This is a genomic window from Pollutimonas rozaliensis (genome assembly GCF_048751585.1).
GTDB lineage: Bacteria > Pseudomonadota > Gammaproteobacteria > Burkholderiales > Burkholderiaceae_B.
Map to the genome: position 1 here is coordinate 113,625 of NZ_JAZHOB010000011.1, position 55,768 is coordinate 169,392.

53 protein-coding genes (1 of these 53 running past the window's edge) are annotated in these 55,768 nt (G+C 60.5%); 21 read left to right on the top strand and 32 right to left on the bottom strand.

The features are described 5' to 3' along the window. On the top strand, positions 1-81 hold the end of the coding sequence (locus V0R37_RS20025; RefSeq protein ID WP_420376238.1) for an alpha/beta fold hydrolase. It extends 864 nt beyond the left edge of the window; only the last 81 of its 945 coding nucleotides appear in the window; its start codon lies beyond the left edge, outside the window; the stop codon is at positions 79-81. Between the two features lie 2 nt (positions 82-83). Then, positions 84-524 carry a DMT family transporter gene (locus V0R37_RS20030; RefSeq protein WP_420376239.1) on the top strand — a complete coding sequence of 147 codons (441 nt, stop codon included), beginning with the start codon at positions 84-86 and terminating at the stop codon, positions 522-524. Positions 525-617: 93 nt separating this feature from the next. Here V0R37_RS20030 and proA read toward each other — a convergent pair whose 3' ends face one another. After that, complete coding sequence (proA, locus tag V0R37_RS20035) at positions 618-6,443, bottom strand: anti-phage protein ProA (protein WP_420376240.1); 5,826 nt, start codon at positions 6,441-6,443, stop codon at positions 618-620. Positions 6,444-7,299: 856 nt separating this feature from the next. After that, positions 7,300-8,424: an LPS export ABC transporter permease LptF gene (gene lptF / locus V0R37_RS20040; RefSeq protein WP_420376241.1), complete on the bottom strand. Its 1,125-nt coding sequence runs from the start codon at positions 8,422-8,424 to the stop codon at positions 7,300-7,302. Positions 8,425-8,479: 55 nt separating this feature from the next. On the opposite strand from lptF, the gene V0R37_RS20045 reads away from it, so the two are divergent. The 3 genes from V0R37_RS20045 to V0R37_RS20055 all read left to right on the top strand — a co-directional run bounded on the left by V0R37_RS20045 (position 8,480) and on the right by V0R37_RS20055 (position 11,319). Then, positions 8,480-9,979 (top strand): leucyl aminopeptidase, encoded by a 1,500-nt coding sequence (locus V0R37_RS20045; RefSeq protein ID WP_420376242.1) that lies wholly within the window; start codon positions 8,480-8,482, stop codon positions 9,977-9,979. 53 nt (positions 9,980-10,032) lie between these two features. After that, the gene (locus V0R37_RS20050; protein ID WP_420376243.1) at positions 10,033-10,479 is read left to right on the top strand and encodes a DNA polymerase III subunit chi; all 447 of its coding nucleotides are present in this window, start codon (positions 10,033-10,035) and stop codon (positions 10,477-10,479) included. 132 nt (positions 10,480-10,611) lie between these two features. Then, positions 10,612-11,319: a Bax inhibitor-1/YccA family protein gene (locus V0R37_RS20055; RefSeq protein ID WP_420376244.1), complete on the top strand. Its 708-nt coding sequence runs from the start codon at positions 10,612-10,614 to the stop codon at positions 11,317-11,319. 173 nt (positions 11,320-11,492) lie between these two features. Here the strand turns inward: V0R37_RS20055 and rarD are convergent, their stop codons facing one another. The 20 genes from rarD to V0R37_RS20155 all read right to left on the bottom strand — a co-directional run bounded on the left by rarD (position 11,493) and on the right by V0R37_RS20155 (position 28,516). Next, the gene (gene rarD, locus V0R37_RS20060) at positions 11,493-12,386 is read right to left on the bottom strand and encodes an EamA family transporter RarD (RefSeq protein WP_420376245.1); all 894 of its coding nucleotides are present in this window, start codon (positions 12,384-12,386) and stop codon (positions 11,493-11,495) included. After that, positions 12,374-12,958: a PIN domain-containing protein gene (locus V0R37_RS20065; protein ID WP_420376287.1), complete on the bottom strand. Its 585-nt coding sequence runs from the start codon at positions 12,956-12,958 to the stop codon at positions 12,374-12,376. Before V0R37_RS20065 ends, rarD begins: the two co-directional genes overlap by 13 nt. Then, positions 12,952-13,536 (bottom strand): DNA repair protein RecO, encoded by a 585-nt coding sequence (gene recO, locus V0R37_RS20070; RefSeq protein WP_420376246.1) that lies wholly within the window; start codon positions 13,534-13,536, stop codon positions 12,952-12,954. Before recO ends, V0R37_RS20065 begins: the two co-directional genes overlap by 7 nt. Continuing rightward, entirely contained in the window at positions 13,529-14,416 is an 888-nt protein-coding gene (gene era / locus V0R37_RS20075) for a GTPase Era (protein WP_420376247.1), read from the bottom strand. The genes recO and era overlap by 8 nt, the downstream gene beginning before the upstream one ends. Continuing rightward, positions 14,413-15,171, bottom strand: coding sequence for a ribonuclease III (rnc, locus tag V0R37_RS20080; protein ID WP_420376248.1), 759 nt, complete (start codon positions 15,169-15,171; stop codon positions 14,413-14,415). Before rnc ends, era begins: the two co-directional genes overlap by 4 nt. Next, complete coding sequence (gene lepB, locus V0R37_RS20085) at positions 15,171-16,058, bottom strand: signal peptidase I (protein WP_420376249.1); 888 nt, start codon at positions 16,056-16,058, stop codon at positions 15,171-15,173. The genes rnc and lepB overlap by 1 nt, the downstream gene beginning before the upstream one ends. Positions 16,059-16,085: 27 nt before the next feature. Beyond that, positions 16,086-17,879, bottom strand: coding sequence for a translation elongation factor 4 (gene lepA / locus V0R37_RS20090; protein WP_420376250.1), 1,794 nt, complete (start codon positions 17,877-17,879; stop codon positions 16,086-16,088). 120 nt (positions 17,880-17,999) lie between these two features. Next, the gene (locus V0R37_RS20095; protein ID WP_420376288.1) at positions 18,000-19,490 is read right to left on the bottom strand and encodes a DegQ family serine endoprotease; all 1,491 of its coding nucleotides are present in this window, start codon (positions 19,488-19,490) and stop codon (positions 18,000-18,002) included. Between the two features lie 34 nt (positions 19,491-19,524). Further along, complete coding sequence (locus tag V0R37_RS20100) at positions 19,525-20,577, bottom strand: MucB/RseB C-terminal domain-containing protein (RefSeq protein WP_420376251.1); 1,053 nt, start codon at positions 20,575-20,577, stop codon at positions 19,525-19,527. Then, positions 20,577-21,080: a sigma-E factor negative regulatory protein gene (locus V0R37_RS20105; RefSeq protein ID WP_420376252.1), complete on the bottom strand. Its 504-nt coding sequence runs from the start codon at positions 21,078-21,080 to the stop codon at positions 20,577-20,579. Before V0R37_RS20105 ends, V0R37_RS20100 begins: the two co-directional genes overlap by 1 nt. Positions 21,081-21,092: 12 nt before the next feature. Continuing rightward, positions 21,093-21,692 (bottom strand): RNA polymerase sigma factor RpoE, encoded by a 600-nt coding sequence (gene rpoE / locus V0R37_RS20110; RefSeq protein ID WP_420376253.1) that lies wholly within the window; start codon positions 21,690-21,692, stop codon positions 21,093-21,095. After that, positions 21,689-22,039 (bottom strand): hypothetical protein, encoded by a 351-nt coding sequence (locus V0R37_RS20115; protein ID WP_420376254.1) that lies wholly within the window; start codon positions 22,037-22,039, stop codon positions 21,689-21,691. The genes rpoE and V0R37_RS20115 overlap by 4 nt, the downstream gene beginning before the upstream one ends. A gap of 13 nt (positions 22,040-22,052) precedes the next feature. Continuing rightward, complete coding sequence (fabF, locus tag V0R37_RS20120; protein ID WP_420376255.1) at positions 22,053-23,282, bottom strand: beta-ketoacyl-ACP synthase II; 1,230 nt, start codon at positions 23,280-23,282, stop codon at positions 22,053-22,055. 152 nt (positions 23,283-23,434) lie between these two features. After that, entirely contained in the window at positions 23,435-23,674 is a 240-nt protein-coding gene (gene acpP, locus V0R37_RS20125) for an acyl carrier protein (protein WP_043680887.1), read from the bottom strand. A gap of 185 nt (positions 23,675-23,859) precedes the next feature. Next, positions 23,860-24,603, bottom strand: a complete 744-nt coding sequence (fabG, locus tag V0R37_RS20130; RefSeq protein ID WP_420376256.1) for a 3-oxoacyl-ACP reductase FabG — start codon at positions 24,601-24,603, stop codon at positions 23,860-23,862. Positions 24,604-24,607: 4 nt separating this feature from the next. After that, a complete protein-coding gene (gene fabD, locus V0R37_RS20135) occupies positions 24,608-25,540 on the bottom strand; it encodes an ACP S-malonyltransferase (protein ID WP_420376257.1) in 933 nt (310 codons plus the stop codon). 81 nt (positions 25,541-25,621) lie between these two features. Next, the gene (locus V0R37_RS20140; protein ID WP_420376258.1) at positions 25,622-26,596 is read right to left on the bottom strand and encodes a beta-ketoacyl-ACP synthase III; all 975 of its coding nucleotides are present in this window, start codon (positions 26,594-26,596) and stop codon (positions 25,622-25,624) included. Between the two features lie 20 nt (positions 26,597-26,616). Continuing rightward, positions 26,617-27,699 carry a phosphate acyltransferase PlsX gene (plsX, locus tag V0R37_RS20145; RefSeq protein ID WP_420376289.1) on the bottom strand — a complete coding sequence of 361 codons (1,083 nt, stop codon included), beginning with the start codon at positions 27,697-27,699 and terminating at the stop codon, positions 26,617-26,619. Between the two features lie 47 nt (positions 27,700-27,746). Next, positions 27,747-27,929, bottom strand: coding sequence for a 50S ribosomal protein L32 (gene rpmF / locus V0R37_RS20150; protein WP_420376259.1), 183 nt, complete (start codon positions 27,927-27,929; stop codon positions 27,747-27,749). Between the two features lie 62 nt (positions 27,930-27,991). Next, positions 27,992-28,516, bottom strand: coding sequence for a YceD family protein (locus tag V0R37_RS20155; protein WP_420376260.1), 525 nt, complete (start codon positions 28,514-28,516; stop codon positions 27,992-27,994). A 129-nt stretch (positions 28,517-28,645) separates the two neighbouring features. Between V0R37_RS20155 and V0R37_RS20160 the strand changes: the two genes are divergently transcribed. From V0R37_RS20160 to V0R37_RS20170, 3 genes are all read left to right on the top strand, one after another. Then, the gene (locus V0R37_RS20160; protein ID WP_420376261.1) at positions 28,646-29,224 is read left to right on the top strand and encodes a Maf-like protein; all 579 of its coding nucleotides are present in this window, start codon (positions 28,646-28,648) and stop codon (positions 29,222-29,224) included. A 113-nt stretch (positions 29,225-29,337) separates the two neighbouring features. Next, entirely contained in the window at positions 29,338-30,018 is a 681-nt protein-coding gene (locus tag V0R37_RS20165; protein WP_420376290.1) for an SAM-dependent methyltransferase, read from the top strand. Continuing rightward, positions 29,922-30,794, top strand: a complete 873-nt coding sequence (locus tag V0R37_RS20170) for an N-acetylmuramoyl-L-alanine amidase (protein ID WP_420376262.1) — start codon at positions 29,922-29,924, stop codon at positions 30,792-30,794. Before V0R37_RS20165 ends, V0R37_RS20170 begins: the two co-directional genes overlap by 97 nt. A gap of 89 nt (positions 30,795-30,883) precedes the next feature. Here V0R37_RS20170 and msrQ read toward each other — a convergent pair whose 3' ends face one another. The 4 genes from msrQ to V0R37_RS20190 form a co-directional block, all read right to left on the bottom strand. Continuing rightward, positions 30,884-31,498 (bottom strand): protein-methionine-sulfoxide reductase heme-binding subunit MsrQ, encoded by a 615-nt coding sequence (gene msrQ / locus V0R37_RS20175; RefSeq protein ID WP_489685809.1) that lies wholly within the window; start codon positions 31,496-31,498, stop codon positions 30,884-30,886. Then, the gene (msrP, locus tag V0R37_RS20180) at positions 31,498-32,463 is read right to left on the bottom strand and encodes a protein-methionine-sulfoxide reductase catalytic subunit MsrP (RefSeq protein WP_420376263.1); all 966 of its coding nucleotides are present in this window, start codon (positions 32,461-32,463) and stop codon (positions 31,498-31,500) included. Before msrP ends, msrQ begins: the two co-directional genes overlap by 1 nt. Before the next feature lie 148 nt (positions 32,464-32,611). After that, positions 32,612-33,265, bottom strand: coding sequence for an HAD-IA family hydrolase (locus V0R37_RS20185; protein ID WP_420376264.1), 654 nt, complete (start codon positions 33,263-33,265; stop codon positions 32,612-32,614). Next, on the bottom strand, positions 33,262-34,215 hold the full coding sequence (locus V0R37_RS20190; protein WP_420376265.1) for an RluA family pseudouridine synthase: 954 nt from the start codon (positions 34,213-34,215) through the stop codon (positions 33,262-33,264). Before V0R37_RS20190 ends, V0R37_RS20185 begins: the two co-directional genes overlap by 4 nt. A 495-nt stretch (positions 34,216-34,710) precedes the next feature. On the opposite strand from V0R37_RS20190, the gene V0R37_RS20195 reads away from it, so the two are divergent. The 4 genes from V0R37_RS20195 (at position 34,711) to V0R37_RS20210 (ending at position 41,229) form a co-directional block, all read left to right on the top strand. Further along, positions 34,711-37,680 (top strand): ribonuclease E/G, encoded by a 2,970-nt coding sequence (locus V0R37_RS20195; protein ID WP_420376266.1) that lies wholly within the window; start codon positions 34,711-34,713, stop codon positions 37,678-37,680. Positions 37,681-37,957: 277 nt separating this feature from the next. Beyond that, entirely contained in the window at positions 37,958-38,323 is a 366-nt protein-coding gene (locus V0R37_RS20200) for a type II toxin-antitoxin system RelE/ParE family toxin (protein WP_420376267.1), read from the top strand. Continuing rightward, positions 38,320-38,655, top strand: a complete 336-nt coding sequence (locus V0R37_RS20205) for a helix-turn-helix domain-containing protein (RefSeq protein ID WP_420376268.1) — start codon at positions 38,320-38,322, stop codon at positions 38,653-38,655. The genes V0R37_RS20200 and V0R37_RS20205 overlap by 4 nt, the downstream gene beginning before the upstream one ends. A 369-nt stretch (positions 38,656-39,024) precedes the next feature. Further along, positions 39,025-41,229 (top strand): autotransporter outer membrane beta-barrel domain-containing protein, encoded by a 2,205-nt coding sequence (locus V0R37_RS20210; protein ID WP_420376269.1) that lies wholly within the window; start codon positions 39,025-39,027, stop codon positions 41,227-41,229. Here the strand turns inward: V0R37_RS20210 and accD are convergent, their stop codons facing one another. The 4 genes from accD to V0R37_RS20230 form a co-directional block, all read right to left on the bottom strand. After that, complete coding sequence (accD, locus tag V0R37_RS20215; RefSeq protein ID WP_420376270.1) at positions 41,230-42,108, bottom strand: acetyl-CoA carboxylase, carboxyltransferase subunit beta; 879 nt, start codon at positions 42,106-42,108, stop codon at positions 41,230-41,232. 93 nt (positions 42,109-42,201) lie between these two features. Continuing rightward, entirely contained in the window at positions 42,202-43,056 is an 855-nt protein-coding gene (gene trpA / locus V0R37_RS20220; RefSeq protein ID WP_420376271.1) for a tryptophan synthase subunit alpha, read from the bottom strand. A gap of 18 nt (positions 43,057-43,074) precedes the next feature. Continuing rightward, positions 43,075-44,274: a tryptophan synthase subunit beta gene (gene trpB / locus V0R37_RS20225; protein ID WP_420376272.1), complete on the bottom strand. Its 1,200-nt coding sequence runs from the start codon at positions 44,272-44,274 to the stop codon at positions 43,075-43,077. A gap of 109 nt (positions 44,275-44,383) precedes the next feature. Further along, on the bottom strand, positions 44,384-46,696 hold the full coding sequence (locus tag V0R37_RS20230; RefSeq protein ID WP_420376273.1) for a RelA/SpoT family protein: 2,313 nt from the start codon (positions 46,694-46,696) through the stop codon (positions 44,384-44,386). Between the two features lie 79 nt (positions 46,697-46,775). Between V0R37_RS20230 and V0R37_RS20235 the strand changes: the two genes are divergently transcribed. Further along, the gene (locus V0R37_RS20235) at positions 46,776-47,294 is read left to right on the top strand and encodes a flavodoxin family protein (RefSeq protein WP_420376274.1); all 519 of its coding nucleotides are present in this window, start codon (positions 46,776-46,778) and stop codon (positions 47,292-47,294) included. A gap of 18 nt (positions 47,295-47,312) precedes the next feature. On the opposite strand, the gene V0R37_RS20240 is transcribed toward V0R37_RS20235, so the two are convergent. After that, on the bottom strand, positions 47,313-47,666 hold the full coding sequence (locus V0R37_RS20240; RefSeq protein ID WP_420376275.1) for a RidA family protein: 354 nt from the start codon (positions 47,664-47,666) through the stop codon (positions 47,313-47,315). Positions 47,667-47,794: 128 nt separating this feature from the next. After that, the gene (gene pncB / locus V0R37_RS20245) at positions 47,795-48,970 is read right to left on the bottom strand and encodes a nicotinate phosphoribosyltransferase (RefSeq protein WP_420376276.1); all 1,176 of its coding nucleotides are present in this window, start codon (positions 48,968-48,970) and stop codon (positions 47,795-47,797) included. Positions 48,971-49,173: 203 nt separating this feature from the next. On the opposite strand from pncB, the gene fdxA reads away from it, so the two are divergent. The 8 genes from fdxA to V0R37_RS20285 all read left to right on the top strand — a co-directional run. Next, complete coding sequence (gene fdxA / locus V0R37_RS20250) at positions 49,174-49,497, top strand: ferredoxin FdxA (protein ID WP_420376277.1); 324 nt, start codon at positions 49,174-49,176, stop codon at positions 49,495-49,497. Between the two features lie 222 nt (positions 49,498-49,719). Then, positions 49,720-50,943: a polyhydroxyalkanoate depolymerase gene (locus V0R37_RS20255; protein ID WP_420376278.1), complete on the top strand. Its 1,224-nt coding sequence runs from the start codon at positions 49,720-49,722 to the stop codon at positions 50,941-50,943. 54 nt (positions 50,944-50,997) lie between these two features. Next, positions 50,998-51,627 carry an electron transport complex subunit RsxB gene (rsxB, locus tag V0R37_RS20260; protein ID WP_420376279.1) on the top strand — a complete coding sequence of 210 codons (630 nt, stop codon included), beginning with the start codon at positions 50,998-51,000 and terminating at the stop codon, positions 51,625-51,627. Next, positions 51,624-52,256 (top strand): endonuclease III, encoded by a 633-nt coding sequence (gene nth / locus V0R37_RS20265; protein WP_420376280.1) that lies wholly within the window; start codon positions 51,624-51,626, stop codon positions 52,254-52,256. Before rsxB ends, nth begins: the two co-directional genes overlap by 4 nt. A gap of 102 nt (positions 52,257-52,358) precedes the next feature. Next, complete coding sequence (locus V0R37_RS20270) at positions 52,359-53,132, top strand: ABC transporter ATP-binding protein (RefSeq protein ID WP_420376281.1); 774 nt, start codon at positions 52,359-52,361, stop codon at positions 53,130-53,132. After that, a complete protein-coding gene (locus tag V0R37_RS20275; RefSeq protein WP_420376282.1) occupies positions 53,129-53,842 on the top strand; it encodes an ABC transporter ATP-binding protein in 714 nt (237 codons plus the stop codon). The genes V0R37_RS20270 and V0R37_RS20275 overlap by 4 nt, the downstream gene beginning before the upstream one ends. Before the next feature lie 56 nt (positions 53,843-53,898). Then, positions 53,899-55,110, top strand: coding sequence for an ABC transporter substrate-binding protein (locus tag V0R37_RS20280; RefSeq protein WP_420376283.1), 1,212 nt, complete (start codon positions 53,899-53,901; stop codon positions 55,108-55,110). A 93-nt stretch (positions 55,111-55,203) separates the two neighbouring features. Further along, the coding region (locus tag V0R37_RS20285) for a branched-chain amino acid ABC transporter permease (RefSeq protein ID WP_420376284.1) at positions 55,204-55,768 on the top strand (565 nt) is incomplete at its 3' end.

Below are 55,768 nucleotides of genomic sequence, written 5' to 3' on the forward strand. Positions count from 1 at the left end.
GGACATTTCCTTCCAGAAGAGGCTTCGAATCACGTATCTGAACTGCTGGTGGATTTTTTCGGCAAGCGGCAAGGGAAATAGCGATGTCTTGGTTCTTCTTTCTTCTTGCTGTGACTGCCGGATTAATGCTTCCCTTGCAGGCGCTTGTCAATGCTCGCTTAGGACGCGCAATAGGAGGCCCCCTGTGGGCGGCAGCCCTATCTGCATTGCTTGTGGCGGCCATACTTGCATGCGTCGCGCTCGCGTCCGGCAAAACATGGCCAAGACTATCGCAAATGACCGAGCTTCCTTGGTGGGCCTGGACCGGAGGGCTGTGCGGGGCTGTCGTCCTGTCTGCAACCACTGCCGTCGCCCCCCGAATAGGCGCTGCGAACATGATTGCGTTGGTCATGGCAGGTCAGGTGACCGCCGCTATGGCATTGGATCGCCTTGGCTGGTTTGACATGGCAGTACAACCCTTCAGCCTTCAGAGGATGACGGCAGCGGGTTTGCTTCTTGCCGGTGCAGTGCTAATGAGTGTTTAAAATTTCGCCAAGTCCGTTGGGGAGGCGGCCAGCCGGTTTTGGCCGAGTTAGATGAAAAAACAACTGAACACGCACAACAAACCTCAGCGCCAATCAAATGGTAGTAGCCCGCCACTCGCGGCATTCCTCTAAGTATGCCCTCGTATCCTGGGTCAGCCGGGCGATGCCAATCAATCTCGAAAGCTCCAGTACTGAGTCCTCGGAAACCGCGATGCGTGCCGTATGTTGATCCTCGACCCACGCAATCTCGGTACGCGATACTTCCCGAATTGTTCTTCCGGCCAGGCCTCTGAAAGGTACTCTGCTGGCAAGTGAGCCTTTGCTCCATAAAAAATTTGTGCTGCCCTCGCTTGAGGACTCCCACATATGATGCATGGATGAGATTCGCTTCTGTATACGACTGCCTGTCCTTTGCCAGCCATGCGCTTGGGAGATGCGACGGGCTAAGCTTAATTCGGATATGGGGGTGTCCGAGGCAATTATGTGACGAATCAGCTGAGCCAGTGTGTCGTCGTAAGATGAATCGAAGAATCGCTCTGGATCCGCTGTAACAACAGGGGAATCGGATGTTGATTTGATAGTATCCGGCGCGGAGGCATACATAAGCCTAGTTTGCTCTTCCTCCTCCGGCCCTTCTTCTGTAAACACCTCAATGGGCGTTGGCAGTTCTTCGTCTGGAGTGAATGTTTCAACGTGGTTAAAGTCGGACGCGGTTGCCTGCTCGCTGGCCTTTTGCTCTCGGTCTTCAGCTAACGCTGCACGTAAGGCGTTATCTACCCTCTCGGCGGCTACGACAGAGTTTCGGAACCAATCGGTCGACCAAATTCTTAGCACCTTCCACCCCAGTCCTTCCAACACCGCTTGACGGATGCGATCACGATCACGCGCTGTGGCAGAACCGTGATAAGTTGCGCCGTCGCATTCAACGCCCGCCAGCCACGCGCCTGCATAGTCGGGATGACGTATGCCTAGGTCGATCCGGAAACCGGAGACCCCTATTTGTGTATGCACTTCCCACCCTTTTTGGATTAGCGCCTCACGCACAGCTGCTTCAAAGGGCGAGTCCACTCCGCCTAAAGATCCCGAGTCTTGAGCGGCAAGTGCAACCGCTCCTCTATCAGCAAAATCGAGGAAAGCCTTGAAATCCTTGACGCCCCTGGCACCGGTTCTGCTCAGGTCAATCTGGTCAGCGGTGAGTGAGCTGAACACATGAAGCTCTGAGCGCGCGCGCGTAACCGCAACGTTAAGGCGTTTCTCTCCGCCATCCAAATTCAGGGCACCGAAGTTCATAGAGATCTTACCGGCAGAGTCGGCACCGAAGGTCGTGGAGAACAGGATGACATCACGTTCATCCCCTTGGATGTTCTCGAGGTTCTTAACGATGACCGGCTCTTCGCGTTCGTCGGAAAAGAACCACTCTAACGAAGGATTTGCTTTTCGCTCAGCATCTAGAAGATCTAGAAGGAGGCTCTGCTGTTGAGCATTGAAGGTGATGACGCCCAAGGTATGCCGCTGCGATTCGGGTACCAGCAACCACTCGGTGAGCTTGGCCCGGATTAACGAGACGAGTGCGCGCGCTTCGTCCGGATTCGTACGCCCTTGGCCTCGCATGTAGGTACCATTGATTTTATGAAGACGTAGGGCATCGTCGGAGGCGTTGGGCGACGGGAACGTCACAAGCCCACCATCATAGTAATTGTGGTTGGAGAATGCGATGAGTGCCTCGTCGCGGCTCCGATAGTGCCAATTCAGACGATGTGTAGGTATGCCGGCTGCCGTCACCTCGTCCAGGATTGATGGCATATCTTTTTCGAACTCGGCGAGGTCCTGGCTATCACCCTCTCCGTCGTCATTGCGGCCGAAGAAGTTAGTTGGGGGAAGCTGCTTAGGGTCCCCTACGATGATGGCTTGACGCCCTCGTGCAATGGCACCCACAGCATCCCAGGTCGAAATCTGGGAGGCCTCATCGAAGATGACGAGATCAAACTGTGCTTGCCCTGGGGGCAGGTACTGAGCAACCGATAGGGGGGACATAAGTACGCACGGTGCCAACTTTGCAAAGGTAGTCGGCATTTCGGAGATAAGGTTTCGAATAGCGGCCGTGGGTCTTTGAAGCCCCAACTGATGGCGTAGCAAACCGAGTTCGGATCGGCGAGGCACACTCTCGGCTAATGGCAGGTCGTTTCCGAGCCGGCGCATGACCTCGCTGGCAGCCAAGTCAGTCATGGCCTGATCAAGTTCACGGAAGCGCTGAATGAGTGTTTCATGCTCCCAGTGCGCGAAACTGCGCAAGGAGCTTGAGGCGTCCATCGCCAGCCTGAGCCACCAGGTCATATACGCTCGTTCGAAGGTCGCAGCAGTGTCGGAAATCAGTTCGCCCGCTTCGAGTGCTTGGGCCAGAGGCAAGAGCCCGACGGCCTCAGCGCGCTGCCTGGATGACAACCATTTCAACCAGTCAGCCAGCCTACCGCTATAGGTGTCCAGCCCCGCTAGAAGCGTTTCAACCTGTGGCCCGTCCTCGAAAGCCTTCCCTCCAGCAGCAGCGAAGGCCTCCCGCTCTATAACTAAAGCTTTCAACGCCGTGTCCAGCCGTTGAAGGAGCGGTCTCGTTGCTCCACCATCTTGCAAGATCAGGTCGACCCGCTGCTCCATGATGCGCGCTGTCAGTATTCCCGAACGAGCGAGCAGTTCCTCGAAGCTGAGGTAGGCTTCCGCGGTGTCCAACGCCTCATCTATCTTTTGGATATCGGTTTTCTCGCCGCTGAAAGATAAAAGTGTTGCCAGGGGTGAAGCGTTAATCCGAAGCTGTGCCGCCAGCAAGTTGCGAAGTGCTGGAATATCCGTCTGGGGGCTTGCCAGCTTTCCGCTACTGTATGTCCGCAGCAGCTTCGTTACCTTGCTCTGTGCGAAGGATTTGAGGATCGAGAACTTGGTCCCTGCCTCTCGCCATTGCAACTCAAGGGCTTCCAGCGGCATAGATGCAATGGTCCGGTCCTCGTACTCGCCCTTCAACTGCCGACGAGCAGCATCGCACTGAGCCAGCTCATTTGCTAACGGCGATATTACTGCCCGCAACTCCCGAGGATTCTTCAGCGAGGCGGAATCAATGGCAGGTTTGCCCAATCGCATGGCGGGCAGATGGTCAATAACCGGCCAGACCTCAGGCTGTATGGCCGTGCAGCCGAACAGCGCACCCAGTGCTCCCCGGGCGGAATTGACTTCCCGTATCGCGATTCGCAGCCGTCGCGCAGTTTCCAGAAGTTTGTCCTGCCATGCATATGACCATTCGCCTGGACAGATCAAGGAAAGAGGGCCATCGAGAGGAAAGTCAGCAACAATGGCGTGCCTCTGACCTAACTCGGCTGCCAGTGCACGCAGTCGGTTCCAGCTATGGGCATCGTGGCAGTCCTTATCAGCAAAGCTAAGCGTGAACGGTACCGGGCCGCTGACCGCGCGTCCTATAGCCTGGAAAACGCTGAATCCTTGGGTGCCAGGCCGGTGGAGCTCTTCGACGTAGGCATTCAGTTGGTCGCGTGTCAGGCGCACATCTTCCGTAACCTGCATCCATTCTTGGGCACATGGGGTACTTGCGCGCTGCCACGACCGGCCCAGTTGTTGGAGAACAGCCTTGCGATCAGCTTTGTTGGAATGGAGTTCGAGAACGGCGGACCCCAAGCCCTGGCGCACCAAACGTCGTTGAACGACGTCCAGCGCTGCTGCTTTCTCCGCAACAAATAAGACCGTCCGCCCTCTCGCCAACTGGTCGGCGATGATGTTGGTGATAGTTTGGCTCTTTCCTGTCCCTGGCGGTCCGATCAGGACGAAATCGCGTCGTTCTCCCGCAGCCACCACTGCGGCAAGTTGTGAGCTGTCTGCTGGCAGCGGAGCCAGGATATCGGCGGGCGCGTGTCTATGATCGATATCTTCCGGTCGCGGCATAGGGGTTCGTGCGCCTTCGAACGCTTCGCTCGGACTGTCGACGAGATGTCTGACCAGCGCGCTTTCTCGCAAGTTGTCGGTGCGGTCGACGAGGTCCTTCCACATCAAATACTTTGCAAATGAGAAAGTAGAGAGCGCGCACTCCTCCAGCACTTCGAAACCGGCGACATCGCGAACTCGTCGACGTATGATCTCGAGAATGAGAGGAATGTCTAGTCCACGCTCGTCGCAAGGCAACTCTCCCTCCAGTTCGGGAATACGGAGTTCGAAGTCCCGTTTAAGGAGTTCAAGCAGCGTTGCGTTAATCCGAACTTCATCTTCAAGCTGTGTAAGGCGGAACTCGGACTGGGCCGAGCGCCGCTCCAGCTTGACCGGCAGGAGTAATAGCGGGGCGCGATAGTGGCGGGGCTCCGATTCGGTCCGTTTCCACCTGAGGAACCCGACGACCAGGAACAGTGTGTTCGTTCCTCCTTCCTGGACATCGCTGCGCGCCTTCCTATATAGCTCAGTAAGGCGATTGGCCATCTCGCGCGCAGTGAGCGGTACGGCAACTTGGCCTTTGGCTAGCGCATCCAGCGCTAGGCTGGTTTCAATCGCGCGAGCTTGTTGCGGCGTGACATCACGCCCGGAAAGTGCATTCTCGTCCTTGAGGGCCAACAAGCGGAACGTCTTGCCTTCGGCCAATTGGTCTTCGAGTTCCGACACGTTTGGGCAGATCAAGCCTACAGATAGCTTTGTTTCCTTGAAGTTGAGCAGTTTATTGGCCAAAGAAAGGTCTAATAGCTTACGTTGCCACCTTTCAATTCTCCCCAGCGCAGTTGAAGGAGCTATTTCAATGATGTCACCCGGTAAGTGCCCAAGATCCAGTGGACGAGGTAGGGCAGCGGGCGTGGACGCATCAGGTTGCTCATCGGTAGCGATAGGATCCCGATGGCTGGCAAGTGGACGGATGCGCGCAGCTCGCGCGCGGTTGATATCTATTGCTTTCTCGAATTCGGTTTCGTTCGCTTCAGAAAATCTATCTAAACCGGCTTCCATTGCCTGCTCGAAGCCGACGCTGGGTCGCTTTGTCAGCAAAGTCGTTTCCAGCGCGATGAACTCGCGGGCGGCCGCTGCTTTGCGCACTGCGATGACATCAGGCTCTATCAATTTGCCAAAATCGTTGTTGGTGATCCACACACCTACCCACGCATGGCCTCGCGAGAAAAGAATGGACGCATGCAATCCTGCGGCCTCGAATGCTGCAGCCAGCAACAAAGTAGTATCAAGGCAGGTAGCGAGGCCTTCAGCCACGATGCGTTCAGGATCGCGTATCTTCTGTCCGCTACGCTCAAATGAGGCCGGTGGAACGGCATACGCCAGATTCAGTCCCGTCGCGGCGGACCAGATGGCTCCCGCGATCATCCACACGCGCTGAGGACTATTCGATTGGTATCCCTCCATCGAACCATCATGTCCCGCGGCCTCTAGTAGAGACGATGCTTGCTTTAGCAATCGAGCTACCTGTGGCTGATTCGGAGAAACGAATGCAGCAAGAATGTTTTCCATCTCGCTGAGACCGCCCCATTCATCTCTGGCCAGTAGCTCGACGGGATCTTGGTTGCACTCAACCAGATCGTCGCCGATCCTCAACGAGAACTCAAGCTGCCCGATCTCTGCTTCGTCAATACCGCCAAGAATTGCCGTATCAAGCGGTGTCGCTAGATCACCCAATTCGACATGCTCCCCGGGCCGGATACGGTCGATCTGCCAGACCTTGTCGCGCAGTACCGCAGGATTCGCACGGAGCGTCAGCGAAACGTTGGTCGCTGCTACGTCACCGCTGTTGTGAATGCAGAGCGAATGCAGCACAGACGCGTTGTTTTGCGCCATCGCGAAGTTGATCTTCGTGTTGACGCGCTTCTCTAGCGCAAGGATGGCTTTCGGTGGCTCTGTTGCCAGCGAGTTGGCGACGGCCGCACTCTTCTGCTTTTCTTGCATATCTCGACCCGATGATCTTTCAACTTGCTCAGGGTGATCTGGAAACCTATCGAACGCTAGTCTAGTTATGAACTTAGAATGACTTCAGTCCAGTGGAGGTCCCACGCCTGGCTAAAATTGAAAAATATTCTCACAAATAGGTATGGTTTAACACATTTCGAGAGAAGCTGAACGACCGCGCCACTTCTGAGGCCATCGCGACGCTCTAAATTTGTGCATGGCCTGCACACCCGCCTTCGTGATGAATGTTTGCTCATGGACGGTTGTACAAAGTACCTGGCTGTTGCACTGCGTGCAGACGGTAAGCCCAATGAGCGAAGGTCGTTAGAATACCGTTTCGCTTTTGAGTGAGTAACGCTCACCGTGCTACGACGTCTAGTCAGCGCTTTTCCAGTCGCCACCCGACTGCCCTTGGCCGAAAGCAGCTGTTACAAGGCCAATCCAGGCTTGATCATGTATCGCATGTGAAATCAAGTCCGACCTAACGGACCTTGGAGCCAAGCCGTAAAGCGCCTCACGACCTAATAGGACTTCACGCCGTAAAGGGATCTCAACGCATAATGGAACCTTAAGGCGTGGCGGGCAGGCCGGGGCCAGGCGACCTTTGAGCAAGCCGCAGCCCTCGTTTCGCAGCGGGGGCGTAAGAGGGCGTGCTGTCTGAATGAAATTAGCAGCCGGGGGCTGCTAATTTCATGAGTTCACGCCCGTACCCCGCTGTGAAGCGACGGCAAGGGCAGCCCCGAAGGGGCCGACGCGATGGGAGCACGGCCCCGGCCTGCCCGCCACGCCGTTTAAGAAACCAAGGGAAGACAGCTTATAAACAAGCCGCTGTAAGAAACCAAAAACCGGGCGTGTACTAAGCGGCGACGCCCTGCTGGCCCTTCGGCTCCTTAGGCGCCTTAACCCTAAGCTTCCGCCACATCATATACATCATCAGCGCCGTGAACAGCGCATGAATCAGCCAGACCCCCACGCCAAAACTCAACTGCCCCTTCCCTATCCAGCCCCGCGACAGATTGATCAGGTTCATATACAACAACCCTACCAGGCCCGCGATAAGGAAATCCCCCGACCGGCCCAGGCGCGGGTTCACCGCCCCCAGGGGTATCGCCAGCAAAGCCAGGTTTAGCGCAGCCAAGGGCAAAGCCAGCCGCCACATGATCTGCGAACGCGCATTATCGTTGTCATCCGTGAAAAGCTGCGCCGTCGGCCGCGCCTTGATCTCGCTTTCCGCCATCTGCCGCACCGCATCGATCGAACTGGCGCTGGCCTTGCTTTCTAGCCGGAAACCATAGCGCTCGAAATCGATCATCCGGAAATCCGGCTTGCCCGGCTTTAAATCGTAGCGATGGCCCTCGCTAAGCACCAGGAAGCGATCCCCATTCTTTTCGTTCTGTATGCGCGCGCTTTCGGCCGTAATCACACTGAGCCATTCGGGATCAATCACCCTGGCGATCACATTGCCCATTTCCTCGCCCGGCCGGGTGGGTTCCTCGGCGAAAAACACTCTGGCGCCGTCTTCGGTTTCGATGAACTGCCCCGCCGTCACCTTGGACAAATCGGACCGCTGCTCGTAGCGCTGCCTGTATTCGCTGATCTGGCGATAGGCCCAGGGCGAAGCCATCAGCGTCAGCACGGCGATCACCACCGCCACCGGCACCGCGCAGCGCAGCACCGGCCCCACCCAATCCTTCAACGACAAGCCGCTGGCAAACCACACCACCATTTCCGACTCGCGGAAATTACGCGTCACCGTGGTCAATACCGCAATAAAAAGAGATACGGCCAGTATCACCGGCAAGGCGGTGATACTGGAAAAAGTCGCCAGGCCGAAAACAACGTCGGCGCCTATGGTTCCGTTAGCGGCCTCGCCCAGCAGGCGGACCAGCAGGACACTAAGCCAAACGACCAGCAAGGTCGAGAACACGACGCCTGCGTGACTCGAGATTTCGGATACTACGGAACGCTTGAATAGTGACATGAGAGAATATGCGGGATAATCGTAAGCATCTTATGGACACTTTCGGGAAACTCGAATGGAATTTAGCACACAGACCACTGCTTCTTTGCATCAAATCAAAACACCGGCCCTGGCTATAGGCGTTTTCGGCGACGGCATCCTGAGCCCGGCCGCCGACATTATCGACCGCGCCAGCAACGGCGCCTTGCGCGAAGCACTGAAAACAGAATTCAAGGGCAAGCCCAATACCCATCTGGTCTTGCGGAATCTACCCGGAATATCCGCAACACGCGTCATTTTAGTCGGCCTTGGCAAACAGGACAGCTATAACGCCGCCGCCCACGCCGCCGGCGAGCTGGTCTTTGCCAATTACTGCGCCAACGCCGGTCTTGCCGAAGGCGTATCCGCCCTGGCCGCCATCGAATGCGCCGACGCCGGCCTGCGTGCCCGCGCGCGGGCCGCCGCTGTGGCGGCCGGACGTGCCACCTATCGCTACAACGCGACACTGAGCAAGAAACAGGACGACGCGCCCAAGCTAAGAAAGATAACGGTGTGGATAGCCCGCACCCAGGCCACCGAGGCGCAAAACGGCCTGCGCGAAGGCCGGGCCATGGCCAACGGCATGAATCTTACGCGCTTGCTGGGCGACCTGCCGCCCAATGTGTGCACGCCGACCTATCTGGGCAGTACCGCTAAAAAGCTCGCCAAGGAATTCAAGAGCCTGAAGGCCGAGGTCCTGGACCGCAAGCAGATCGAAACCCTGAAAATGGGTTCTTTCCTGTCCGTGGCGCGCGGCTCGTACGAAGCGCCCGCCTTCATCGTCCTTAAGCACGCCGCGGCGGGCGGCAAGACGGCGAAGAACCGCAAGGCCCCCATCGTCCTGGTCGGCAAAGGCATCACCTTTGACGCCGGCGGCATTTCGCTCAAGCCCGCCGCCAACATGGACGAAATGAAGTACGACATGTGCGGCGCCGCCAGTGTGCTGGGCACCCTGCGCGCCGTGGCCGAGCTGGAACTGGACCGCGACGTCATCGGCCTGATACCCGCTTGCGAGAACCTGCCCAGCGGCCGCGCCAACAAGCCTGGCGATGTCGTGACCAGCATGTCGGGACAAACCATCGAAATCCTCAATACCGATGCCGAAGGCCGCCTGGTCCTGTGCGACGCGCTGACCTATGCCGAGCGCTTCAAACCGGCCGCGGTCATCGACATCGCCACCCTGACCGGGGCCTGCGTCGTCGCCTTGGGGCATGTCAACACCGGCCTGTTCAGCAAGGACGACGCACTGGCCGACAGTCTGCTGCGCGCCGGCCGCGAGGCCAACGATACCGCCTGGCGCCTGCCTTTGGACGAGGCCTACCAGGAGCAACTGCGCTCCAACTTTGCCGACATCGCCAATATCGGCGGCCCTCCGGCCGGCGCCGTGACCGCCGCCTGCTTCCTGTCACGGTTTGCAGGCAGCTATCCATGGGCCCACCTGGATATCGCCGGCACGGCATGGCGCAGCGGCAAGGACAAAGGCGCTTCCGGACGGCCTGTCCCCCTGCTGGTGCAGTATCTTCTGGGCCAGGCCTGACGCCGCGGCATGGCTATAAGGCACGCCGCACAGGCCGGGACGGGAGCCGCGCAATGAGCCGGGTGGATTTCGCTTTCGGCGCCGCCGACCGGCTGCGCATGGCATGCGAAGTGGTGCGCAAGCACTACCTGTCGGGCCGCCGCTTGATTGTCTATACCCAGGACAAGCAAAGGCTGGCCCGTTTCGACCGCCTGCTGTGGGGCTTCGACCCCGAGGCTTTTGTGCCCCATGTCCAGGCCGACGATCCGCTGGCCGCGCAGACCTCGGTGCTGCTTACCGCCACCGAGCCCATGCCCGCACCGCAGGCCGGACCGCCGCCCTGGCTGATCAACCTGGACTTGCAATGCCCGCCGGGCGCTGAGCGCTTCGAGCGCATACTGGAAATCGTGTCGGGCCACGAAGACGACAAGAATGCCGCGCGCCAGCGCTGGCGCGAATACCAGCAGGCCGGCCACGATCTGCATGCGCACGACGTCTCGCCAAAAGATACAGGCGCATAATGTCGGAGGAAACCCGCATAAGTGCCCGTTTGGCTTGCATATTCAGTTATTTGTAAGTTATTCTGGCACTACGATTATGGAACCTGGGCCGCGCAGGCCTGTCCAATAGCTTCAAGAACCAAAGGATAGAACATGAGCGACTTTCGTCAACCTCTTGCAGACGCCAACGGCTACGCCTCCGCATCATCGCTGGCGGTACGCAACCGCGTCATGCGCAATACTTATTGGCTGCTGACCCTTTCGCTGATACCCACCGTGCTGGGCGCGCTGGTCGGCCTGAATACCGGCATCAATCAGGTGATGGGCAGCAGCCCGGGCACCAGCGCCATCGTCTTCCTGGTGGGCGCCTTCGGCCTGATGTATCTTATCGAGCGCAACAAGAACAGTTCGCTGGGCGTCGCCCTGCTGCTGGCCTTTACTTTCTTCATGGGCATCATGCTGTCGCGCCTGTTGGGCCATGTCATGGGCCTGGCCAACGGGTCGCAGCTCATCATGATGGCCTTCGGCGGCACCGCTGTGGTGTTTGGCGCCATGGCCAGCGTGGCCACGACCAGCAAGCGCGACTTCTCCACCATGCACAAATTCCTGTTCATCGGTGTCGTCATTCTTATCGTCGCGTCGCTGGCCAATATCTTCCTGCAGTTGCCGGCGCTCATGCTGACCATTTCGGTCATGGCCATCGCCATTTTCTCGGCTTTGCTGCTGGTGGACCTGCAACGCGTCATCAATGGCGGCGAAACCAATTACGTTACCGCCACCCTGGCCATCTACCTGGACGTCTACAACATTTTCGCCAACCTGCTGATGCTGCTGGGCATCTTCGGCGGCAACCGCGAATAATCCTTGTGTTTTCGGGTGGCACGGCCGCCCGAAACGCAGATCACGGCAAGCAAAAACCCGGATCAGGCCTTGGCGCCGATCCGGGTTTTTTACATCGGCGGTCTTTTAGCATTAACGGGGCGGCTTCCGCCCCAGACCTGATTCATGGGGGACAGCCTGTCGCTGCATGGGCATTAGCGCCCTTCCTGCTGCCACTTGCGCGCACCTTCCGCCGCCATCAACGCAACAGCAAGCCAGATCGGTATATAGGTCAGCCAGGCGGATGGGCTTATGCTCTCGTCCAGGAACAGGTAGGCTACCCAAAAAAGCAAGACGGGTTCCACATAGCCCAGCAGCCCGAACAGGCCCAGGGGCAGCATGCGGCTGGCCGAGATATAGCCTATCAGGGCCGTTGAGCTGATCAAGCCCAGCACCGGTACCAGCCACAGCAGCCTGGGTGCGTGGGTAAACTGGGCCAGCACGCTTACTTCCTGGGTATACAGGATGAATACGGCGGCCGGCGCTATCAACAGCATGTCGAACCACAAGGTGCTAAGCGAACCCATACGCAAGACGCGGCGCAGCATGAAATAAGGCGGATAGCCGAACATCACCAGGGCCGTCGCCCACGAAAACGAATTGACCCGGAACAGTTCATGCGCGACGCCCAGCGCCGCCACCAGGACCGCCACAGTCTGGATGCGGGTGAGTCTTTCCTTATAGACGGCGCGCCCCACCACCACCATGACCAGCGGCAGCAGGAAGTAGCCCATGGACACGTCCAGAGCCTTCCCATGCAGCGGCGCCCATACGAACAGCCATAATTGCACGCCGATCAGCATGGCGCTGACAAGCAGCAGCACGCCCAGGCGCACTTCGCCGCGCAGCCGGCCATGGATGGACCGGATCTCGTCCCAGCCTCGCGCGCGGGAAATAAGCAGCGCCAGGGCCGGCAAGGCCAAGACCACGCGCCAGGCGAAGATTTCCTCGCCGCTGAGCGGGTCCAGTATCGTCGCATAGTAATAAATGGCGGCGAAGAGGCAGGACGAAAACACCGACAGGACCACGCCCCGTTTCATGCTGGACATAGACAAAGCCTGTTCAACCTAAAAAGACGCTCGCGCCGAAGAATGGCCTCTACCGGTTCGGGATCCCTGCCCGGAGCCAAGGCATAATCGGGCAGCTTGCGAAGCAGGTCCGACATCATGCCGGGATGATCCTGCCAGCAGCGAAGCAGCAATTGATCGGGGTCCAGCAGTTCCAGCCCAAGGCCGCGCAGTTCGGACCGATTGAAGTCCCTGATATTGCGTGTAACGATGGCCACGCCGCCCTGCGGCCGCCGCGCCAGCACCGCCCGGCCGGCCGCGACCACATGCCAGTCCTTGGGGTCGCTGCGCCGCAGGCCAGCTTTGAACTCGGTCACGTCGCCCTGGTCCGCCAGCGGAAACGCCAGTTGCAGGGCGTCCCATTGCTCTTGCACATCGGCGTCGGAAACGCTCCACAGGCGCGCGGCGTTGCGCCGCCATTCGTCGCCGATGACGGGGCTCCATGCCAATTCAAAACAGCCCTGGGCGGCCAGGCGCAATAATGCCCTGCGCAAGACATTGGAGATCAGGACGCAGGTATCCAGCACGAGGGTCTCAGGCAGGGTGCTCAATATCGCTGCAACTCCATCAAGACTTTGCGGGTCAGCAGGGGCCGGCCCAGCAGTTCGTTCAGGCGGTCGCGCAGCGATGCGCGCAGTCCGGGTTCGAGCCGGGGATCGTCGAAGTCGGGCGGATCGTCGCCCAGCCCGTAGCCGGTTTCATTCAGCAGCACCCACTCGAAGCGCCTTAAAGCGCTGGCGGCGGGCTGCTGGACCGACAACTGCAGCAAGGCGGCATCGTAAGCCTCGTACAGGACGTCGTGCGGATCCTCGCGCGGCAGCAGGCGCAGCAATAATTCGTTCATGTACCAGGCCGACATATACGAACGGCCGCTCAGCGGCCGTATGCCCGCGGATTCGGCCCGCGTCAGGGTCTTGACCTCGCCCGCCCCGCTCCAGGACAGGAGCAGGGGCTGGAAAGCCGACAGCACCGGGCGCAAGACTGAATAAGGCCTCTTGGCTCCTTTGGCTACCAGCGCCACGACGCCGTGATTGCGTGTAAATACCTGGACGATGAGCGAGGTTTCCCGCCACGCGGCGGCATGCAGCAAATAACCCGCGGCATCCTGAACGCGTTGCGTCCGCCTACTCATATCCCAATTCGCGCAAGGCACTCTCGCGATCGGACCAGCCCTTGCGCACCTTGATGTAGACATCCAGGTGCACCTGCTTGTCCAGCAGCTTGACCATGTCCTGCCGCGCCTCGGATGCAATGCGCTTCATGTGCGCACCGCCCGCGCCAAGCAGGATGGGACGATGCGTTTCGCGCTCGACCACCACGCAGGCGGCAACCCGGACGCCGGCGTCGTTCTCTTCCCACTCCTCGATGACCACGGTGCAGCCGTAAGGCAGTTCGTCGCCCACCAGGCGGAATATCTTTTCGCGGATGAGCTCGGCCACGATAAAGCGCATGGGCCGGTCGGTCAGCGTGTCTTCCTCGAACATGGGTTCGCCTTCGGGCAGGCGCGCACTGATCTCGCCAAGAAGGTTGTCCAGCTGCACCCCGCGCAAGGCGCTGACGGGCACGACAGCCGAGTAGGGAAACTGCGCCATGATCTTGTTGACGTAGGCGAACATGTCGTTCTTGCTTTTCAGGGCATCGACCTTGTTGACCACCAATATGGTATTGCCGGATTTTGGCAGCAGGGGCAGCAATTGCGCGTCGCCCGCCGACCACTTGCCCGCCTCGACCACATGGACGACCACGTCGACGTCGGCCAGCGCCTGGGTGACCACGCGGTTCATCATGCGGTTCATGGCTCCGCCATGGCGGGTCTGGAATCCCGGCGTGTCGACGAAAACGAATTGCTCATGTTCGCGCGTCAGCACGCCATGTATGCGGTGACGCGTGGTCTGGGCCTTGCGCGACACAATGGAAATCTTGCTGCCTATCAGCGCATTGGCCAGCGTGGATTTGCCCACATTGGGACGGCCGACGATGGCGACAAAGCCGCAACGGAATGGATTTGTCATTTGTTCTCCTGGGAGACGGCAACAGGCAGTGAAAGCTGCGTCGACTTTCGGGCTCGGCCCGAACGCGACCCCTTGGCCGGGACCAGCGCGCTTATGGCCGCAATGGCCAGTTCGGCAGCCGACTGCTCGGCCGCGCGCCGGCTTGAACCGGCGGCCGCTACCTTGATTTCGAGCTTGGGAACCTGGCACTCGACTTCGAACATCTGATTATGCGCGGCTCCGTGCGTCGCCACCACGGTGTACAGGGGGAGATCAAGCTTACGCGCCTGCAAGAGCTCCTGCAACAGCGTTTTCGGATCCTTGCCCAGCGTCTTGGGATCGACATTCACCAGCACCGGCTCGTACTGGCTGGCAATCACTTTCTGGGCCGCCTCGAACCCCCCATCCAGGAATACGGCGCCGAACAGCGCTTCCAGCGCATCGGCCAGGATGGACGGACGGCGGAAGCCGCCGCTTTTGAGCTCCCCTTCTCCCAGGCGCAGATACTGCGACAAGGACAGCCGGGTCGCGATGTCGGCCAGCGAGGCCTGCTTGACGAGGTTGGCGCGCAAGCGCGACAGGTCGCCCTCGTCGATTTTCGCGAACCGCTTGAACAGCAAGGCGGCCACCACGAAATTAAGCACGGAATCGCCCAGGAATTCCAGGCGCTCATTATGATGAGCGCTATGGCTGCGATGCGTCAGCGCCTGCTCCAGCAGGGACGCATCATTGAACTGATGGCCCAGCGCTGCCTGCAAGGTAGCCAGCCCGGCCATTACCTGAACCCGCCTATGCGGCTGGGCGAGCTGAAGTTCATCCAGATGAAAAAGGCCCGGCCGACGATGTATTCGTCGGGCACGAAGCCCCAATAACGGCTGTCCAGGCTGTTGTCGCGGTTATCGCCCATCATGAAATAATGCCCCGGCGGCACCGTGCAGCGCACGCCGTTGCCCAGGTATTCGCAATTCTGGCGGAATGGGTAATCGGAAATGGCCATGTAGTCTTGCGACGCCTGCTTGTTAAGCAGGATATTGTGCTTCACCGTTCCCAATTGCTCGGCATAGCGGCCTACATAGGCGGAGCGATCGGGTTCGTAATAGTCGCCATCGCGCTCATGCGCGACCTGCTGGCCATTGATGGTCAGCACCTTGTTCTGGTACTGCACGACATCGCCCGGCAGGCCGACCACCCGCTTGATGTAGTCGACATCGGGGTCCACCGGATAACGGAAGACCATGACGTCGCCTCGGCGCGGCGAACCGATATCGATGATTTTCTTGTCGATGACGGGCAGGCGTATGCCGTACTGGAATTTGTTCACCAGGATCAAGTCGCCATTTTGCAGCGTGGGCAGCATGGAACCGGACGGTATGCGGAAGGGCTCGACCACAAAGGAGCGCAAGGCAAACACGAACAGAATGACGGGAAAGAAACTGACGCAGTATTCAATCCACCATGGCGCCTGGTTGGCCTTGTCGTAGGCTTCCTGGCGAACGCGCAGCGCCTCGGCCGCCGTAAGGCCCGCGGCGGACGGCTCGGTGGCCGCCATGGCCGCCACGGCGCCGGCCCGCCGTTTGGCGCGCAGGTAGAAGAAATCGAGACACCAGACGACGCCCGTCAGGATCAGCAATAAAAATAAAATAAGGGCGAAATCCCAGCTCATACCCGGTACACCTTGTTGTTGTTCAAGTTATTTATCCTCGACCTGCAATATGGCCAGGAACGCTTCCTGGGGAATCTCGACGTTGCCGACCTGCTTCATGCGCTTCTTGCCCGCCTTCTGCTTTTCAAGCAGTTTCTTCTTGCGCGAGATATCGCCCCCATAGCATTTGGCCAGAACGTTCTTGCGCAGCGCCTTGACGTTCTCGCGCGCGACCACTTCGGCGCCTATGGCCGCCTGTATGGCGATGTCGAACATCTGGCGGGGAATCAGGCTGCGCATCTTGGACACCACTTCGCGGCCCTTGTAGCGGGCGTTGGAACGGTGCACGATCATGGACAAGGCATCGACGCGATCGCTGTTGATGAGCAGGTCGACGCGCACCACGTCGGCCGCCCTGTATTCCTTGAAATCGTAATCCATGGACGCATAGCCGCGCGAAACCGACTTGAGCTTGTCGAAGAAGTCCAGAACGATTTCGGCCAGCGGCATTTCGTACATAAGATGCACCTGGCGTCCGTGGTAGGTCATGTTCAGCTGGACGCCGCGCTTGACCATGCACAGCGACATGACCGGCCCGACGTATTCCTGGGGCATGAACAGGGTCACCGTGACGATGGGTTCGCGTATCTCGGTAATGTTGCCGATCTCGGGCATGCGCGAGGGGCTTTCGATCATGGATACGGAGCCGTCGCGCTGCTCGACCTCGTACACCACCGACGGCGCGGTGGTGATGATGTCCATGTCGAACTCGCGCTCCAGCCGTTCCTGCACGATTTCCATGTGCAGCAGGCCCAGGAAGCCGCAGCGAAAGCCGAAGCCCAGCGCCTGCGACACCTCGGGCTCGAACATCAGCGAAGAATCGTTAAGCTTCAGCTTTTCCAGCGAATCGCGCAACTGGTCGTATTCGCTGCTTTCCACCGGATACAGTCCCGCGAACACCTGCGGCTTGACCTCTTTGAAGCCAGGCAGGGCCGATGCGGCCGGCTTGCCGGCCAGGGTAACGGTATCGCCCACCTTGGCATGCTCGAGCTCTTTGATTCCGGAAATGACGAAACCGACCTCGCCGGCCGACAGCTCTGTGCGAGGCACGGACTTGGGCGTGAAGACGCCTATCTGTTCGCACAGGTGGGTGAAGCCGGTGGCCATCAGCAGGATTTTGTCCTTGGGCTTGAGCACCCCGTTGACGATGCGCACGAGCATGACCACGCCCACATAGTTGTCGAACCACGAGTCGATGATCAGCGCCTGCAGCGGCTTGGAGGGGTCGCCGACGGGAGGCGGCACCTTGGCCACAATGGTTTCCAGGATATCGTCTATGCCCATGCCGGTCTTGGCGCTGCATAGAATGGCGTCGGACGCGTCGATGCCGATCACGTCCTCGACTTCCTGGCGGGCGCCTTCGGGATCGGCCGACGGCAAATCCATTTTATTCAGGACCGGCACCACTTCCACGCCAAGCTCGATGGCGGTGTAGCAATTGGCGACCGTCTGGGCCTCGACGCCCTGGGATGCGTCCACGACCAGCAGCGCGCCTTCGCAGGCCGACAGGGACCGGCTGACTTCATAGGAGAAATCGACGTGCCCGGGGGTATCGATAAGATTCAGGGCGTAGACCTTGCCGTCCCTGGCCTGGTAGCTGAGGGCGGCCGTCTGGGCCTTGATGGTAATACCTCTTTCGCGCTCGATATCCATGGAATCAAGCACTTGCGTAGACATTTCACGATCGGCCAACCCTCCGCAACGATGAATCAAGCGATCGGCCAGCGTCGACTTGCCATGGTCGATGTGGGCAATAATGGAGAAGTTGCGGATGTGATCCATAAACCTGCGAAAAGAAGCCCATCGATGGGGAATGAGCGGGTAAATAAGAGAAAAACATGAAAAAGGGAGCGCTAGAGGGCGCTCCCTTCTGCTTTATGCCATTTTAGCTGTTTCTACGGATTATTTTCCGGGCGTAACCGTTACCCACTGAGATTGATCGCCGCGCACCACCAGCAAGGCGGCGGCACGGGACTTATCCAGTCCGGATACGACCTTGGCATATTGCTCAGGTCCGGTGATATCGACATTATTGACCGTGACGATGATGTCGCCCACTGCCAGGCCGGCGGCGGCGGCGGGGCCTTCGACCTCCACCACCTGCACCCCGCCCTTGATATCGAGCTTGCCGGGGGCGGCATCGGCCACTTCGGTCACCTTCAGCCCCAGGATGTCGGTGGGCGTCGCCTTGGGAGCGGCCGGCTTGGCGGCTTCGCCTTCGGTATCGGCATCCGGCATTTCGCCGACCTTGACCTGAAGGGTTTGCGTCTTGCCCTTGCGCCAGACTTCCATGGGAACCCGCTTGCCCGGCTTGGTGGCGCCGACGATGCGCGGCAGATCGGTCATGTGGGCGATTTCCTTGCCTTCGAACTTGACGATGACATCGCCCGGGCGGACGCCGGCTTCAGCGGCGGGGCCGCCCTGCTCGACGTTGCTGACCATCGCACCCTTGGCGCCATCCAGGCCGATGGCCTTGGCCACCTCGTCGGAGACGGGTCCGATCTGCACGCCGATGCGGCCGCGCGTGACCTTGCCATGCGCTTTGAGCTGCTCTACGACACGCATGACTTCGTCGATGGGGATGGCCAGGGATATTCCCATGAAGCCGCCGCTTTGCGAAATGATCTGCGAATTGACACCCACTACCTGGCCGGACAGGTCGATCAGCGGCCCACCGGAATTACCGGGGTTCACCGCCACATCGGTCTGGATGAAAGGCAGGTAATCGCCGGTGTCGCGGTTGATGGCGCTGACGATACCGGAGGTGACGGTGGAATCCAGCCCGAAAGGCGAGCCGATGGCCAGGACCCACTGCCCTTTCTTGAGCTTGGTCGAATCGCCGATGGGCAATGGGACCAGATCTTTGGCGTCGATCTTGATGAGCGCCACATCGGTGCGGGGGTCGGTGCCTATGATCTTGGCCTTGTATTCCTTGCCCGACGTAAGCGTGACGAATATGCCGTTGGACTTGGCGACCACATGGTTATTGGTAAGGATGTAGCCGTCGTCCGAAATGATGAAGCCGGAGCCGACGCCGCGCGGCACCGTGCGTTCCTGCTCGGGCGCGGACGGGGTGTTGCGTTGGCGCGGGCCGGGTGCGCCCGGAGGCATGAAGTCGGGGCCGAAGAACCAGCGGAACATGTCGTAGGGATCGTTGCTGTTGGGACCCATTGCCGGATTGCGCATGGGCACGGCTTCGGTCGTGCGGATATTGACCACCGACCCTTCCGTCTTCGCGACGACCTGGGTGAAGTCGGGGACCGACAATGTGGGAACCGCCGTCGTCTGGGCGTTGCCCACCCCGCCGATCGCCGCGCAGGCAACCAGCAAGCTTGCCGACGCGCAGGCCAGTAAGCGTTTTACCTTGCCATTTCCTAGATAAGTAGAAAGCATCATGGAACTCCTAGGTTGATAATTCTTCAAATGATCAGTGCCCGGCCAGGGGTACGTATTCGGTATGTTCGGCGATGTCGCGCACGGTTTCGGCGGGAACTTCGCCCAAGGCCGTAAGCCAGTGGTCGCCGATGCGTGCCCGGAAAATATTCATGGCGCCTGTGCTGACCGCGCCGTTGGCAAGCGGTGTATCGCGGTCGGCCTCATAGGGCTCGATGAATACCGAGATCGCCGCCAGGCCATCGGTGATGACCAACTGGCTGACCTGCCTGCCGCGCTTCATGGGGCGCGATACCTGCGTAACGGGTTGGTAGCCCGGGGGAAACGGGATACGCCAGCCATTTTTTGCCAGGTCGACCGGAGCCATGGTGGTTTCAAGAACTTTCCAGTCTTGAATGTTCCAGCTGGAGGCAAGCTGGCCCGACGCCACCTTGTCGCCGACCTGCAGGCTGCTGAAGGATATCTGGTCGATCACGCCGCCGTGCTGATTCAGGGTTTGCGCCTTGAGCAGCAGGCTGGTCTTGGTGTCGGCGCAAAGGCGATAGCCATAGCGATGGGCGTCTTTAGGGATGAGCTCGATGATCGAGCATTCGCGGCCCGCAATGCGGCTAAGGCCCGCCTGCAGCTTGAATTGGTAGTTTTCGGGGATGGTCTTGCCTTCGCCCAGAAGCAGCGCCGGGAAGCGATCGCCGCGCCGCCGCTCGATGACGACCAATTTTTTTTCGGGCACCAGGCATTGCGTGGTTTCGTTGTGCCGCAGGTATTCGCGCGGCGGGCCATCGAGCATTTCGATCCGTTCGCGCTCGCCCGTGCCGTCGACCAAATGAACAATGCGCGAGGACAGCATGATGCCGCCCTGCTGATAGGTATATACGCCGGAATAGTCCAGCTTGCGCGCCGCATCCTGAATTTTCCGCAAGGCGACCAGGACGGGATCGGGCGCCGCCTTGGCCGCCTCGGCGGACCAGGCCGGCTGCGCCAGCGCACAGGCCGCCGCAAGCAGCATCGCCTGGCAAGCCCATATTTGGGCACGTCCCGCATGGCGACGCAGCCTTGTAGCCGAATTGCCGCTGAAGTGCACCGCCATTACCGGGACACCTCGAATGAAACCTGGCGCACCGGATTGACCCCCGCGATTTCGCGATGGGCATCCAGATAGTCGCGCAGCCCCGCTTCGTCGCCGGCACTGGCAACGACCTGCGTGGCGGCCGGTTCCGTAGAGCCGGGTCCGGAAATATAGGGCAAGGCCACCCACACCACCGATGCCACCGCGGCGGCCACCGCCAGGCCGGACAGGCCCACGCGCACTGGACCGTGGCGGCGCATCATGCGCGGCGCCACGATGTGCGGCTCGGCGTCTATGGCCTTGGAAACCCGGGCATAGAAGAAATCGGACGGCTTGATGGCCAGATCCTGATTGCGCAGGACATCGCCGATAAGGTGGTAGGTATCCCATACCTGCCGGCCATACGGCGTATCGAGTTCTTCCGGGCGGATTTCACCTTCTCCGTCTATCCATGTGGAAACGGAGGATTCCCAGGAAGCCTGTTCCTGGTCGGCGTCGTGCCTGGCTTGATGATCGGCTTGCATTGTGTGGACTCCTTACCAGCGGCGCTCGGGATCGCTGCCCAGCACCGGCCGCAACTGTGCCGCTATGGCTTCGCGTGCGCGGAAAATCCGCGACCGAACCGTGCCTATGGGACAGCCCATGCTCTGGGCGATATCTTCGTAGCTCATACCTTCAATTTCTCGCAATACGATCGCGGTCCGTAAGTCTTCCGGCAAGGCATGGATGGCCGCGTTGACCGTTTCGACGATCTGCCGGCTTGCCAATGCCGATTCCGGGGTGCTGATGTCTGTTAGGTTGTCAATCTGGCTAAAAGTTTCACCGTCTTCGGTTTCAATTACATTTAGCGTGCTCGGACGGCGTCCGCTGGCGACCTGCCAATTGCGGGCGGTGTTGATGGCGATGCGATAAAGCCAGGTGTAGAAGGCGCTCTCGCCCCGGAACTGGGGAAGGGCCCGATAGGCCTTGATGAACGCTTCCTGGGCAACGTCCTCGATTTCGGCCGGATCGCGGATCATCCGGGACAGCAGGCGCATGATTTTCCGCTGGTATTTCAGGACCAGCAAATCAAAAGCGCGCTTGTCCCCGCGCTGTACCCGCGCCACCAGCTCGGCATCGATCTCGCGTTCGCTCATGGATTTTCCTTTTTGGAGCTGCCGCGCTCCGGCATGGCGGCCTGTCGGGCCACGCATACGCATAATTCGCGCCAGGCCTGCGGCGGCAGGCCGAATTTCCAGACCGTCAGTTGCAACGGCCTGGCCGCCGGCGCCGCGCTGTCGCGCAGCCTTAATGTCATCCAGGCGAACGCTTGCCAGGCGTGAAAAAGATGCAGCGGCCGCGCCGACCCGTGCGAGGCCAGTTGCCAGGCGCCCGTATCGCTAAGCGACAGCGTATCGGGAACAGGTCCCGGTTTGCCCGACATGGCCTTCAGCGGGCCCGTCCACCATCGATGCCGGACGGGCCACTGCCTGATGGGTGTCATGGGGCGCCCCAGCTTATACCCTCCGCACAATCATGGACCCATTGGTACCGCCGAAGCCGAAGGAATTCGACAACGCGACATCGATTTTCATTTGGCGCGCTTCATTGGCGCAATAATCCAGATCGCATTCCGGATCCTGATTGAAAATATTGATGGTGGGCGGCGAGATCTGGTTATACACGGCCAAGGTCGTGAATACGGCTTCTATCCCCCCCGCGGCGCCCAGAAGGTGGCCAGTCATGGATTTGGTGGAGTTGACGACCAGTTTCTTGGCATGGTCGCCGAACGCCAGCTTGAGCGCTTCGGATTCGTTCTTGTCGCCCAGGGGCGTGGAGGTGCCGTGCGCATTCACATAGTCGACCTGGTCGGGATTGATGCCGCCGCTGCGCAAAGCGTTGAGCACGCCGCGCCGGGGGCCATCGCGGTCGGGCGAGGTAATGTGATGGGCGTCGGAGCTCATGCCGTAGCCGACGAATTCACCGTAGATGCGTGCGCCGCGCTTGCGGGCATGTTCGTATTCTTCGAGCACCAGCGCGCCGGCGCCCTCGCCCAGGACGAAGCCGTCGCGGTCGCGATCCCAGGGGCGCGAAGCCGTTTCAGGGTCGTCGTTGCGGGTGGAAAGCGCGCGCATGGCGGCAAAACCGCCTATTCCCAAGGGAGACACAGTGGATTCGGCACCGCCGGCCACCATGACGTCGGCATCGCCGTATTCGATCAGCCGGGCGGCGTCGCCGATGGAATGCAGCCCCGTCGTGCAGGCCGAGACCACCGCATAGCTTGGACCCTTCAGGCCCAGCATGATGGACAACTGGCCGGAGATCAGGTTGATCAGGGAGGCGGGAACGAAAAATGGGGATATACGGCGCGGACCGCGCTCGAGGTATTCGACCTGGGTTTCTTCGATGCGGGGCAAGCCGCCTATGCCGGACCCGATGATGGTGCCGATGCGTTCCGCGTTCTCGTCGGTGGCCGTCAGGCCGCTGTCCCGCCATGCCTGGACACCCGCCGCCACGCCGTAATGGATGAAGGTATCCATTTGCTTGGCTTCTTTCGAGGACATGTACTGCGTGACATCGAAACCTTTGACTTCACCCGCTATCTGGGCATTGAACGCCGAGGGATCGAAGCGCGTGATGCGCCCGATGCCGGAGCGTCCATTGACGATATTGTCCCATGCGCTGTCAATATCGTTGCCGACCGGCGAAACAATACCCAGACCGGTAATGACGACACGTCGTTTCACGGATGACTCCTAAAATAAAAAAGCGGCTTAAAGCGAATAGACGCGCCCCGGCGCCAAACCCCGAAATGAATTTGGCAGGGCGGCGAGCCTATACCTATAAACCGCCTTGGGGTGGAGCGCTTGATACCGAACCCGCACCCGAAAAGTTGAAATTACTGCTTGCTGTGCGATGTGATGTAGTCAACAGCTTGCTGAACCGTCGTGATTTTCTCGGCCTCTTCATCCGGAATTTCGGTTTCGAATTCGTCTTCGAGTGCCATCACGAGCTCGACCATATCGAGCGAATCGGCACCGAGGTCGTCAAGGAAGGAAGATTCGTTTTTTATCTCGGCTTCGTTGACGCCAAGTTGTTCAGCGACGATCTTCTTGACGCGCTGTTCGATGCTTTCCATGCATATCTCCAAGTAGGGAAAATTCCCGCGAATTATAGCCAAACGAAATAGTGAATGGTGCTGGCTATGACAAAAAAAACGGCATTACCGGCAATGAGCGCATTTTGCCTGACTGGCGCGAGCCTCTGTGCGGAACACCTCTGGAATGGACAGATTTTACCCTACGGGGGTGACCTGTCCGGTTATTACATATACATCCCGCCGTTCACGTGCAGCGTGGTGCCGGTTATATACCCTGCCTGCGGCCCGGCCAAAAAGGCCACGGCCGACGCGATTTCGGCCGCCGCGCCCAACCGCCCTAGCGGTATCTGCGACAGGATGGCGGCCGTTTGCGATTCGTTCAGGGCACGCGTCATGTCGGTTTCAATGAAACCGGGCGCGACGCAGTTGACCGTGATATTGCGGCTGCCCAGCTCGCGCGCCAGCGCGCGGGCCATGCCGGTCACGCCCGCCTTGGCGGCGGCATAGTTGGCCTGGCCCGGATTTCCGCTGGAGCCGACCACCGACGTAATATTGATGATGCGGCCCCAGCGGGCCTTCATCATAGTGCGGGTCACGGCGCGCGACAGGCGGAACACCGCCGACAGATTGGTCGCGATGACCGCTTCCCAGTCCTCGTCTTTCATGCGCATGGCCAGGTTGTCGCGCGTGATGCCGGCGTTGTTGACCAATATATGAGGTCCGCCATCCTGCTTGCCCAGCTCGGTCACCAGCGCATCGCAGGCCGCCGCGTCATTGACATCCAGCGCCACGCCGCGGCCGCCGCTTGCGGCCAGCATCTCGGAGATCGCCTGGGCGCCGGACTCGGACGTGGCCGTGCCGACCACCGTGGCGCCCTGCGCCGAGAGTTCCAGCGCGATGGCCTTGCCTATGCCGCGCGTGGCGCCCGTCACCAGAGCCAGTTTGCCCGCGAGTGGTTTGTCTTGCATTGCCTTATCCTTGTAATGTATCGAGCGCCGCCTGCAGGGACGCCGGATCGGTAATGGCCAGTCCGACCAGGTCGCGGTCTATGCGTTTGGTCAGGCCGGCAAGCACTTTGCCCGGGCCGCACTCGACCACATGCGTGACGCCCTGCTCTTTCATGGCATTCAGTGTTTCGACCCAGCGCACGGGGTGCCAGGCCTGGCGTACCAGCGCATCCTTGATCGCGCCCGGCTCGGACGGCGACTGGACGTCGACGTTGTTGATGAGAGGAATCCGGGGGGAAGCCAGGTCGATGCCTGCCAGCGCGCCTTCCAGCACGGCGGCGGCCGGCTTGAGCAGGCTGGAATGAAAGGGCGCGGATACCGACAGCATCAGGGCGCGCTTGGCGCCTTCGGCCTTGGCCAGTTCGCATGCCCGCTCGACGGCCGACTTGTGCCCGGCAATGACGACCTGTGCGGGGGCATTGAAATTGACCGCCTCGACGATCTCGCCCTGCGCCGCCTTGGCGCATACCGCCCTGACGATATCGTCGTCCAGGCCCAGCACAGCGGCCATGCCGCCCGCGCCGACCGGCACGGCCGCCTGCATGGCATCGGCGCGGACGCGCACCAGCCGGACGGCGTCCTCCAGTGACAGCGCGCCGGCGGCCGCCAAGGCCGAGTACTCGCCCAGGCTATGGCCGGCGACCAGTGCGGGCGGCAGCCCGCCGGCATCAAGCCAAGCGCGGTAAACCGCCACACCAGCCGTCAGCATGACGGGCTGGGTATTGGTCGTGAGATTGAGTTCCTCGGCGGGGCCGCCTGCAACCAGCGCCGCCAGATCCTGGCCCAGCGCATCCGATGCGCGGCTCACCACGTCCTTGACTGCGGCATTATCCGCCCAGGCATCGAGCATGCCGATGGATTGCGATCCCTGTCCGGGAAAGACGAAAGCTATTTTCATAAAGCAAATGCAAGTAGATGGAATACAAATCGCGCCCGTAGTCTGCGCAGGACGCAAACCTGCCGCGCGCCCGGGCGATGTTTACATTTTCACCAGCACGGATCCCCAGGTGAAGCCGCCGCCGACACCTTGCATCATGACCAGGTCACCGGCCTTGATGCGCCCGTCGCGACGCGCCACATCGAAAGCCAGCGGCACGCTGGCGGCGGATGTATTGGCATGTTTATCGACAGTAATGACGACTTTTTCATCCGGCACGCCCAGGTGCCGGCCCAGGAAATTGATAATGCGCACATTAGCTTGGTGCGGCACCAGCCAGTCAATGTCTTCGAGCCGTATGTCGGCCTGTTCGCAGACGTCGAGGGCCGATTTGGTCAGCGAGGTGACCGCCAGCTTGAACACCGATTGGCCGTCCATGCGCAGGAAAGGATCGCCCACCACTTCGCCATGCGCCACATTGCCTGCGGCGCAAAGGATCTTCATTTGGCTGCCATCGGCATTCAACTGCGCGGCCATGATGCCGGGTTCGTCGGATGCCCGCAGGACGACGGCACCGGCGCCATCACCGAACAGCACGCAAGTGCTGCGATCGTTCCAGTCAAGTATGCGTGAGAAGACTTCGGCGCCGATAACCAGCGCGGTCTTGGAGCGCCCGGCGCGAATGAAGGAATCGGCGGTGGTCAGGGCGTATACGAAGCCGCTGCAGACTGCCTGCACGTCAAACGCGGCGCCGCCTTTCGCGCCGAGGTTGGCCTGCACCAGGCAGGCTGTGCTGGGGAAGACAAAATCGGGGGTGGACGTTGCGACGATGATCAGATCGATCTCGTCAGCCGTCACGCCGGCGTCAGCCAAGGCGATTTCAGCCGCGCGGGTGGCCAACTGGCTGGTCGTGGCGCCTGCATCGGCCAGGTGGCGTTGCCGTATGCCCGTGCGCTCGACGATCCAGGAGTCGGAGGTTTCGATCTGGCGTGTCGCAAGGTCGGCGGCAAGATCGTCGTTGGATACGATACGGGAAGGCAAGTATCCGCCCGACCCTATTATCTTGGCATAAGGCATAGTAGCTTCCAGATACCCGGCTAGAGCGCAGGATCAGATAAGTCGTTGGAAAGCTTCGCCGATTGCGCCGCAGCGGCCTGCAAACTCTGGCGAAGATGATCGATGGCGCTTGTTGTACCATCAAGCAGACCATTATGCACCGCTTCGCGCGCCCTTTGCAGCGCGTAGCCGAATGCGTAGGCGTCGGCCGACCCATGGCTTTTGATGACGATGCCGCGCAAGCCCAGCAAGGCTGCACCGTTGTAGCGGCGGTTGTCGACACGGTCGCGCAAGCGGTTCAATACCGGCGTTGCCAGCACGCCCGCAGCCATGGACAAGCCATCGCGCTTGAATTCCGCGCGCATCATGGTGGCGACCATTTTTGCCACGCCTTCAATGGATTTGAGCACCACATTGCCGACAAAGCCGTCGCAGACTATGACGTCCACCGTACCTTTGCAGATGTCATCGCCTTCGACGTTGCCGTAGAAGTTCAGGCCGCTGGTGCGCAGGAGCTCGGCCGCCTGCTTGACGACTTCGTTGCCCTTGATGACTTCTTCGCCGATATTGAGCAGCCCAATGGTGGGGTGCTGACGGCGGTCAACCGCAGAGGCCAGGGCCGAACCCATGATGGCGAACTGCAGAAGATGCTCGGCCGAGCAATCGACATTGGCGCCCAGGTCCAGCATGGTGGTCGTCCCGCCCTTCTGGTTCGGAATGGATGTGGCAATGGCCGGCCGATCGATACCATCGAGCGTTTTAAGGATATAGCGCGAAATCGCCATCCATGCGCCGGTGTTGCCGGCGGAAATGCAGGCATCGGCGCGGCCGTCCTTGACGGCCTGCACCGCAACGCGCATGGAGGAGTCCTTCTTGCGCCGCAACGCCACCTCGACCGTATCGGCCATGGTGACGACCTCGGAGGCAGGCAGGATCTCGTACCAGTCGCGCTCCAGACTACCCAAAGCACGCAGACCGGCCTCGATGGCAGCCGCGTCGCCCGCAAGCAGGAAACGCGTATCGGGGTTCTGCTTGGCGAATTGATGGGCAGCTGGCACAGTGACCGGCAAGCCGACATCACCGCCCATGCAGTCGATGGCAATCCGAATCTCAGTTGTCGGCATCAAGCGCGCAATCTGTGGCGTTTATAGCGAGATCGCAAAAACCGGACTTACTCGTCGTTCTTGGACTTGAGTACTTTGCGGCCGCGGTAGATACCGTTGGGGCTGATGTGGTGACGCAGGTGCAATTCACCGGTCGTGGGTTCTACAGCCGTCGGGGGCGCTGAGATGAAATCGTGCGAACGATGCATACCGCGCTTAGACGGGCTCTTTTTGTTTTGCTGAACGGCCATGATGACTCCTGATAACGGGTCGCCATTGTAAGCGATAGTCCCGCGGGGTTAAATGCGTTAAATCAATCTTTCTTTAGCTGGCCCAACGCCGCGAACGGCGAAGGCCTGCCTGGGTCGGCGTCGGGCTCTTGGGCAAGAGGCTCCGGCAGCGACGGACAAACATCGTGCTTGGGCACATAGGGCAGACCGAGGATGATTTCATCTTCGACCAGCTCCAGGACATCGAGGCGCTGCGAACCAACGATACGTTCGATGATATCGTCGGATTCGGCATCCAGGACGTCCTCATCCTCTAGCGCGGCCTGGGACTTCACCACCTGCAAGCGGTTGGTGGAATCGACCGGCCACTGAAAAGGCTTAAGGCAGCGCTGGCATTCCAGCGTGGGCGACGCCTTTACATGAACCCGCAAAAAATGCCGGCCCGTTGTATCTTGCATGCCCCGCAAAGACCAGGACACCATGGTATCGAGCTGCTGGGGTAAATCTTCTGTCAGGCGTTCGAACCGGGCAATTGGCGCCTGGCCGTGAACTTCCTGGCCCAAACGCGTAAGTTCGTACGTATCGACGTATTGTGTTTCAACGCCCATGGTTTTCCGTGCCGATGTGTGCCATTCCCATGCATGGCGGCCGCAAAGCAGCTTTCGTGCACAAAGAAAACATTAGATAATAGCGCGTTCAGCCATTTCCAGTCAAACCAAACAGGTGCCAACCCGCTTATGCGTCTCATCCTAGCCTCAAGCTCGCCCTATCGCAAGGAAATGCTTGAACGCCTGTGCGTTCCGTTCACCACGGTCGCCCCCGACGTCGATGAAAGCCCCATGCAGGGCGAAACGCCGGCGCAATTGGCCCTGCGCCTGTCCATGGCCAAAGCCCAAGCCGTCGTCCAGACCCATCCCGGAGCAATCGTCATCGGTTCGGACCAGGTCGCCACCGTGGATGGCGCCCCCATAGGCAAGCCGGGCTCCTTCGAGCGCGCCAAAGAGCAGCTTGTGCGGCTCAGCGGGCGGACGGTAGAATTTCACAGCGCCTTGTGCGTCAGCGACGGCCGCCGCTACCAGACCGACGATATCGTTACGTTTTGCCGGTTCCGCTCACTGACGGATGAGGAAATCACCCGCTATCTGCAACGCGAACAACCCTACGATACAGCAGGCAGCGCCAAGGCCGAAGGCCTGGGGATCGCCCTGATGGACAGCATGCGCTGCGACGACCCCACCGCCATTATCGGCCTGCCGCTCATCGCCCTTTCCCGCATGCTGCGCTCATTCGGCATCAACCCCCTGGCGCAGCCATAGCCGGCGCGCATCGATACACACCCGGGCGGCATAGCACCCTACGGCGCCCCGCAAGGAAAAAACCTGGAGAATTTGTGAAACCAGCAGGAACATTGCATTTGATACCCGTGGGCATGGGCCCGGGCGCCCCGGCCGCATGGCTGCCGCAGACCGTCCAGGAACTGGCCGGGCGCCTGACCACGTATATCGCCGAGAATGCCAAGACGGCCAGGGCCTTCCTGAAGCTGGTGGGTACTGTGGGGCCGCTACAGGACATAACCATTCACACATTGGACAGCAAGGTGGACGCCCAGCAAATGAAGGCATGGCTCAAGCCCCTGCTGGAAGGCGGCGAGATCGGCCTGGTTTCCGAAGCGGGCTGTCCGGCCGTGGCCGATCCCGGCGCACGAGTCGTGGCTCAGGCCCACGCCATGGGCATACGCGTCGCGCCCTGGGTGGGTCCTTCATCCATCCTGCTCAGCCTGATGGCCAGCGGCCTGGATGGTCAACGCTTTGCGTTCCATGGCTATGCGCCTGTGGATCCGTCCGAGCGCGCCAAGCAATTGAAGGCCTGGGAAAGCGCTTCACGCAAGCAGGAACAGACCCAAATCCTCATCGAGACCCCCTACCGCAACGACGCCATGTTCGAGACACTGAAGCAGGCCCTTAACGACACCACCCGGCTTTGCGTGGCCCGTTCGCTGACGACCGGCGACGAATGGATACGCACGCGCAGCATCGCTCAATGGAAGACGGCAGCGCCGCCCGACCTGGCACGCAAACCCACCATATTCCTGTTCATGGCGGGACGCTAGTGGTCGGCCGCTTTTTCGCCTGCCTGCTGCTGGCTACCCTGGCCGCCTGCTCGTCCACCCGGCAAGGCGGCCTGGATATCGACCGCAGCATACAGGCACAAAGTCAGAACAGCCGGGTGGATTTCATTGTGCTGCACTACACCTCGGCCAGTAACGATGCTTCATTGAGGATCCTGTCCGAGCGCAATGTCAGCAGCCATTACCTGATCACCAACGAGCCACGGCCCCGGGTTTATCAATTGGTCAATGAAAGCCGTCGCGCCTGGCACGCAGGGGTCAGCCAGTGGTATGGGCGCAGCGACCTGAACAGCGGCTCCATCGGCATCGAGATTGTCAATCAGGGCAGACAGGGCGATGAATGGGATCCATACAACCCTGCGCAGATAAGAACTCTGGCCTTGTTGCTGAAAGACATCGTCGCCCGTCACCAGATCAAGGCGCTCAATATCGTTGGCCACAGCGACATCGCGCCGCAACGCAAGCTAGACCCCGGTCCGCTCTTCCCATGGCGGGAACTGGCCCGGCAGGGCCTGGGACGCTGGTATGACGAAAACCTGATGCGTGTTTATCGTGAGGAGTTCCTGCGGCAAGGCATGCCGGACATCGCCTGGGTGCAGAAAGAATTACGTCGCACGGGCTACGACGCCCCATTTGGCGGCACACTGGACAAGGCTACCCGCAACGTGATTGCCGCATTCCAGATGCACTATCGTCCTGCGCTCTTTGATGGCAACCCGGACGCCGAAACGCTGGCCATATTGAAAGCACTGCCCTGATGGCATAAAGGTCGCCGACCGGGGCGGCCTGCATCAGCATTTGCGGACGCCGGCTTCATCCCGATGCAGCGCCCGACGGGCCAAAGACCTCAGGCACGGCTTCGCCTGACATAGAAGAACACACGGACCAGAAGCAGCGCCGCCAGCATTGCGCCATAGACATAGGGCTCGAAGAAATCGTTCTTGCCGGCCCGAACCAGCCAGAAATGCCACACCGACAGGACCGCGATTGCATAGACGCTGCGGTGCAGTTGCTGCCAGTGACGGCCCATGCGATGAATCCAGCCGCGCGTCGACGTAACGGCCAGCGCCAGCATGGGCAGAAAGGCAACCATGCCCACCGTGATGAAGGTGCGCTGCACAACGTCGCTCCACATTGAAGACAGCGACCAGCCCCTTTCCCAAAAAGCCCAGCCCAACAGGTGCAGGCAAGTATAGAAAAATGCGAACAGCCCCAGCATTCGGCGCACACGGACCAGCGCGGGTTGGTTGATGATTCGGCGCAACGGGGTGACCGACAGAGTAAGCCCCAGCGCCACCAGCGCCCAGATGCCGGACGATCGGATCAGAAACTCGGGTGGATTCGCCCCCAGGCCGTCGTTGAACCCCAGCCATGTCCATCGGGCGAACGGGTACAGACACAACATGAAGACCAGCGGCTTGAATTTGCCGACCTGCCGCGCCGTCCAGTTGGGCTTGGACACTAATAATTTTTCCGAAGATCCATGCCGGCATACATGGCGGCGACCTGTTCCCCGTAGCCATTGAAGGCAAGGGTATCCACGCGCGGTGCGAAGAACCCGTCGCCGATGCGGCGTTCGGTTGCCTGGCTCCAGCGGGGATGCGGCACATCGGGGTTGACGTTGGCATAGAAGCCGTATTCGTTGGGTGCGATCTTTACCCAACTGGTTACGGGCATTTTTTCCACCAGCCGGATCTTGACGATGGATTTTCCCGATTTGAAGCCGTATTTCCACGGAATGGCCACCCGCATGGGTGCGCCGTTCTGATTGGGCAGCATTTTCCCGTACACGCCGAAGACCAGCATGGTCAAGGGATGCATGGCCTCGTCGATGCGAAGGCCCTCGGTGTAGGGCCAGTCTATGATGCGATCGTTCAACCCAGGCATATTGCCCGGCTGCACCGCCGTGATGAATTCCACGTACTTGGCCTTGCTGGTGGGCTCCACCTTCCGCAGCAACGTCGATAGGGAATAGCCGTTCCAGGGGATGACCATGGACCAGGCTTCGACGCAGCGCAAGCGGTAGACGCGTTCTTCGATGGCGGCCAGCTTGAGCAGATCGTCGATGTCGAAGGTGCGAGGTTTGGCGACTTCGCCCTCGATGGTAATGGTCCAGGGGCGGGTCTGCAGCTTGTCGGCGTATTCGTAAGGGTCGGTCTTGCCCGTGCCGAACTCGTAGAAATTATTGTAGGAACTGACGTCTTTTTCAGACGTTTGCTTATTGCTGAGCCAGTATTCGGGATTCGGCGTGGCGGGAAGCTTCTGCTCCGCCCCAGCCGCGCGGGCCGAGTCCATGCCAAGCAATCCACCACTGCCCAGTGCCAGGGCGCCCAGGCCGGCCTGTTGCAGCCAGTGGCGCCGGGATAGCCAGACAGATTCGGGGGTGATTTCGGAAGCAGCGATCGGCGGTATTGCGTTCTTGGGCATGGCGGTTCGTTTCTGGAAGCGTGTCTGGATATGACGCAGCCAGGCGTCAAAAAGTTCCGGCTGAATCTTTATACTTCTTTTTCCCCCGAAACAACGGGCCTGGCGGCAACCCCCGACCTTCGATCCCGCCTTCTGGCTGGTCTGTGACCTATACGCGATCCAGCACCCAGCTTCGCATCTCGTCCACGCTGGACACCATGACGGTGGGCTCGGCCTGAAGCAAGGTTGCCATATCGTGTGCGCCGTAGGTGACGGCCATGCTGTCGACGCCCGCAGCGGTAGCCATTTGTATATCGTGCGAGGTGTCTCCCACCATCAGCACCTGATCAGGTTGCAGGCTGAGTTCGTCCATGATTTCAAGCAACATGGCGGGATGGGGCTTGCTGAAGGACTCGTCGGCGCAACGCGTGACTTGAAAATGCCCGTGCAATTGCTTCGCGGCGAGCACCCTGTCCAGGCCAACCCGGCTTTTGCCGGTGGCCACGCCCAAGGCGACTTGACGCGATTCAAGGGTGGCGAACAGGTCGGTGATGCCCTCGAACAGCTTGATGTCCGGGTCACGGCTAAGGAAGCGAACGCGATAGCAATCGATGAAATCGGGCATCTGCTCGGCCGTCAGCGTAGGCACGCAGCGATACAGTGCGCTTTCCAGAGACAGGCCTATGACCCAGGCCGCTTCCCGTGCCGGCGGCACGGGCAGGCCGAGATCGGCGCAGGCGCCCTGTATGGCTTCCACAATGGAATGCGTCGAATCCATGACAGTGCCGTCCCAATCGAAGACCACGGCCGAGTAGCGTTTCACGAATTTTGCTCCAGATAATCAATAATATTCAGGCAGGCGGGGGGAAGCTCCGCCGTCAGGACCAGTAATTCCCCGGTCAGGGGATGGGGTATTTCCAGGCGGCAGGCATGCAGGAACATGCGATTGAAGCCCAGGCGGGCAAAATGCGCCCGGACTTCATCCGGACCGTATTTTTCGTCGCCCACAATGGGGTAGCCGGCCGACGCCAGATGCACACGTATCTGATGTGTACGGCCGGTGCGCAGCTCGGCACCCAGCAAGCTGTAGCGCCCATAGCGCTGTTGCAGGGTAATGATGGTGTGGGCCGCCTTGCCGGTTGCATCGACCTTTACGCGCCGCTCGCCCGACGCGGTCAGCCATTTCAGCAAAGGCTGGCGCAAATGCTGCTTGTCGTTGACCCAATCGCCCACTACCAGTGCCTGATAATGTTTGCGCCCCGCGCCTTCGCGCATCATGTCGTGCAGGCCCAGCAAGGCCTTGCGCTTCTTGGCAATAATAAGCAGCCCCGACGTTTCGCGGTCCAGGCGATGTGCCAATTCCAGAAAGGGTGCGTCCGGATGGGCGGCGCGCAATTGCTCGATGACGCCGAAAGACACTCCGCTGCCACCGTGAACGGCCAAACCGGCGGGCTTGTTCACAACGACCAATGCATCGTCCTCGAAGACGATGGGGAATACGGCGGGCGGCGCCTTGCGGGTTTCGTCGGGCCGCGGCAAGCGCAAGGGCGGAACCCTTAATGTGTCGCCCTGCTCAAGACGGTAGTCGGCGGCGATGCGCCCTTTATTGACTCGCACTTCGCCATTGCGTATGGCCTTGTACAGATGGCTTTTGGGCACGCCTTTGCACAGGCGAAGCAGGAAATTGTCGATGCGCTGGCCCGCTTGCTCGGCGCCGATTTCAACAAAACGAACACTGGGAGCAGGGGGCTGGTCAATAACTGTTTTGCGCATAGGGAAAAGCGGCATATAATCGCGTCAGCCTATAGAAGCTGAAAAACCGCCGAACGTAGAGATGCAAGGGTGCGTCTCCGTTGGACGAATAAAGGCCATATTGTACTGCCTGGGTTTCAGCTTCTGGGTCATTAGGTCGCCGGGGCAAGCCCGATCTGGAAAATAGTGGTGTGGCGAATAGCCCGCTATCTACATATCGACTGCCAACCGCGTGCGACGCTGAATCTTTTGCAAGTTTGTCTTCGATTAATGCACCAGCCGCTAACTCAATAATGCGTCTGCCGTTCCCAGCAATTTTTTGTCAACCACTATAGTGAACCTGACCTCCCTGCTGACTGAACTGCGTTCCTACAGGTTCGCCGTGCCTTCCCGACACAAGGTGGGCACTGCCTGACGCCGTCAGCCACGCCCCCCATGCAGATTTAGCGCCTCACACCGAATGACCCGCGGTCGTGCGCCGATAAACGGTGCGCCATGACTACGGAGAAACACCTCATGAAACGGATGTTGTTCAATGCAACGCATCAAGAAGAACTACGCGTTGCCATTGTCGACGGTCAAAAACTCATTGACCTCGACATTGAAACTGCCGGCCGCGAACAGCGCAAAGGCAATATCTACAAAGGCGTAATCACCCGCATCGAACCAGGCCTGGAAGCATGCTTCGTCAGCTATGGCGAAGACCGCCACGGCTTCCTGCCTTTCAAGGAAGTCGCCCGGACCTACTTCAAGGAAGGCGTTGATGTGCGCACTGCGCGCATCCAGGACGCATTAGTCGAAGGTCAGGAACTGATCATCCAGGTCGAGAAGGAAGAGCGCGGCAACAAGGGCGCGGCCCTTACCACCTTCATCTCGCTCGCCGGCCGCTACCTGGTGCTGATGCCCAACAATCCCAGAGGCGGTGGCGTTTCGCGCCGGGTCGAAGGCGAAGACCGCCAGGAACTGCGCGAAACCATGGACCAGCTGGATGTCCCGGCAGGCATGAGCATCATCGCACGCACGGCCGGCATCGGCCGCAGCGTAGAAGAACTGCAATGGGACCTGTCCTACCTTCTGCAGCTCTGGACTGCCATCGATGGCGCCGCACGCGAGAACGCGGCGCCCATCCTGATCTACCTGGAATCCAGCCTGGTCATACGCGCCATACGCGACTACTACTCCCCGGAAATCGGTGAAATCCTCATCGATACCGACGACATCTACGAGCAGGCCACCGCTTTCATGAGCGTGGTCATGCCCGACAGTGTCCAGCGCGTAAAGATGTACCGCGACGACATTCCTCTGTTTTCACGCTTCCAGATCGAACACCAGATCGAAACGGCCTACTCGCGCACCGTGCAACTGCCCTCGGGCGGCTCGGTCGTCATCGACCATACCGAAGCGCTGGTCGCAATCGATGTGAACTCCGCGCGCTCGACGCGCGGTTCCGACATCGAAGAAACCGCCATGCGCACCAATCTGGAAGCCGCCGACGAAGTGGCCCGCCAGTTGCGCTTGCGCGACCTGGGTGGCCTGATCGTCATCGACTTCATCGATATGGAAGAAGGCAAGAATCAGCGCGCGGTGGAACAACGCCTGCGCGATGCCCTGCATTTCGACCGCGCCCGTGTACAAATGGGCAAGATCTCACGCTTCGGCCTTATGGAGCTGTCGCGCCAGCGCCTGCGCCCTGCCCTGAACGAAGGCTCGCACATTACCTGCCCGCGCTGCAATGGCACAGGCGTGGTGCGCGATGCCGAATCCAGCGCGCTGCATGTCCTGCGTCTGCTGCAGGAAGAAGCCATGAAAGAAGGCACCGCCTCGCTGCACGCTCAAGTGCCGGTCGATGTGGCCACCTTCCTGCTCAATGAAAAGCGCGCCGACATCACCAAGATCGAATCGCGCCTGAAGGTCAACCTGATCCTTATCCCCAACAAGAATCTGGAAACGCCGCATCACCATATCGAGCGCCTGCGCCACGACGATCCGCGCCTGGAAGAAATCAAGACCAGCTTCGAACTCGTCACCCAGCCCGAGGCGCCGGTAACCTGGTCGCCCAACAAGGCGCAGGAAGCCAAGACGCGTCCGGAAGCCCTGGTCAAAGGCATCACGCCCTCGCAGCCGGCCCCGATGTCGGCGCCGGCGCCTGCCGCGCGCAGCGCCAAGGCCAAGGAAAGCACCGGACTGTTCAAGAAGCTGATCAATTGGCTGACCGGCGCAGGCACGGCCGCGAAAACCGCCGAGCCCGCCGCGGAAACCGCCGGCAAGTCCTCGCAAGGCCACCGCGGCAAGAGTGGCGGACGCCACAATGACCGCAGGGAACGCGGGCACGGCGACCGCAATCGCCATCGCCGCGGCGACCGGCGCCATGAATCGGCTGAAGGCCGCTCCGAAGACGCCCAGTCCTTGGCAGCACCCAAGCCGCGCCGCCAGGCGGCCGCTCAGGATGCCGGCGCTCAAACCGGCAGCCCTTCGCGCTCGACGGCTGTAACAGCGGTTAGCGGCTCGGCCCAAACCGCCGAGAACGGCGAAAGCGGCAGCAACGGCCGCGGCGGCCGCAATCGCCGCGGACGCGGACGCAACCGCCGCGATGAAACCCAGGCCGAGAACGTCGAGCTGGACAGCAACACCGTACAGGCGGCAACCGCCGTCGCCGCTGCTGAAACCGCGCAAGCGCTTGCCGAGCAAGTCTTGCCCGAGAACGCTGTGGCCGATACCGAACTGACCAGCGAAACCACGGCGGAAGGCGATCAACTCGATCCCGAACGCAAGCGCCGCCGCCGTCGCAGCCGTCGCGGCCGTCGCAGCTCTGAAGGCGGTAGCGATAGCGCCAACGCTTCGGCCGGCGACAACGACAGCGACGACAACGAAGAAGGCCAGGCTTTCGTATCGCACGAAACGCCCGCTTTCAATCCGCAAGTCCTGCCCGCCATCGCCACGGTCCAGGGCGACCTGGAAGCCGCCGCTCCCGCTACTCAGGCTCCGGAGCAGGTGTCCGCAGCTTCAACGCCCTCGGTGCAGCTTGCCGATGCGCAGGTCGCGCCGCAGGAAAGCAGCGAACCCGTTCAGGCGCCCGCAAGCGCTGATCAGGAAGCTGCCGCCCTTGCACCCGCAACGCCCGTCCAGCAAGAGCCGGCCCTGGTGGAAGAAGTCGCCGCCGTCCCGGAGCAAACTGCAGCCGAACAGCCCGCCATTCAAACACCCGCCGTCCCGACAGCACCTGTCGTGCAGCCTTCGCAACCGGCGGAAACCGCGCCGGCAGGCGATGATGCGGCCCTGCTGGCCAATGGCGCCGCTCAGGGCGACTCTGGCGCCAGCACCCCGGCAGCGCCCTTGCGGGACATGCTGGCCTCTGCCGGCATGGAACTGATCGAAACCCGGCATGCCGCTCCTGAAGCCAGCACTGCTCCGGTGCGTCTTGGACGCGCCCGCAAGCCTGCGACAACAGCAGCCAGCGAGCCGCTGCAACAGGTGGAAACCCAGTAGCACGCCATAGAGTCCTGCTACGCAAACCGTAGCATCGGCCCTTGAAGGCCTTGCCGCATAGCGCGGCAAGGCCTTTTTCTTTGTCTGCGCGGACCAGGGCCGTGCCTGTATCGCTATAGGCCATTTCCGCTATTAGTGCAGCAACTGCAAGCCCGCCAGTGTTACCAAGCCTCGTACAAGCCGATCTTGTGAACGTATCCATGCATTACTAGACTTGACCGAGGACCAACGGAAAATCTCAGTTGCTGTTGGAAATCCCAGAAATGGTATATTAAGCATGTCCTCATCATCAGAAAGGCCGCTTATCTGGCTCGGCAGCAGCAAGAAAAACCTCTTGGCCATGCCAATTTCCGTGCGCAAATTTTTCGGCCACGCGCTTGATACGGCACAGCGCGGCGAGCAGCATCCGTCGGCAAAGGTATTGAAAGGATTTGGAAGTGCCAGCTTGCTGGAAGTCGTGGAAGATGAAGCGGGCAGCTCCTATAGAGCGGTCTATACCGTACGCTTTACCGAGGCGATATTTGTTTTACATGCCTTTCAAAAGAAAAGCAGACGCGGCATTGAAACACCGAAAACAGAGATGGCAATCATACGGCAGCGCTTGAAACTCGCTGCCACTGTTGCCCGGGATATCAAGCAATGAAGAAACGCATAATTGAAGGCATCGAAGTCCAGGCGGGTTCAGGCAATGTCTTCGCCGACCTGAACCTTCCTGATGCCGATAAACTGAAAATCAAGTCAGGACTAACCATTGAGATTATCAAGGCCATCCGCGAGCTCGGGCTTACACAAGCCGCCGCGGCGGACCGCATGGGCTTGACGCAGCCCAAAGTATCATGCTTGCTGCGCGGTGAATTTTCTAATTTTTCAGAACGGAAATTGATGGATTGCCTCAATCGCCTGGGCTATGACATTGAAATTCGTGTGTGCGAAACCTCGGAACCGATAGGGCATTTGATGTTGACCCACGCTTAAACTGGACGCCCGCATGAAGGGCCAATGTACGTGCCTGCGATCATTTATATTGTATCTAAACAATTAAAACGTTATATTTATTTACATATATATGTAGGATAGCCTTACTCGGGGGAGACACAAATAGCTATCAAGCAAATCTGCATCGGTGCCCTGCTGCCTGCGTTATTCCATAGCGGCGGAGCGCTGGCAGCGGCATGCGGTCCCACGCCCGACCCCTACACTAAAACCGGCACTGAAACCTGCAGCATCGAGCCCGGCAGCAGTTTTACCGCGGTCACCGTCGAGAACGGCGGCCTGTTGCTATCACATGGCTCGGCTACCAGCGGCATTCTTAGTATTGCAGCCGATGTAGGCGCTAGCGGGACAATGACGATAAGCGGGCCGGGCACAAAATGGAGCGCGGACGCCGTAGTGCTTGGCGACCATTTTCCTATCTCGGGCAATCCTACCGGAATCAATTCCCTGGTTATCGAGAAGGGCGGCGCCATGGAAGCCCGCATCTTGGTAGCCGGAGGACAGACCGGCAGCAACCATGTGCTGGTAACAGGGCAAAATTCCGTATTGACGCTCCAGGAATCCGGCACCGCCATCTCCATAGGAAGCGCTGCCGCCGGCAGCCTGACTATTTCCGATAACGCCCGGGTCGTCTCGGCTGGCCAGATGGAAATAGGTGAATTTGGCGCATTGAACATAGGCGCCGCGCCGGGTTCGGCGCCTGCCGCCCCGGGAACACTGTCCGCAACAGGCATATCATTTACCGGGGCCGCGCCTACCGGCAGCATCAATTTCAATCACACCAGCAGCAATTATGTGTTCGACGCCAATATTGCGACTATTGATGGTGTTGGCGCAATCAATCAATGGGCGGGCGGCACCGTCCTTACCGGCTTGCATGCCATCGATGGTCCTACCAACATTCGCGGCGGGCGCCTGAGCGTGGACGGTTTTCTTCTTTCGAACTCACCCACTTCCGTTTACGGCGGATACTTGATCGTCAATGGCATCCTCGATTCCGATCCGCTCACTGTCTACAACGGCGGCACTCTAGGAGGGATAGGCGAGGTACCGCCGTCTCTGATCAAATCCGGCGGCACCCTGGCCCCCGGCAATCCCATGGGTGTCCTGACCGTATGCTGCAAACTCGAGTTCGAGCCCGGTTCATTCTTCAAGGTCGACATCGACCCAGCCAGCGGCGCGTCCGACTCCGCATATGTGGTCGGTGATGCATACCTGGGCGGAACGGTCATCCCTGTTCTTCCGGGCACCGTCCTTCCTTCCACCCTTCAGCGCTACACCATCCTGCAGGCGGACGACAGCATCAACGGCCGCTTCGATGGAGTGGACTTTCCCTACACATTCCTGGATGCCTCGCTGGAATATGACTACACGGACAAACTGGTTTTCCTGGACATCCAACGCAACAGTCTGCGCTTTGCCGATGCCGCCTTCACCGGCAACCAGCGCAATGTGGCCAATGCCCTGGAAAGCATGCCCAGCGGGAATCCCGCCTACCAGGCGGCCCTGCTTCAGCGCAAGGGCCAGGCACCCGAATTCTTCAATGCGCTCTCGGGCGAGATCCACGCCAGCACCCCGGCCATGTTGTTCAACACCAGCCAACACATCAGCAAACTGCCTTTCGCTTATCTGCGCAACAACCTGAATGCCGGCATGATGCCGGGCGCGCCGACGGCTTCGGCCGGAACGGGTATCCCCCGGGCCGCCATGCCGCAATCGGCCGCCCTGCCCTTATGGGCCGATGTGGTGACTAGTCGGCAGCGCCTTGGCGGCAACGACAACGCCGCGGCCTCCACCGCGACCAGCCATGGCTTGTTCCTTGGCGGCGATACATCCATCGGCGCCGGCTGGCGCCTGGGCGCCGCCCTGGGCTATATGCATAGCCGCAACAAGGTGGAAGATCGCAGCTCCAGCGCCAAGGTGGACAGCGCCAGCGTGGCGCTTTACGCGGGCCGAAGCCTGGCTGTCGATCACGGAAAAATAAATCTGCTGCTCGGCGCCGCCTATACCCGGCATGGTGTGAGCAGCATCCGGGTACTTGCGCTGGAAAGCGGACAACAGACGCTGAAGGCTGATTATGCGGCGACCGCCGCGCAGCTCTTCGCGGAACTGGGCTACGCCACACCCCTGGGGCGCGGCACCATAGAACCCTTCCTCAACCTGGCGGGTTCGCAACTGCGCATGCCGGCGTTTTCCGAATCGGGCGGCTGGGCCGCCTTGCACAGCGACAGGTCGCGCAACACCATTGCCAGCACCACACTAGGGGTTCGCGGGAATATACCTTTCGAATTGGGGAGTGCCACGGCAAGCGTGGATGCGAGCCTTGCATGGCGCCACGCATATGGAGATGTCACTCCGCAAGCGACCATGGCCTTCAGTGAAGACAACCGCTTTACCGTGAACGGCACGCCCATTGCACGCGATGCGGCCTTGCTGGGATTGGGCCTGAGCTTGCAAGTGGGCCGCCGCGCCCTGCTGTCCCTGTCTTATGCAGGGGAATTCGGACGCGGCGCCACGGAGCATGGCGGCAAGCTCAGCATGAACTGGGCGTTCTGATCAGGCCTTGGCGGCCACCACGTCCGCCGGCTGGCGGGTCAGCAAGGCCAGCAGATGGGCCAGCTCGTTGCGCATCTCGCGGCGGTCCACCACCATGTCGATGGCCCCTTTCTCGAGCAGGAACTCCGAACGCTGGAAGCCTTCGGGAAGCTTTTCCCTGACGGTCTGCTCGATGACTCGCGGCCCGGCAAAGCCGATCAGGGCCTTGGGTTCCGCGATGACGACGTCGCCCATGAAAGCAAAGCTGGCGGAAACCCCACCCATGGTCGGATCGGTAAGGATGCTGATGAATGGCAGTCCCGCCGCCGAAAGGCGGGTCAGCATGGCGTTGGTCTTGGCCATCTGCATCAGGGACAACAGGCTTTCCTGCATGCGCGCGCCGCCCGAGGCGGCAACGCAAATGAAGGGCGTCCGGTTCTTGATGGCTTCCTGCACACCGCGCGCGAAACGTTCACCGACCACGGACCCCATGGAGCCGCCCATGAATCCGAATTCGAAGCAGGCCAGCACCACGGGCACGGCCAATATGCTGCCGCTCATGACCACCATGGCTTCGCTTTCGCCGGTCTGCTTGACCGCCTCGGCGACACGCTCGGGGTATTTGCGGCTGTCCTTGAACTTCAGCGGATCCATCGGCCGAGTGTGCTGGCCGATCTCGACGCGCCCTTCGGGATCGAGCAGCGCATCGATGCGGGCCCGGGCGCCGATGCGCATGTGATGGCTGCATTTGGGGCAGACATTGAGCGTGGCTTTCAGATCTTCCTTATAGAGCACCGATTCGCAGGCCGGGCATTTAACCCAGATTCCTTCGGGCACGCGCCGCGAGCCGTCATTGCTGCGATTGATGCGCGGAGGCAGAATTTTTTCGAACCAGCTCATGTCTTATTCCTTGAATTCCCGTCTGGAGCCGGGATGTTGTTCTTTTGCCATGGGCCCGCCCGCAACGCGGCGGCGAGCCTGTTGATAAATGAATCAGCCCGCATCGGGCAAGGCCTGGCGAATGCCGCCCAGCCAGCTCGCGGCGGCTTCGATGGCAAAGGCATCCGCGCCCTGCCCGCTCAAGCCTTTGCGGCCGGCTTCGGCCACCGCCTCTTCCATGGTCTCGATCAGCTTGCTGCCGATGACCACCGCATCCGCGCAGGCAGCCAGGCGCTTGGCGCTGTCGGCATCCCGGATACCGAAGCCCACCCCCACGGGTATCGACACATGGCGCCGGATGCGGGCCAGGCGCTCGGCCACGTCGGCCGTATCGATATGGCCCGCGCCCGTGACGCCCTTGAGCGACACATAATAAACGTAGCCCCGCGCCACCTGTGCGACTTTCTTGATGCGTTCCTCGGTGGAGGTCGGAGCCAGAAGGAATATGGGATCGATCCGCGCCTGGCCCAACTGGGCGGCAAACTCCATGACTTCCTCGGGTGGATAGTCGACGACCAATACGCCATCGACGCCGGCCTGGCCCGCCCGCTCGACGAAAGCGGCCTGGCCCATGCGTTCGATGGGGTTGGCATAGCCCATAAGCACCACCGGCGTGGCTTGATCCCGCTGCCTGAACTCGGCGACCATCTCGAGCACCTGGGGCAAGCCCACACCGCGCTTTATGGCCCGCTCGGCGGCGCGCTGGATGACCGGGCCATCGGCCATGGGATCTGAAAACGGCACGCCCAGTTCGATCACGTCGGCGCCGGCCTGGACCAGCGCATGCATCAGCGCGGGAGTGGCGGCCCTGGAGGGATCGCCGGCGGTTATGTAGGGAACAAGCGCAGTGCGGCCGGTATTCTTGGTCTTGGCAAACGTGGCGACAAGCCGTGCGTTCGAAGCATTCATTGTGTATAACCCAGAGTCTTACAGGCTGATGCCGCTGAAATCGGCAACAGTGTGCATGTCTTTATCGCCACGGCCCGACAAATTCACCAGAATGATCTTGTCCTTGGGCAGCGTGGGCGCCAGCTTGACCGCGTGGGCGATGGCATGCGAGGACTCGAGCGCCGGCATGATGCCCTCGGTGCGGCAGCAGTCGTGGAAAGCCGCCAGGGCTTCCTGGTCGTTGATTACCGCATACTGCGCCCGGCCGGAGTCCTTCAGCCAGGCATGCTCCGGGCCCACGCCAGGGTAGTCCAGGCCTGCCGATATGGAATGCGTTTCCTGAACCTGGCCGTTGTCATCCTGCATGACGTAGGTGCGGTTGCCATGCAAGACGCCAACCGCGCCGGCATTCAGCGATGCGGCATGCCGGCCCGTTTCCAGGCCTTCGCCGGCGGCTTCGACACCGATCAATTGCACGCTTTCGTCGCCGATGTACGGATGGAAAATACCCATGGCGTTCGAACCACCGCCCACGGACGCCACAATATAGTCGGGCTGCCGGCCCGCGTCGGCGGGCATCTGCTCCAGGCATTCCTTGCCGATGACTGTCTGGAAATCGCGCACCATCATTGGGTAGGGATGCGGTCCCGCGACCGTGCCTATGATGTAGAAGGTGTTTTCCACATTGGTGACCCAATCGCGCATGGCTTCGTTCAGCGCATCCTTGAGCGTGCGTGAGCCGGATTCGACCGGCACTACCGTCGCGCCCAGCAATTTCATGCGATAGACGTTGGAGGCTTGGCGGCGGACATCTTCGCTGCCCATGTAGACCACGCATTCAAGGCCGTAGCGGGCGGCAACCGTTGCCGTGGCCACGCCGTGCTGCCCCGCCCCGGTCTCGGCGATGATGCGCGGCTTGCCCATGCGCCTGGCCAGCAGTATCTGGCCTATGCAGTTATTGACCTTGTGCGCGCCGGTATGGTTAAGGTCTTCGCGCTTGAACCAGATTTGCGCTCCCCCCAGCTTCTCGGACCAGCGCCGGGCATGGTAGACCGGACTGGGCCGTCCCACGAAATGCTTCAGCTCGTAGGCATACTCGGCAAGGAAGTCGGCGTCCACGCGATATTTATCGTAAGCGGCCCGCAACTCGTCCAGCGCATGCACCAGTGTTTCGGCGACAAACGAACCGCCATACTGGCCGAAATGCCCATCAAGATCGGGCAAGGTATAGGATTTCAAGGCATTACTCTCTGGTTAGGCAAGGTCGTTGCCGCAGCCCTTACAGGGGGGCCGATAAACAGGTAATCCTGCATTTTAACAGTGCGGCGTGGACGCGCCAGCGGCGAGCTTAATGCCGGCTGGCGTTCACGCCGGCCAGCTCGTTCAGGGCGGCCAGCGCGCGGCCGATCTGCTCGCCGCTCTTCACCTCTATCGTGAAGACCATATGAGCCAACGAGCGGCGGCTATGTGTATTGATGCTGATTACATTAAGCCGCAGCTTGGCGAAGACTTCCGATAGATCCCGCAACAGGTTGGCGCGCTCTTGAGCGTGGATGCTGATGTCGATGGGGTATAGCGCATCGCCCGTATCGCCCCAATCCACATCGATGAGCCGCTCGGGGTGGCGGGCGGCCAAGGCGGCATACGATGGGCAATCGTGCCGATGAATCGACACCCCGCGACCGCGCGTGACGAAACCCACGATATCGTCGGGCGGCGCCGGCCGGCAGCAGCGCGCCAACTGGGTCATCAAGGAATCGACTCCGACCACCAGCACCCCGCTTTTGCCGGTCTTGGCCACGCTGCCCACGCCGCTGGCATATACCCTGGCCTCGGGCGCCGCACCGGACTGGTCAGGCGCCTCGGCGGCCCGGCCCTTGCCCGCGCCCAAAAGATAATCGATCTGGCGCAGGCTGAATTCTTCCTTGGCCACCGCCACGTAAAGATCGTCCGCGCGGGCAAAATCCAGCTGTTGCGCCATTTGCTCCAGGTTGACGGCGGTCTTGCCCAGGCGCTGCAATTCTTTCTCGACCATGGCCTGGCCCTGAGAGATTCTTTGCTGCAGCTCGATGGCATTGAACCAGGCGCGCACTTTGGCGCGCGAACGCGGACTGGCCAGAAAGCCGAGTTGCGGATTGAGCCAGTCGCGCGACGGCCCGCCGGATTTCGCGGCAATGATCTCGACCGTCTGCCCCGTGGCCAGCCGCGTCAGCAGCGGCACCATCTGCCCATCGACACGCGCCCCGCGGCAGCGGTGGCCCAGGTCGGTGTGCAAGTAATAAGCGAAATCCACGGGCGTGGCGCCGGCCGGCAGCTCGATGACCCGGGCTTGCGGCGTCATGACGTAGATGCGTTCGCCGGTATCGGCGCCCGGCGCAGTGGATTGGCCCTGGCCGCCATACGCGTCTTCTCCGCGTTGAGCGGCCTTATCTTCCTTATCGTCGTTATCGGCGGCTGTCCCCGTGTCTTTGTCCCAGGCCAGCAACTGGCGCATCCAGGCTATTTTCTGGTCATAGCTGCCGGCCGCGGCGACCTGCCCGCCCCTGGGGCCGGCTTCCTTGTAGCGCCAATGCGCCGCCATGCCGTATTCGGCAAACTCGTGCATATCCTGGGTACGTATCTGTATTTCGAAGGTACGGCCCTGGCCGTCGGCCACCACGGTGTGCAAAGACCGGTAGCCATTGGGCTTGGGGCGCGAAATATAGTCGTCGAACTCGTCGGAAACCGGGGTCCACAGGGAATGCGCCAGGGCCAGCGCGGCATAGCAGGCACGCTCGTCATCGACGATCACCCGCAAGGCGCGCAAGTCGAACAACTGGCTGAAGTCCAGGTTCTTGATGCGCATCTTGTTCCAGATACTGTAAATATGCTTGGGCCGCCCGGTGACCTCGGCGGGAATGCGGGCATCCTTCAATGCATCCTGCAATTGCCCAACCATCGCCGTAATGAATGCTTCGCGTTCGACCCGTTTTTCTTCCAGCCGTCGGGCTATGGCCTTGTAGGTATCCGGCTCCAGGAAGCGGAACGCCAGATCCTCCATTTCCCATTTGATCTGCCATATGCCCAGGCGATTGGCCAAGGGCGTGTACAGCTCCATGGTTTCGCGGGCAAAACTGACGGGGCAAGGCGTTTTGGAGCTGGCGTACCAGCGCAGCGACTGCAGGCGCGAAGCCAGCCTCATGACGACAATGCGCAAGTCGGCGGCCATGGCCAGCAGCATCTTGCGCTGCATTTCCTTCTGATCGGTGCCCGAAGCGGCGCTGTCGCTGGCTTGGCCGGCCAAATGGCCCAGACGCAACAAGGCCCGCGTACCCTGTACCAACGATACGACCTGGCTGCCGAAAGCCTTGCGCATCGGATCCTGCCGCAGGGCCGTGCCGCCCGATGAAGCATCGCCCGGCAAGACCGCCAGCAAAGCGCTGGCGCGGGTTTCGGCATCGGTGCCCAGCTCCGCCAATATGCAGGCCACGGCGGCGCTATGCCGATCCAGCGGCTCGCCCGTCGTTGCCTGCTGGCTCAGCAGCGGCTCGCGCACCCATTGCGCCGCCAGGACCAGCAAATCCAGCCCGGCCTGATCCAGGCCATCGGCCGCGCGGGCCAGCCAGGCCGCGTCGAACGGGGGAGCAAGGGTATCCGGTTGATCTATCGTAGGCGTGCTCATGGGGTGACGGCGGTAAAAATGGCGGGGGACTCCAGCGGTTCTATACTAACGTGTCCCGGACGCATTGACGCATAAAACCATGATCGGTTCACCAAGGAAAAAGGCATTGCTGGTGGTGTGGCATTCCCGTACCGGCGCAGCCAGGCAAATGGCCCAGGCGGCCGAGCGCGGAGCCCGCTCAGTGGTCCGCGAACTCCAGGCGGATGATCAGCTTGATATTGTAATGAAAGGCGCGGACGAAACCGATGCCGCCGACCTATTGGCCGCCGACGGCTATCTGTTCTGCGCACCCGAGAATCTTGCGGCGCTTAGCGGAGCCATGAAGGAGTTTTTCGACCGCAATTATTACGCCGTGCTGGATCGCCTGAACGGCCGCCCTTGCGGAGTGCTGATCGCCGCCGGTTCGGACGGCAGCGCCGCCGCCCGGCAAACAGAAAGAATCTGCACAGGCTGGCGGCTCAGCCCCATTGCACCCACGCTTATCGTCAACACCCGCGCGCAAACGCCGCAGGAGATTCTTGCGCCCAAAACCGTGCCCGAAGATCGGCTGGAAGCCTGTGCGACACTGGGCGGCACACTGGCCGCCCTGCTGCTCTGAAGACGCAATGCTCAAGGCTTAAGGCAGAGCGGCGGTCACCACGATTTCGATTTTGTAATCCGGATTGGCCAGCCTGGCTTCGATCGTGGCCCGGGGCGGCGCATTGCCTGGCGCGACCCAGGCATCCCAGGCCCTGTTCATGCCATCGAATTCCTTCATGTTGGCAACGAATATCTGGGCCATCAGGATGCGCGACTTGTCGGTGCCGGCCGTGGCCAGCAGGCGGTCTATGGTCGCCAGAACCTGAGCGGTCTGCCCCTGGATGTCCAGCTTGCCGTCTTCGGGCACTTGTCCGGCCAGATAGGCCACGCCGTTGAAAATGGCCATATCCGACAAACGCTTCTCTACGTTGACCCGTTCCACTTCACTCATTTAAACGCTCCAAAACAAGAAAAATAAAATCAAAATATTACCAACGCAGCCTGAAATTACCTATATCTTCATAGGGGAATGCATAGCCAGCAAGGGGAAGTTGCCCCGAAAGGGCTCATCAGCAAGTATCAGGCCGGGGGCAATTGGAACACTTGGCGCAAATAGGCCAGATAGGCCGGATCGTCGCACATGGTTTTTTCGGGCGCATCCGAGACCTTGGCCACCGGCTGCCCATTGCAACGAACCATTTTCATGACGATCTGCAAGGGCTCGTGCCCCAGGTCGTTGGTCAGATTGGTGCCTATGCCGAATGACACCTTGCAGCGCCCCGCGAAGCGCTTGGCCAGCTCGATGGCGCGAGGTATTGTCAGCGCATCCGAAAAGACCAGGGTTTTGGTGCGCGGGTCGCTGCGATTGGCCGCGTAGTGGGCCAGCAGGCGTTCGCCCCAGATGAAGGGATCGCCGGAATCGTGGCGCGCTCCGTCGAACAGCTTGCAGAAATACATGTCGAAATCGCGCAGGAAGGCGTCCATGCCGTAGACGTCGGACAAGGCGATACCCAGGTCGCCGCGATATTCCTTGGCCCAGACCTCCAGCGCGTACACCTGCGAATCGCGCAAGCGGGGGCCCAGAGCCTGGCAGGCCTGCAAATATTCATGGCCCATGGTGCCCAAAGGCGTGACGCCGTGCTTCATGGCCAGCTTGACGTTGCTGGTGCCCGCGAAATGCACGCCCATCTGAGCCTTCATGGTGACCAGCACCTCTTCGTGCCAGACCTTGGAGAAACGCCTGCGCGTACCGTATTCGGCGACCCGGAAATCCGCCAGATCGGGATCGTCGGTGACGAGCAGCATTTTTTTCTGCAGCCGCTTGCGGCCCTCTTCCCAGCCCGGCTCTTTGCACACATTGCGAAAATACACTTCGTTGACAATGGCCAGCACCGGTATCTCGAACAGGATGGTGTGCAGCCACGGCCCCTTGACTGTGATGTCGATCTCGCCCGGCACCGCTCCGTGCGACACCTTGATGCATTTTTCCGGCATGTGGAACAGGCCAAGGAAATCGACAAAATCGCTTTTGATGAAACGCAGGCTGCGCAAGTACTCCAGCTCTTCCTCGGTAAACCGCAGTTGGCACAGCTCGTGGATTTCCTGGCGGATTTCGTCCAGATAGGCGGACAAGTTGACGTTGGGCGTGCGGCACTTGTAGCGGTATTCAACCTGCGCTGCGGGAAAGTGGTGCAGCACCACCTGCATCATGCTGAACTTGTACAGATCGGTATCGAGTAACGAAGTGATTATCATCGCGGATCGGAAAGAGTTTCATCTACCATAGCACAGGCGCGCAGCGCCGAGCTCGGACCATCGACACGCCGGGCGCCGTAGCGGCACTATATACCGGGCAGCCGCCTTGCGGTGGCTCAAAAACCAGCTTCGCCGGCTGGTCAATCCGGGCTTGCCTTTATTTATTGGGTAAAATCGATGCCGTCTGATGTAGGAGCTTTGAAATGACTCATGTGGTCACCGAAAACTGTATTAAATGCAAATTCACCGATTGTGTCGATGTCTGCCCGGTGGATTGCTTCCGCGAAGGTGCCAACTTCCTGGTCATCGATCCGGATGAATGCATTGATTGCGCGGTTTGCGTGCCCGAATGTCCCGCCAACGCCATTTTCGCCGAAGAAGACGTTCCCCAGGATCAAATCCAGTTCATCGCCCTGAACGCCGAGCTTTCCCCCGAGTTCGGCATGATCAATCGCTCTAAAAAGCCGCTGCCCGATGCGGACGACTGGAACGGCCTGCCCGATAAGCTCCAGCATCTTGAGCGCTAAGGCGGCTCCCCGCCTTGTTGCAAAACCCCAACATCCCCAGGCCTGCGTCTTGTCCGGCCTCTTCCTGCGTCCCTCCAGGGACCGTGCCTTTCGCCAGCCTCGCAGAGGCCCGGAAAAACTGGTCAAGTCCATTGATTTGTGATTAGCTTATAGGCTTGAGCACATTTACTTACGAGTTTTGCGCTCCGCCAACAAGAACATCCTTTCCAAGGGGCTGGATACATGCTGTATGACCTGCACGAGCTTCAACGATCTTTCCTGACGCCCCTGGCGGCGTTCACGGATACGGGCTCGCAGCTTTTTTCACATCCCTACAGCCCCTTCGCCTATACACCCGTCTCGCGGCAGATCGCGGCCACCTACGAACTGGTGCATCGCCTGGGCAAGGATTACGAAAAGCCCCAGTGGGGCCTTGCGCACACCGATATCGACGGCAAGCAGGTCCGGATCCAGGAACAGATGGCGCTGAAGAAGCCCTTCTGCCAGCTCATTCATTTCCAGCGCCTGACCCAGGCGAAGCGGGACGACCCGCGCGTCTTGCTGGTTGCCCCGCTTTCGGGACACCACGCCACTTTGCTGCGCGATACCGTCCGCGCCCTGCTGCCCAATCACGAGGTCTACGTCACTGATTGGCTCGATGCCCGCATGGTGCCCGCCGAAGAAGGGCCTTTCCATCTGGACGATTACGTACGCTATGTGCAGGAATTCATCCGCTTTCTGGGCCCCGACGTCCATGTGATTTCCGTCTGCCAGCCCACCGTGCCGGTCCTGGCGGCCATTTCGCTCATGGCCGCCAATGGCGAGTCCTGTCTGCCGCGCAGCATGACGATGATGGGCGGCCCCATCGATACCCGCAAATCGCCCACGCAGGTCAATCGCCTGGCAACGACCAAGCCTTATTCCTGGTTTGAATCGAATCTGATTCATCGCGTGCCCGTGCGCTACCCGGGCGCGGGCAGGCCGGTTTACCCCGGCTTTCTGCAACACGCCGGGTTCATGGCCATGAACCCGGATCGCCACCTGCGCTCGCACTATGACTTCTACATGGATCTGCTCAAGGGCGATAACGACGACGCCGAAGCGCATCGGCGCTTCTACGACGAGTACAACGCTGTGCTGGACATGCCGGCGGAGTTCTATCTGGATACCATCAAGACGGTATTCCAGGAGCACCGCTTGCCGCGCGGCACATGGAAAATCGACGGCCAGATCGTCGATCCCTCGGCCATCCGCAATGTTGCCCTGCTGACCATCGAAGGCGAACTTGACGACATTTCGGGCCAAGGCCAGACCCAGGCGGCGCACGATCTGTGTTCCAGCATAGCCAAGAGCCGCAAGCAGCACTACATGGCGCCCAATTGCGGCCATTACGGCATATTTTCCGGCCGCCGCTGGCGCGAAACGATTTGTCCTAAAATAGCCCAGTTCATACGCCACGCCGCGTAAGGGCTCTGGCTCGTGACTTGAAATCAGGGGCTCTTGCGGCCCCTGATTTTCCATATGCATTCTTCCTCGCTCGTCGACCGCATCGATGCGGTCCTGCCTCAAACCCAATGCACTAAATGCGGCTATGACGGCTGCCGTCCCTACGCCCAGGCCATCGCCCAGGACGGTGAGGCCATCAACCGCTGCCCGCCCGGCGGCTCCGACGGCATACAGGCGCTGGCATCCCTGCTGAACTTGCCCGTGCTGTCCCTGGACGAGGAATGCGGCCGGCATGGGCCGCTGCTGGCCGCGGTCATCGATGAAGCCCATTGCATAGGCTGCACACTGTGCATACAGGCATGCCCCGTGGATGCCATCGTCGGCGCGAACAAGCTCATGCATACCGTCATTGCCGACCGCTGCACCGGCTGCGACCTGTGCGTGGCCCCCTGTCCGGTCGACTGCATAGCCATGGTTCCGGCACAGGCTTCCTGGACGCCCGAGCGCGCCGACGCGGCGCGCATCCATCACCGCCAGCGCCAGCGCCGGCTCGACCGCCTGCATAGCGAATCCTCGGCCCTGGCCGCCCGGACACTGGCCAACAAAGCGCCGGTGGCCGCCCAAGCGGGCAGCGACCCCGCCTCCCGCCAGCAAGCCATTGCCCAAGCCCTTGCCCGCGCGCGTGCGCGGCGCCAACAACAATGAATGCCGCAAAACGCACAGAGATATTCAGGCGGCTGCAGGCCGCCAATCCCAGCCCGACCACGGAGCTGGAATACGCCAGCACGTTTCAGCTGCTGATCGCCGTCATCCTCTCGGCGCAGGCCACCGATCGTTCGGTCAACCTGGCCACACGCAAGTTCTTCCCCGAGCACGGTACACCGGAAGGCTTGCTGGCCCTGGGCGAAGCGAGGCTTGCCGAATATATAAAGACCATAGGCCTGTACAAGACCAAGGCGCGCAATGTCATCATGACCTGCCAAATGCTGATCGACAGGCACCAGGGACAGGTACCCGATGATCGCGCGGCGCTGGAGGCCTTGCCGGGAGTGGGGCGCAAGACCGCCAATGTCGTGTTGAACACCGCATTCGGACATCCCACCATCGCCGTCGATACGCATATTTTCCGGGTGGCCAACCGCACGCGGATCGCGCCGGGAAACACCGTGCTTGAAGTGGAACGCAAACTCGAAAAAGTCATCCCGAAGACATTCATGCTGGACGCGCACCATTGGCTGATACTTCACGGCCGCTACATATGCGTGGCGCGCAAGCCCAAATGCCCGCGCTGCGGCATTGCGGACCTGTGCGAATACCCGGATAAAACGGTTTAGGGGTTTTCCAGACACCTATGTAAAACCCGCATAGTGTTTTAAGGGGCTTGCTCTCATACTTTTGTTCAATCTTGAACAATACTAAATCGACTATTGCTGGGTATGAGCGACTACATCCTGGAAACCAAACACCTCTTCAAAGAGTTCCGCGGCTTCGTGGCGGTCAGCGACGTGAATTTGCGGGTGCGGCGCGGCAGCATCCATGCCCTGATCGGACCGAACGGGGCGGGCAAGACCACGTGCTTTAACCTGCTGACCAAGTTCCTGACCCCGACCTCGGGCCAGATCTATTTTGCCGGCCACGAAATCACCCACGAGAAGCCGGCGCAGATCGCGCGGCGCGGCATCATCCGCTCGTTCCAGATTTCGGCGGTGTTCCCGCAACTGACGGTGCTCGAGAACGTGCGCATCGGACTGCAGCGGGCCACCGGCCAGTCCTATCACTTCTGGCGCAGCGACAAGGCGCTGTCGCACCTGGACCAGGCGGCCTACGCGCTGCTCGAACAGGTGGACCTGGCCGAGTTCGCAAGCGAGCTGACGGTGAACCTGCCCTACGGGCGCAAGCGGGCGCTTGAAATCGCCACCACGCTGGCCATGGAGCCCGAGCTCATGCTGCTCGATGAGCCCACGCAAGGCATGGGCCACGAGGACGTCAGCCGGGTCACGGCGCTGATCAAGAAAGTCAGCGTGGGGCGCACCATCCTGATGGTCGAGCACAACATGAACGTGGTCTCGCAGATCGCCGACACCATCACGGTGCTGGCCCGCGGCGCGGTCCTGGCCGAGGGCGATTACCAAGAAGTTTCACGCAACGCCGATGTGATGCAAGCCTACATGGGCACGACCAGTGGCGAACTCGAAGGAGCCCACGCATGAGCGCGACCGCATTGGAACTGAGCAACGTGCACGCCTGGTACGGCGAATCGCACGTGCTGCATGGGGTGAACCTGAATGTGGCCAAGGGCGAAGTGGTCACGCTGCTCGGGCGCAACGGCTCGGGGCGCACGACCACGCTGCGCGCGATCCTGGGGCTGACCGGCACGCGCAAGGGCTCGATCCGCATCCAGGGCACCGAATCGATCGGGCTGCCCACCTACCGGATCGCGCACCTGGGCATCGGGTACTGTCCCGAAGAGCGCGGCATCTTTGCCGGGCTGTCCTGCGAAGAGAACCTGCTGCTGCCGCCGGTGGTGGGCGAGACGCTGGGCGGGGGCATGTCGCTGGCCGAGATCTACGACATGTTTCCGAACCTGCACGAGCGCCGGCACTCGCCGGGCACGCGGCTCTCGGGGGGCGAGCAGCAGATGCTGGCGGTGGCGCGCATCTTGCGCACCGGGGCGAACCTGCTGCTGCTCGACGAGATCTCCGAGGGGCTGGCGCCGGTGATCGTGCAGGCGCTGGGTCGCATGATCACCGCGCTCAAGGCCAAGGGCTACACCATCGTGATGGTCGAGCAGAACTTTCACTTCGCCGCGCCGCTGGCCGACCGCTTCTACGTGATGGAGCATGGCCAGATCGTCGAGCAGTTCGCCGCGGCCGAGCTGGCCGCCAAGCAAGATACCTTGAACACGCTGCTGGGCGTGTAACCGCATAACCCTCTATCCGCCGGCATAACCGGTACAACAACAAGGAGACTCACCTCATGAAATTGCGCACCCTATCGGTCGCGTTCGCTCTGGCCGGACTAGGCTTTACCGCCCCGGGCCAAGCCGCAGGCATATCCGACGATGTCATCCGCATCGGCATGATCACCGACATGTCCAGCGTCTATTCCGACATCGACGGCGCGGGCGGCGGCGAGGCCGTACGCATGGCCATCGAAGACGCGGGCGGCCAGATCAATGGCAAGAAAATCGAATTCATGATCGCCGACCACCAGAACAAGGCCGACATCGCATCCTCGCGCGCGCGTGCCTGGTTCGACGAACAAAAAATCGACATGCTGATCGGCGGCACCAACTCGGCGACGGCGCTGGCCATGGCCGCGGTGGCGCAAGAAAAGAAAAAGCCCTTCATGGCCATTGGTCCGGGCTCGTCCAACCTGACCAATTCGCAGTGCTCACCCTACACCATCCATTACGCCTATGACACCATCGCGCTGGCTCGCGGAACGGGTTCGGCCATCGTGGAAGGCGGCGGCAAATCCTGGTTCTTCCTGACCGCCGACTATGCCTTCGGCCACTCGCTCGAGCGCGACACCAGCGCCGTCGTCAAGAAGGCTGGCGGCACCGTCGTTGGCGACGTCAAGGTTCCACTGGGTACCGCCGACTTCTCGTCCTTCCTGGTGCAGGCGCAATCGTCCGGCGCCAAGATCCTGGGCCTGGCCAATGCCGGCGGCGACTTCATCAGCTCCGTCAAGTCAGCCAAGGAATTCGGCGTGACCGAAACCATGAAGCTGGCCGGCCTGCTGGTGTTCATCAACGATATCCATGCGCTTGGACTGGATGCCACGCAAGGCCTGAACCTGACCTCGGCCTGGTATTGGGATCAGGACGACGCATCGCGCAAATGGGGCGAGCGCTTCTTCAAGAAGATGAACCGCATGCCTTCCTTCCTGCAGGCGGGCGACTACTCGGCGGCCGCCTATTACCTGAAAGCGGTCAAGGAAACCGGCACCGACGATGCCGATACCATCATGAAATGGATGAAATCCAACAAGGTCAACGATTTCTTCGCGCATAATGCCGTGGTACGTGAAGACGGACGCGTCGTCAACGACATGTACCTGATGGAAGTCAAGAAACCGTCCGAATCCAAGCGTCCCTGGGATTACTACAAAGTGGTCAAGAAGCTGCCGGGCGATAAAGTCTACGCATCGTTGGCTGAATCCACCTGCAAGTTCATAAAAAAATAAAATGTACTTTCAAGAGGCTCCTTCCGCCATGGCGGACGGGCCTCTTGTTTCAACCGAGGCTGTTCCTGGCCTCGTCACGGATCTCTTATCGTTATGACTGCACTCTTCGGCATACCCATCCAGGCACTGCTCGGGCAACTGTTGCTGGGCCTGGTGAACGGCTCGTTTTATGCTGTGCTTTCACTGGGCCTGGCGGTCATATTCGGGCTGCTGAACATCATCAACTTCGCGCACGGCGCGTTGTACATGCTGGGCGCGTTCATCGCCTGGATGGGCCTGCAATACCTGGGGCTGAACTACTGGCTGATGCTGATCATCGCCCCGATCGTGGTGGGCGCCTTCGGCATCCTGACCGAGCGCGCGCTGATTCGCCACCTGTACAAGCTGGACCACCTGTACGGCCTGCTGCTCACCTTTGGGCTGACCCTGCTCATCGAAGGGCTGTTTCGCAGCCTGTATGGCGTCTCGGGCCAGCCCTACCCGACCCCGGACCTGCTCAAGGGCGGGGTGAACCTGGGCTTCATGTACCTGCCCATCTACCGCGCCTGGGTGGTGGTGGCTTCGATCCTGGTGTGCGTGGCGACCTGGTTCGTCATTGAAAAGACGCGCCTGGGCGCGCTGCTGCGCGCGGGCACCGAGAACCCCAAGCTGGTCGAGG

Excerpts from the sequence above, each read along its gene's own strand:
- V0R37_RS20270 (WP_420376281.1), top strand. The coding sequence starts at position 52,359 with ATGAGCGACTACATCCTGGAAACCAAACACCTCTTCAAAGAGTTCCGC.
- V0R37_RS20100 (WP_420376251.1), bottom strand. The coding sequence starts at position 20,577 with ATGGCGGTGCACTTCAGCGGCAATTCGGCTACAAGGCTGCGTCGCCAT.
- V0R37_RS20095 (WP_420376288.1), bottom strand. The coding sequence starts at position 19,490 with ATGCTTTCTACTTATCTAGGAAATGGCAAGGTAAAACGCTTACTGGCC.
- V0R37_RS20200 (WP_420376267.1), top strand. The coding sequence starts at position 37,958 with ATGTCCTCATCATCAGAAAGGCCGCTTATCTGGCTCGGCAGCAGCAAG.
- V0R37_RS20240 (WP_420376275.1), bottom strand. The coding sequence starts at position 47,666 with ATGAGTGAAGTGGAACGGGTCAACGTAGAGAAGCGTTTGTCGGATATG.
- V0R37_RS20230 (WP_420376273.1), bottom strand. The coding sequence starts at position 46,696 with ATGAGCACGCCTACGATAGATCAACCGGATACCCTTGCTCCCCCGTTC.
- V0R37_RS20140 (WP_420376258.1), bottom strand. The coding sequence starts at position 26,596 with ATGCCTTATGCCAAGATAATAGGGTCGGGCGGATACTTGCCTTCCCGT.
- pncB (WP_420376276.1), bottom strand. The coding sequence starts at position 48,970 with ATGATAATCACTTCGTTACTCGATACCGATCTGTACAAGTTCAGCATG.
- V0R37_RS20235 (WP_420376274.1), top strand. The coding sequence starts at position 46,776 with ATGATCGGTTCACCAAGGAAAAAGGCATTGCTGGTGGTGTGGCATTCC.
- V0R37_RS20190 (WP_420376265.1), bottom strand. The coding sequence starts at position 34,215 with ATGCGCAAAACAGTTATTGACCAGCCCCCTGCTCCCAGTGTTCGTTTT.
- rnc (WP_420376248.1), bottom strand. The coding sequence starts at position 15,171 with ATGGCCGGGCTGGCTACCTTGCAGGCAGCGCTGGGCCATCAGTTCAAT.
- V0R37_RS20275 (WP_420376282.1), top strand. The coding sequence starts at position 53,129 with ATGAGCGCGACCGCATTGGAACTGAGCAACGTGCACGCCTGGTACGGC.
- V0R37_RS20155 (WP_420376260.1), bottom strand. The coding sequence starts at position 28,516 with ATGGGCGTTGAAACACAATACGTCGATACGTACGAACTTACGCGTTTG.
- V0R37_RS20105 (WP_420376252.1), bottom strand. The coding sequence starts at position 21,080 with ATGCAAGCCGATCATCAAGCCAGGCACGACGCCGACCAGGAACAGGCT.
- fabG (WP_420376256.1), bottom strand. The coding sequence starts at position 24,603 with ATGCAAGACAAACCACTCGCGGGCAAACTGGCTCTGGTGACGGGCGCC.
- V0R37_RS20160 (WP_420376261.1), top strand. The coding sequence starts at position 28,646 with ATGCGTCTCATCCTAGCCTCAAGCTCGCCCTATCGCAAGGAAATGCTT.
- V0R37_RS20195 (WP_420376266.1), top strand. The coding sequence starts at position 34,711 with ATGAAACGGATGTTGTTCAATGCAACGCATCAAGAAGAACTACGCGTT.
- rpoE (WP_420376253.1), bottom strand. The coding sequence starts at position 21,692 with ATGAGCGAACGCGAGATCGATGCCGAGCTGGTGGCGCGGGTACAGCGC.
- V0R37_RS20115 (WP_420376254.1), bottom strand. The coding sequence starts at position 22,039 with ATGACACCCATCAGGCAGTGGCCCGTCCGGCATCGATGGTGGACGGGC.
- lepA (WP_420376250.1), bottom strand. The coding sequence starts at position 17,879 with ATGGATCACATCCGCAACTTCTCCATTATTGCCCACATCGACCATGGC.
- acpP (WP_043680887.1), bottom strand. The coding sequence starts at position 23,674 with ATGGAAAGCATCGAACAGCGCGTCAAGAAGATCGTCGCTGAACAACTT.
- V0R37_RS20030 (WP_420376239.1), top strand. The coding sequence starts at position 84 with ATGTCTTGGTTCTTCTTTCTTCTTGCTGTGACTGCCGGATTAATGCTT.
- accD (WP_420376270.1), bottom strand. The coding sequence starts at position 42,108 with ATGAGCTGGTTCGAAAAAATTCTGCCTCCGCGCATCAATCGCAGCAAT.
- recO (WP_420376246.1), bottom strand. The coding sequence starts at position 13,536 with ATGAGTAGGCGGACGCAACGCGTTCAGGATGCCGCGGGTTATTTGCTG.
- V0R37_RS20210 (WP_420376269.1), top strand. The coding sequence starts at position 39,025 with ATGACGATAAGCGGGCCGGGCACAAAATGGAGCGCGGACGCCGTAGTG.
- nth (WP_420376280.1), top strand. The coding sequence starts at position 51,624 with ATGAATGCCGCAAAACGCACAGAGATATTCAGGCGGCTGCAGGCCGCC.
- V0R37_RS20045 (WP_420376242.1), top strand. The coding sequence starts at position 8,480 with ATGGAATTTAGCACACAGACCACTGCTTCTTTGCATCAAATCAAAACA.
- V0R37_RS20280 (WP_420376283.1), top strand. The coding sequence starts at position 53,899 with ATGAAATTGCGCACCCTATCGGTCGCGTTCGCTCTGGCCGGACTAGGC.
- era (WP_420376247.1), bottom strand. The coding sequence starts at position 14,416 with ATGACAAATCCATTCCGTTGCGGCTTTGTCGCCATCGTCGGCCGTCCC.
- rsxB (WP_420376279.1), top strand. The coding sequence starts at position 50,998 with ATGCATTCTTCCTCGCTCGTCGACCGCATCGATGCGGTCCTGCCTCAA.
- lptF (WP_420376241.1), bottom strand. The coding sequence starts at position 8,424 with ATGTCACTATTCAAGCGTTCCGTAGTATCCGAAATCTCGAGTCACGCA.
- fdxA (WP_420376277.1), top strand. The coding sequence starts at position 49,174 with ATGACTCATGTGGTCACCGAAAACTGTATTAAATGCAAATTCACCGAT.
- msrP (WP_420376263.1), bottom strand. The coding sequence starts at position 32,463 with ATGCCCAAGAACGCAATACCGCCGATCGCTGCTTCCGAAATCACCCCC.
- trpA (WP_420376271.1), bottom strand. The coding sequence starts at position 43,056 with ATGAATGCTTCGAACGCACGGCTTGTCGCCACGTTTGCCAAGACCAAG.
- V0R37_RS20170 (WP_420376262.1), top strand. The coding sequence starts at position 29,922 with ATGGATACGCACGCGCAGCATCGCTCAATGGAAGACGGCAGCGCCGCC.
- rarD (WP_420376245.1), bottom strand. The coding sequence starts at position 12,386 with ATGTCCAGCATGAAACGGGGCGTGGTCCTGTCGGTGTTTTCGTCCTGC.
- rpmF (WP_420376259.1), bottom strand. The coding sequence starts at position 27,929 with ATGGCCGTTCAGCAAAACAAAAAGAGCCCGTCTAAGCGCGGTATGCAT.
- proA (WP_420376240.1), bottom strand. The coding sequence starts at position 6,443 with ATGCAAGAAAAGCAGAAGAGTGCGGCCGTCGCCAACTCGCTGGCAACA.
- V0R37_RS20205 (WP_420376268.1), top strand. The coding sequence starts at position 38,320 with ATGAAGAAACGCATAATTGAAGGCATCGAAGTCCAGGCGGGTTCAGGC.
- V0R37_RS20165 (WP_420376290.1), top strand. The coding sequence starts at position 29,338 with ATGGGCCCGGGCGCCCCGGCCGCATGGCTGCCGCAGACCGTCCAGGAA.
- V0R37_RS20255 (WP_420376278.1), top strand. The coding sequence starts at position 49,720 with ATGCTGTATGACCTGCACGAGCTTCAACGATCTTTCCTGACGCCCCTG.
- lepB (WP_420376249.1), bottom strand. The coding sequence starts at position 16,058 with ATGAGCTGGGATTTCGCCCTTATTTTATTTTTATTGCTGATCCTGACG.
- V0R37_RS20050 (WP_420376243.1), top strand. The coding sequence starts at position 10,033 with ATGAGCCGGGTGGATTTCGCTTTCGGCGCCGCCGACCGGCTGCGCATG.
- fabD (WP_420376257.1), bottom strand. The coding sequence starts at position 25,540 with ATGAAAATAGCTTTCGTCTTTCCCGGACAGGGATCGCAATCCATCGGC.
- V0R37_RS20055 (WP_420376244.1), top strand. The coding sequence starts at position 10,612 with ATGAGCGACTTTCGTCAACCTCTTGCAGACGCCAACGGCTACGCCTCC.
- plsX (WP_420376289.1), bottom strand. The coding sequence starts at position 27,699 with ATGCCGACAACTGAGATTCGGATTGCCATCGACTGCATGGGCGGTGAT.